25 protein-coding genes are annotated in these 57,671 nt (G+C 73.0%); 6 read left to right on the forward strand and 19 right to left on the reverse strand.

Annotated elements, in window-relative coordinates:
• Nucleotides 1-1,386: putative Ig domain-containing protein (locus ACWEFJ_RS25220; RefSeq protein ID WP_449715259.1), on the forward strand; the 1,386-nt coding region annotated here is incomplete at its 5' end.
• A gap of 41 nt (nt 1,387-1,427) precedes the next feature.
• Here the strand turns inward: ACWEFJ_RS25220 and ACWEFJ_RS25225 are convergent.
• From ACWEFJ_RS25225 to ACWEFJ_RS25240, 4 genes are read right to left on the reverse strand one after another with little or no spacing between them, the layout of a single operon-like run.
• The gene (locus ACWEFJ_RS25225; protein ID WP_449715260.1) at nt 1,428-3,137 is read right to left on the reverse strand and encodes an amylo-alpha-1,6-glucosidase; all 1,710 of its coding nucleotides are present in this window, start codon (nt 3,135-3,137) and stop codon (nt 1,428-1,430) included.
• A 15-nt stretch (nt 3,138-3,152) separates the two neighbouring features.
• The gene (locus ACWEFJ_RS25230; protein WP_449715292.1) at nt 3,153-3,914 is read right to left on the reverse strand and encodes a carbohydrate ABC transporter permease; all 762 of its coding nucleotides are present in this window, start codon (nt 3,912-3,914) and stop codon (nt 3,153-3,155) included.
• Nucleotides 3,915-3,961: 47 nt separating this feature from the next.
• Complete coding sequence (locus ACWEFJ_RS25235) at nt 3,962-4,843, reverse strand: carbohydrate ABC transporter permease (protein ID WP_378086783.1); 882 nt, start codon at nt 4,841-4,843, stop codon at nt 3,962-3,964.
• Nucleotides 4,844-4,847: 4 nt separating this feature from the next.
• The gene (locus ACWEFJ_RS25240) at nt 4,848-6,086 is read right to left on the reverse strand and encodes a sugar ABC transporter substrate-binding protein (RefSeq protein WP_449715261.1); all 1,239 of its coding nucleotides are present in this window, start codon (nt 6,084-6,086) and stop codon (nt 4,848-4,850) included.
• Nucleotides 6,087-6,245: 159 nt separating this feature from the next.
• Between ACWEFJ_RS25240 and ACWEFJ_RS25245 the strand changes: the two genes are divergently transcribed.
• Both ACWEFJ_RS25245 and ACWEFJ_RS25250 read left to right on the forward strand, forming a co-directional pair.
• Entirely contained in the window at nt 6,246-7,256 is a 1,011-nt protein-coding gene (locus ACWEFJ_RS25245) for a LacI family DNA-binding transcriptional regulator (RefSeq protein ID WP_378086779.1), read from the forward strand.
• Between the two features lie 112 nt (nt 7,257-7,368).
• On the forward strand, nt 7,369-9,912 hold the full coding sequence (locus tag ACWEFJ_RS25250; RefSeq protein WP_449715262.1) for a hypothetical protein: 2,544 nt from the start codon (nt 7,369-7,371) through the stop codon (nt 9,910-9,912).
• Nucleotides 9,913-10,003: 91 nt separating this feature from the next.
• Here ACWEFJ_RS25250 and ACWEFJ_RS25255 read toward each other — a convergent pair whose 3' ends face one another.
• From ACWEFJ_RS25255 to ACWEFJ_RS25265, 3 genes are read right to left on the reverse strand one after another with little or no spacing between them, the layout of a single operon-like run.
• Complete coding sequence (locus ACWEFJ_RS25255) at nt 10,004-11,059, reverse strand: sporulation protein (protein ID WP_449715263.1); 1,056 nt, start codon at nt 11,057-11,059, stop codon at nt 10,004-10,006.
• Nucleotides 11,060-11,089: 30 nt separating this feature from the next.
• Nucleotides 11,090-12,136 (reverse strand): hemolysin family protein, encoded by a 1,047-nt coding sequence (locus tag ACWEFJ_RS25260; protein ID WP_378086773.1) that lies wholly within the window; start codon nt 12,134-12,136, stop codon nt 11,090-11,092.
• Complete coding sequence (locus ACWEFJ_RS25265) at nt 12,133-13,446, reverse strand: hemolysin family protein (protein ID WP_378086771.1); 1,314 nt, start codon at nt 13,444-13,446, stop codon at nt 12,133-12,135. The genes ACWEFJ_RS25260 and ACWEFJ_RS25265 overlap by 4 nt, the downstream gene beginning before the upstream one ends.
• Before the next feature lie 149 nt (nt 13,447-13,595).
• Here ACWEFJ_RS25265 and ACWEFJ_RS25270 point away from each other — a divergent pair, with 149 nt between their 5' ends.
• Nucleotides 13,596-13,994 carry a helix-turn-helix domain-containing protein gene (locus ACWEFJ_RS25270; protein ID WP_378086769.1) on the forward strand — a complete coding sequence of 133 codons (399 nt, stop codon included), beginning with the start codon at nt 13,596-13,598 and terminating at the stop codon, nt 13,992-13,994.
• Here ACWEFJ_RS25270 and ACWEFJ_RS25275 read toward each other — a convergent pair.
• A complete protein-coding gene (locus tag ACWEFJ_RS25275) occupies nt 13,914-15,260 on the reverse strand; it encodes a hemolysin family protein (RefSeq protein ID WP_449715264.1) in 1,347 nt (448 codons plus the stop codon). The two genes, ACWEFJ_RS25270 and ACWEFJ_RS25275, sit on opposite strands and share 81 nt — an antisense overlap.
• Before the next feature lie 110 nt (nt 15,261-15,370).
• Nucleotides 15,371-16,273 carry a KPN_02809 family neutral zinc metallopeptidase gene (gene ypfJ, locus ACWEFJ_RS25280; protein ID WP_378086766.1) on the reverse strand — a complete coding sequence of 301 codons (903 nt, stop codon included), beginning with the start codon at nt 16,271-16,273 and terminating at the stop codon, nt 15,371-15,373.
• A gap of 147 nt (nt 16,274-16,420) precedes the next feature.
• Here ypfJ and ACWEFJ_RS25285 point away from each other — a divergent pair, with 147 nt between their 5' ends.
• Together ACWEFJ_RS25285 and ACWEFJ_RS25290 are read left to right on the forward strand one after the other, a co-directional pair.
• Entirely contained in the window at nt 16,421-17,461 is a 1,041-nt protein-coding gene (locus ACWEFJ_RS25285; protein WP_449715265.1) for a hypothetical protein, read from the forward strand.
• Nucleotides 17,462-17,520: 59 nt separating this feature from the next.
• Complete coding sequence (locus tag ACWEFJ_RS25290; RefSeq protein ID WP_449715266.1) at nt 17,521-18,534, forward strand: HEAT repeat domain-containing protein; 1,014 nt, start codon at nt 17,521-17,523, stop codon at nt 18,532-18,534.
• A gap of 24 nt (nt 18,535-18,558) precedes the next feature.
• Here the strand turns inward: ACWEFJ_RS25290 and ACWEFJ_RS25295 are convergent, their stop codons facing one another.
• The 10 genes from ACWEFJ_RS25295 to ACWEFJ_RS25340 form a co-directional block, all read right to left on the reverse strand.
• Nucleotides 18,559-19,284, reverse strand: a complete 726-nt coding sequence (locus ACWEFJ_RS25295; RefSeq protein WP_378086760.1) for a thioesterase II family protein — start codon at nt 19,282-19,284, stop codon at nt 18,559-18,561.
• Nucleotides 19,285-19,408: 124 nt separating this feature from the next.
• A complete protein-coding gene (locus ACWEFJ_RS25300) occupies nt 19,409-20,140 on the reverse strand; it encodes an ABC transporter permease (RefSeq protein WP_378086758.1) in 732 nt (243 codons plus the stop codon).
• Nucleotides 20,127-21,080, reverse strand: a complete 954-nt coding sequence (locus tag ACWEFJ_RS25305; protein WP_378086756.1) for an ABC transporter ATP-binding protein — start codon at nt 21,078-21,080, stop codon at nt 20,127-20,129. Before ACWEFJ_RS25305 ends, ACWEFJ_RS25300 begins: the two co-directional genes overlap by 14 nt.
• Before the next feature lie 19 nt (nt 21,081-21,099).
• A complete protein-coding gene (locus tag ACWEFJ_RS25310) occupies nt 21,100-27,015 on the reverse strand; it encodes a beta-ketoacyl synthase N-terminal-like domain-containing protein (protein WP_449715267.1) in 5,916 nt (1,971 codons plus the stop codon).
• A gap of 2 nt (nt 27,016-27,017) precedes the next feature.
• Nucleotides 27,018-30,281 (reverse strand): non-ribosomal peptide synthetase, encoded by a 3,264-nt coding sequence (locus ACWEFJ_RS25315; protein ID WP_449715268.1) that lies wholly within the window; start codon nt 30,279-30,281, stop codon nt 27,018-27,020.
• 85 nt (nt 30,282-30,366) lie between these two features.
• Nucleotides 30,367-37,161 carry an amino acid adenylation domain-containing protein gene (locus ACWEFJ_RS25320; RefSeq protein WP_449715269.1) on the reverse strand — a complete coding sequence of 2,265 codons (6,795 nt, stop codon included), beginning with the start codon at nt 37,159-37,161 and terminating at the stop codon, nt 30,367-30,369.
• Nucleotides 37,158-41,825: an SDR family NAD(P)-dependent oxidoreductase gene (locus tag ACWEFJ_RS25325; protein ID WP_449715270.1), complete on the reverse strand. Its 4,668-nt coding sequence runs from the start codon at nt 41,823-41,825 to the stop codon at nt 37,158-37,160. Before ACWEFJ_RS25325 ends, ACWEFJ_RS25320 begins: the two co-directional genes overlap by 4 nt.
• Nucleotides 41,822-46,372, reverse strand: coding sequence for an SDR family NAD(P)-dependent oxidoreductase (locus tag ACWEFJ_RS25330; protein ID WP_449715271.1), 4,551 nt, complete (start codon nt 46,370-46,372; stop codon nt 41,822-41,824). The genes ACWEFJ_RS25325 and ACWEFJ_RS25330 overlap by 4 nt, the downstream gene beginning before the upstream one ends.
• On the reverse strand, nt 46,369-47,616 hold the full coding sequence (gene fabD / locus ACWEFJ_RS25335) for an ACP S-malonyltransferase (protein WP_449715272.1): 1,248 nt from the start codon (nt 47,614-47,616) through the stop codon (nt 46,369-46,371). Before fabD ends, ACWEFJ_RS25330 begins: the two co-directional genes overlap by 4 nt.
• Nucleotides 47,613-57,617, reverse strand: a complete 10,005-nt coding sequence (locus ACWEFJ_RS25340) for an amino acid adenylation domain-containing protein (protein ID WP_449715273.1) — start codon at nt 57,615-57,617, stop codon at nt 47,613-47,615. The genes fabD and ACWEFJ_RS25340 overlap by 4 nt, the downstream gene beginning before the upstream one ends.
• Between the last annotated feature and the right edge of the window lie 54 nt (nt 57,618-57,671).

The following is a 57,671-nucleotide window of genomic DNA, read 5'->3' on the forward strand; positions in this document are numbered from 1 at the left end:
CGGCCGGCGGGCGTCCGGCCGCAGCCGGGGCTCGAGCGCTGGCACCGCGTCCAGCTCGCGCCCGGCGTGGACGCCAAGGCCGCGGCGCGGGAGCTGACCGCGCTGCCCGGCGTCGAGGTGGCCTACGAGCGGACGGAGGGCACCGAGCCCGTGACCCCGGACTTCTCCGGGCAGCAGGGCTACGCCGACCCGGCGGGCAGCGGCGGGATCGACGCGGACTACGCGGCCACCGTCCCGGGCGGCAAGGGCGGCAACGTCAAGGTGGTCGACCTGGAGCGCAACTGGAACCCGCAGCACGAAGACCTCGCCAAGCTGCGGTTGCCCGGCGCGCTCATCGCCAACCACACGCCGGACTTCACCCCGAGCAGCATCGACCACGGCACGGCGGTGACCGGCGTGATCGGCGCGGACGGCAACGGGTTCGGCGTGACCGGGCTCGTGCCCGACGCCGGCCTGCACTACACCAACGCGGTGAACGTGGAGTACGGCTACGACCTGGCCAACTCGATCCTCACCGCCGCCGCGGCCGTGGGCGTCGGCGACGTGCTCCTCATCGAGCAGCAGGTCGTCCACTGCGGCAACCACGCGCCCATGGAGGTGTGGCCGTCGGTGTACGACGCGATCGTGACCGCCGTGCAGTCCGGTCGGCACGTCGTGGAGGCGGGCGGCAACGGCAACCAGAGCCTGGACAACGCGTGCTTCGGCGCGCGGTTCCCGGCGGACAAGCCGGACTCGGGCGCGATCATCGTCGGCGCGGGCTCCGCGCCGGGCTGCACCGGCACGCCCCGCACCAAGCTCGGCTTCTCCAACTACGGCAGCCGGGTGGACCTGCAGGGCTGGGGCGAGTGCGTCACCACCACCGGTTACGGCGCGCTGTACGGGACCGGGCCGAACGACAAGTACACCGCGGCCTTCAACGGCACGTCGAGCGCGTCGCCGATCGTGGCGTCGGCGCTGGCGTCGCTGCTCGGCGTGGCGAAGGCGAACGGCGACACGCTGTCCCCCGCCCGGGCCCGCGAGATCCTGATCGCCACCGGCACCCCGCAGAACGGCTCGCTCGAGATCGGCCCGCTGCCGAACCTGCGCACGGCCATCGACGCCTACCTGGCCGGGGCGGAGTTGCCGGAGCGGGTCGCCAACCCGGGGCCGCGCACCGCGGTCCGGGGCCAGGCGACGAGCCTCGCGATCCAGGCGTGGGACGGCAACGACGACGTGCTGACCTACTCGGCCACCGGCCTGCCGCCGGGCCTTGGCATCGCGGCCGGCACCGGCGTGATCTCGGGCACCCCGTCGACCTCGGGCGCCTACTCGGTCACCGTGTCGGCCGGCGACGGCGCGGGCTCGCCCGCACAGACCACGTTCACCTGGACGGTCACCAACCCGTGACCGGGTGGGGCGGTCCGACCCGCGACCCGGGTCGGACCGCCTCACCGCGTGCCGGCCAGCCGGGCCTCGGCGTCGCCGGCGAGCAGCAGGTAGGCGGCGGCGGTCCAGGTGTACGCGCGGTCCCGCAGCCCCTCGCCGGTGAGCGCGTCGAAGTTCTCCGCGAACCCGCTCTTCTCGCACACCGCGCGGAAGCGGGCGCTGATCTCGTCGGCCAGCTCGACCGCTCCCCCTCGGCGCAGGCCGTCCTCGACGAGCACGGTGGAGGGCGCCCACACCGGGCCGCGCCAGTAGCCGTCGGCCTCGTAGTGCGGCGAGTCGGGCCGTTCGGTGGCCGGGCCGACGGCGGTCAGGTGCCGGGCGACGCCCTCGGCGAGCTTCGCGTGCACGTCCGGCGGCAGGGTCGCGCCGAGGACGACGGGCACGAGGTCGAGCAGGCTCGCCGTGGTGCGCGTGGCGCCGTCCACGGCACGGCTGGTGAACGCCGTCCCGTCCCACAGCCGGGTCAGCATCGCGTCCAGCACCGTCGCGGCTTCCCGGTCCCAGCGCGCCGCGGCGGTCGGGTCCCCGAGTTCGCGGGCCATCGTGGACAGCTCGGTCAGCTGCGCGACCAGGAACGCCGCGAGGTCGGCGGACTGGACGAGCCGCCGCCCGTCGAAGACGGTCGCGTTGTCCCACCCGCTGTCGTTGCCGTGCTCGTAGTGCGGCAGCGGCTCGCCGGGCACGCGGCGGTGGTCGAGCCAGAACGTCGTCCACGCCGCCAGCCGCCGGTACAGCCCGGGCAGTTCGGCGGCCGGGATGCCGCCCGGCAGCCGCGACCGCAGCCTGGTCACCGCCCAGCCGTGCACGGGTGGTTTGACGAAGTTGTGCAGCACCTCGGCGTGCGTGACGGAGTCCGGCAGCGCGCCTTCCGCGGTCTGGTGGTCGAACACCACCTGGAGCTGGTCCCACGCCAGACCGGGCGCGCCCGGCGCGAGGGCGAGCGCGTTGAAGCAGTGGTCCCAGCTCCAGACCTTGTCCATCCAGTTCTTCGACATCAGCACGGCGGGGCGGCGCAGGAAGCCGGCCGGGCTCACCGTCGCCGACCACAGCACGTAGCACGCGAGTCCGGCGGCCGGGGTGCGGTCGCCCCGCCAGGGCGCGACGTCGTCCGCGAACCGCTCGAACGACCGCCGCGAGGCCGCCACCACCTCGGCGAACGTCGCGGTGGCGGCGAACCGGGCGCGCGTGGTCGTCATCTCCTCCACCGCCACCTCCCACGGGCCGCCGTCACCGCCGACGACGACCGCCCGTTCCGCCGTGCCGAGCGCGCCCGCGCCGACCACGTCCGCGTGCCCGGCCGGCACGGTCACCCGGTAGCGGTGGCCCGTCTCGTAGGAGGTGAAGACGTACGCCGACGTGACGGGGTCGTGGAAGAGGAACGTGCCGGTGAAGGGGGTCAGGGTGTCGTCCGCCGCGGCGATGCGCAGGCCGAGGCCGTGACCGGAGATCCGGAGCGCGGTGGGCGACTCGAACGCCGCCTCGACCGCGCCGCGGCCGGCGGTCCAGGTGAGCACCGCGGGGTTCGCGGTCACCTCGGCGGTCACCCGTGCCCCGGCGAGCACCGGCACGAGGGACAGCACCGCGTGCATGCCGTTGCGGTGGGACACGAGGTGCAGGTCGTCGGCGTAGGCGGCGAGCCCCACGACCGCGGACACGCCGAACCACGCCCCCGGGTGGCTGAACGGGATCTCGCGCACCGAGAAGTCGTCCACAGCAGTCCTCCCGAATCAGTCCTTGACGGCGCCCGACGTGACGCCCGCCGCGACGAAGCGCTGGGCCAGCACGAGCAACGCGGTGGCGGGCACGGAGGCGACCACGGCGGTGGCCATGATCGCGTTCCACTCCTGGTTGTTGTTGCCGATGTAGCGGTAGATGCCCAGGGTCAGCGGTTGCAGCGGGCCGCCGCTGTCGAGCGTCGCGGCGAACACGAAGTCCGACCACGCCCACAGGAACGCGAACAGCCCGGCGGTGATCACCCCGTTGCGGCTCGCGGGCAGCACCACGGACCGGAACGTGCGGAACGCGCCCGCGCCGTCGACCCGCGCCGCCTGCACCACCTCGTCCGGCACGGCGGCCAGGAACGCCGTCAGGACCAGCACGGCGAACGGCACCGCGATCGTGGAGTCGGCGACCACCAGGCCCCACAGGGTGTTGGTGATGCCGAGCCTGACGTAGATGCCGTACAGCCCCAGCGCCATGACGGCGCCGGGGATCATCTGCGCGACCAGCAGCGCGAACGTCAGCGCTCCCCGGCCGCGCGGGCGCAGCTTCGCCAGCGAGTACGCCGCCGGCGCGGCCACCGCCAACGTCAGGGCCGCGGCGCCGAGCCCGACCAGCAGGCTGGTCACGAAGTAGGGCAGTTGCTCGTCCAGGACGCGCGCGTACCCGTCGAACGTCGGGTCGCGCGGGAACAGGTCCGGCGGCGACTTGCGCATCGCGCCCGGCGGGGTCAGGGAGACCGCGACCATCCAGTAGACCGGGAACAGCATCACGGCGGTGAGCAGCAGCCCGGTGGCGGTGCGCCACCACGAGCGGGTCACGACGCCTCCTGGTGGCGTTGGGCGCGCACGTACACCAGGCCCGCGGCCACGGCGAGCAGGATGAGCAGGTTGCCGACCGCCGAGCTGGGCCCGAAGCGGGGCAGCAGGTTGCCGAAGCCCAGCTCGTAGGACCAGGTGGCGAGCGTGGTGGACGACCCGCTCGGGCCGCCGCGCGTCATGATCCAGACGAGGTCGAACACCTTCAGGGTGTAGACCAGGCCGAGCAGCAGGGTGACCGCGGAGACCGGCCGCAGCATCGGGAAGGTGACGTGCCGGAACGCCTGCCACGGGTTCGCGCCGTCCAGCGCCGACGCCTCGTGCACCTCGGCGGGGATGTTCCGCAGCCCGCTGTAGAGCAGGACGAGGTTGAACGGCACGCCGATCCAGGTGTTGGCGACGATCACCGACACCAGCGACCAGTCCGGCGAGGTCAGCCAGTTCACCCGGTCGAGGCCGACGGCGGCCAGGGCCGCGTTCACGATCCCGGACTCGCTGTTGAACATCCACGCCCACGTGGACGCCGACACGATCAGCGGCAGCAGCCACGGCACCAGGAACAACGCGCGGAGGGTGGCCGACAGCCGGAAGCCGCGGGCGAAGAACACCGCCATCGCCAACCCGATGGCGTACTGGAAGAACAGCGACGCGGCGGTGAACACGACGGTGTTGAGCAGCGCCACGCGGAAGACGGGATCGGCGAACACGGCGGCGTAGTTGGCCAGTCCGACCACCGGCGCGCCCCCGTGCACGAAGGTGCGGACGGTGTGGTCGCGGAGGCTCAGGTCGACCGTGGTCACCAGCGGGTAGCCGTAGCACAGCACGAGGTAGGCGACGAGCGGGGCGAGGAACGCCCAGCCGAGGAGGGTGCGGCGGTGCACGGCGCTACTTCGCCGACGCCGCGGCGCTCTGGGCGTCCCGCAGCGCGTCCGCGGCCGGCTTCGCCCCGGTGAGCACCGCCTGCACCGCCGTCCACAGCGGCTGGGAGATCCGCGGGTAGCGGGTGCCGAGGCCGTCCCCGGTCCGGCCCTTCGCCGCGCCCACGGCGTCCACCCACACCCGCAACCCCGGCTCGGCCTCGACCTGCTGCCGCTGCACGGCGGGGATCGCGGACACGTAGGTCAGCGCGGTGTCGGTGGCCAGCACGGTGTCGGCGCCGACCAGGCAGTTCGCGATCTTCGCGGCGGTCGCCTCGCGGTCCGCCCCGCCCCGCGCGGGCACGGTGACGAACTCGCCGCCGGTCGGCGCGGGCGCGACGCCGCCGTCGCGGGCGGGGATCGGGACGACGCCGTACTCGAAGCCCATCCGCGCGGCGTTGCCGAGCTGCCAGGTGCCGTTCTCCGCGAACGCGTACTCCCCGGTGGCGAACTCCTGCCAGCTCGTCGTCTGGGTGTTGCCGACGACCGAGTTCGGCGCGTACCCCCGGTCCAACCAGGACTTCCACAGCCCGACCGCCGCGACGGCCTCGGCGGAGGACAGGTCGGTCAGCTCCGCGCCGGCTCCCCAGAACCACGGCAGGAACTGGAAGGAGCCCTCCTCGGTGCCGATGGCGGAGAACGTGATGCCCTTGCCGCCCGTGCCCGCCACCCGGGCCAGCGCCGCGTCCAGCGCCGCCCAGCTCGTGAGCGAGGCGGGGTCGACGCCCGCCCGCGCCAGCACGGCCTTGTTGTAGTAGAGGGCCAGGGTGTTCGCGCCGATCGGCACGCCGTAGGTCTTGTCGCCGACCCGACCGGCGGCCACCAGGTTCGGCGACGCCTGGGACGCGTCCAGGCCGGAGTCCTCGTTGGCCTTCAGCACACCGCCCTCGGCGAGCGTGGAGACCACCGGGTTGTCCACGACCAGCACGTCCGGTGCGGCGCCCTGCTGCGCGGCGAGCAGCACCTTGCCGGTCAGGTCGGACGTGTCGTACGCCTGCCGCTCCACCTCCACGCCGGCCTTCGCGCCGCACTCCGCGATCACCCGCGCCCACGCCGAGCCGCCGTCGAACTGCGGGTACGGGTCCCACACCGCGAACGGACCCGAACCGCCCCCGGTGGCGTCCCCGGCCGGGGAGCACGCGGTCAGCGACAACCCCACCGCGGCCAGGGCGGCGGTCACGCGGCGGCGGGCGGTGGAGCGCGTCATGAGGTGGTCCTTCCCAGGTGGCGCGGGCGACCTGTCGAACCGGCATCGAACCGGTTCGACTAGCGCGATGTTGCGCCAAAGTAGCGGCACGTCACAAATCGCACAAGACCTCGTTGGCCTACCATCAGTGGCCTGTCGAACCGGTTGGACGGAGCGGGCATGAACATCGGCGAGATCGCCAAGCGGGCCGGCGTGTCCCGCAGCACGGTGTCCTACGCGCTCAGCGGGAAGCGCCCGGTGTCGGCCGCGACCGCGCAGCGCATCAACGACGTGATCGCCGAGCTGGGCTACCGGCCCAACGCCACCGCGCGGGCGCTGGCCGAGGGGCGCACCCGCACCGTGAGCCTGGTGATACCGCCCGCGAGCAGGCGGCTGACCGACGTGCAGCTCACCTTCGTCGCCGGGGTCGTGGAGGCGGCGGCCGCGCACGACCTCGACGTGCTGCTGTCGCCCAGCGGCGGCGACCACGACCGGTCGTTCGAGCGCGTGGTCACCGGCCGCCGGGTGGACGGCGTGATCCTGATGGAGATCCTCCTGGACGACCCGCGCGTGGCGCGGCTGGAGCAGGAGGCGCTGCCGTTCGTCACGATCGGCCACGTCGAGCACCCGGGCGCGTCGTCCTGGGTGGACGTGGACTACGCGGAGCTGATCAGCCGCTGCGTGCACCACCTCGCCGACCTCGGGCACCGCGACGTCGTGCTGATCAACCGGTCCGACGAGCTGGTCGCCGCCGGGTACGGGCCCGCCCTGCGCTCCTCCAGCGGCTTCCTCGCCGCGGCCGGGCAGCGCGGGCTGACCGCGCACGCGGTGTGCTGCGCCGACGAGCCCGCGGCCGGGGTGGCGTGCTTCGAGGACATCCGCCGCCGGTGGCCGGAGGTGACCGCGGCGGTGACGATCAACGAGGCGGCGCTGCCCGGCCTCCAGCGGGCCCTGCGCCACGAGGGCCTGGACGTGCCGGGCGACTTCTCGGTCACCGGCGTCATCGCGAGCCGCCTGGCGGAGGGCTTCCACCCCCCGCTGACCGCCGCCGACCTGCCCGCCGAGGAGATGGCCCGACTCGCCGTGGACCTGCTGGTCGAGCGCATCGCCAACCCCGACGCGCCGCACCGCCACGCGCTGCTGCGACCGGTGATCTCACTGCGGTCCAGCACGGGCGCCCGCCGCCGGTAGGGGCGAACCGGTTCGGAGCGCTTCGGCGGCATTGCGCCGGGAGATCCAGTTCCCGTACCGTCCGCGTTGTCGAACCGGTTCGAGAACTGTCCCCACGGCGTCCGGAGCACCCATGGTCCAACGGCGGACTCCCCGCGACACCCTGACCGTCGACCTCGGCGTCGGGACCGGCCCCTTCCACGGCGGCGCCGCCGGTTCCCTCTACGGGGTCTACGGCCCCGGAGTGCCCAGCGACGCCGTGCTCGCGGGCTTCCACCCCAGGACCCTGTCGACCAAGGCGCAGGACGGCCCGCAGCACCCCGGCGCGGACGCGCTGGAGGTCGTCGGGCCGTTCGTGGCCAACGGCGGACGCGACGTCTACGTCTACCTGACCGACATCTACCGCGGCTTCCCGTACCGGCGGCAGCCCGGCCCGGCCGGTCGGGACGACTACCGGGCCAAGGTGGAGGCCCAGGTCCGGCAGGTGGTGGCGTCGCCGTACCGCGACCACATCGTCTACGTGCCGTTCAACGAGCCGGAGGGCAACTTCCACGGCGCGGGCGAGCACGGCTACGACGGGGTGAGCTGGCTGGACGACCCGCGGGCGTTCTTCGAGGAGTGGGAACTGCTCCACCGCCTGATCAAGGCGCTCGACCCGCGCGCCCGCATCGCCGGCCCCAACACCAGCGTGCTCTACGACCAGGTCCGGGGTTTCCTGGAGCACTGCGCGGCGAACGACTGCCTGCCGGACGTGATCACCTGGCACGCGATGCGGTCGCCGGACGAGGTGCGCGAGGGCGTCGCCCGGTACCGCTCGTGGGAGCGGGAGCTGGGCATCGGCCCGCTGCCGGTCAACATCAACGAGTACGCCTTCCGCTACCACCTCTCGGTGCCCGGCCGGATGGTCCAGTGGATCGCCGCGCTGGAGGAGTCCAAGGTGGACGGGGACCTGGCGTACTGGAACATCGACGGCAACCTCAACGACAGCGTGGCCGAGGCGAACAAGCCCAACGGCCAGTGGTGGCTGTTCAACGCCTACGGCCGGATGAGCGGCGACACGGTCCTGGTGACCCCTCCGCACCCCGCCCTTCACGGCGTGGCCGCGCTCGACCGCGACAAGAGGCAGGCCCGCCTCCTCTTCGGCGGCGCGGGCGGCGCGGCGGACGTGCGGTTCGCCAACGTCGACCGGGCCGTGTTCGGCGATCGTGTGCACGTCACCGTGGAGGAGATCGCGTGGACCGGGCAGCTCGGCGACTCCCCCGCGCCGAGACCCCTGCTCGACGCCGTGCGCGACGTCGGCGACGACGGCCTGGTGCTGCCGTTCACCGACCTGGACCCGATGTCGGCCTACCAGGTGATCGTCAGCCCGGCCGGCCGCGGCCCGACCGCCGGCGCGAGCACGCGGTGGCGGCGGACGTACGAGGCCGAGGACGCCGCGCACACCGGCGACGGGTGGAGCCTCAACGGCCCCGAGGGCAGCCCGGATGCCGTGGACCGGTTCGCCACCTCGAACCTGCACCACGTCGGCGGGCTGCGCACCGGTTCCGAGGTCGTGCTCTCGTTCGCCGTGGAGGTGCCGGAGACCGGCGTCTACGACGTCGCCGTGTACTCCAGCAGCCACCACAAGGACGCGAACGTCGCGGAGCGGGGACCGACCAACGTGTTCCTGCGCGTGGACGGCGGGCAGCCCCGGGAGCTGCGTCTGCCGGTGTCGTACGGGTGGGCGGTGTGGGAGCGCACCGACACCCGCGTGCGGTTGAGCGCGGGCGCGCACGTCATCACGCTGGCCGCGTCCGATCCGCTGCTCGGCTCGACGCGCGGTGACGTGACCGTCGACCGGATCGACCTCGCGTCGGTCGACCCGGACGGCTGGACGTCCTACGAGGCCGAGTACGCCGACCTGCGCTCCGCCGAGCCGCGCTACGGCGTCGAGCGGGCGTCCGGCCCCGGGGTCGCCGCCGTGCCGCGCGGCGGCTCCGCCACGTTCTGGGTGCACGCCGGCCACGACGGGTACGCGACGGTGTGCTTCGACCACCTCGGCGGCGGCCGGGCGGACGCGGCGCTCAACGGCCACACCGTCGAGGGCCTCACCGTCGGCCCCGACCCCGGCGGCGACACCGCGCGCCTGTTCCTCTCCGCCGGCGTCAACCGGCTGACCGTGACCGGCGACGACGGCACCCTGCTCCTCGACCGGGTCCGCGTCGGCCCGGCCGACGCGGCGGGGGCGGTGCAGGTGGCGGCGGAGAGCGGGCGGGTCACCGGGGCGGCGACGTTCGACGACCGCCCGTTCGCGTCCGGGCGGATCGCGACGAACGTCGGCGACGGGCCGGCGAACGCGCTGGTCCTGGACGTGCCGGCCGAGCGGACCGGCACGCACGTGCTCGTGTTCCGCTACGCCAACGCCGAGGAGTCCGTCCCGACGCACTACAACCCCGACCCGGTGACGCGGTACGCGGACATCTCGGTCAACGGGCGGGTGCACCGGGTCGCGTTCCCGAACACCTTCCACCCCAACCAGTTCCGCGACCTCGCGGTGCCGGTGGACCTGGCGGCCGGGGCGAACCGCCTCACGATCACGGCGCGGAGGCCGGAGGGCGCGGCGGCCGACCGGTTCGGGCAACGCTCGAAGTATGCGCCGGACATCGACTACGTGATCGTCGCGCCACTGGTCGGCTGACGCGGCCGGCCGTCGGCGGCGCGAGCAGGCGGGCGAACGGGACGAGGCGTGACAGGAGGTCCCGCCACGCCTCGTCCACCCCTACCCGGGGTCACTCCTCGAACGCGAAGTCCTCGCCGCCGCCGTCGTCCTCGAAGACCTCTTCCACGACCTCGCCCAGGATCATGCCGCCGACCACGCCGGCCGCCGCGCCCGCCACGACGCCGCCCATGCCGGGACCGCGGTGGTGCCCGTGGTGGTGGTCGTCGTAGTGGCCGCCGTGGTGCCCGTAACCCGGCTGGCCGTAGCCGGGCTGACCGTAGGCGGGCTGGCCGCCGAAGGCCGGGTTGCCGTGCTGCGGGTAGCCCGCCCCGTGGCCGCCGAACGCGGAGTGGCCGCCGCGCTCGGCGACCTGCGCCAGCCACTGGTTGATCGCGCCGGCCCAGTCGGTGTGCATCGCGTCCTGGTGCGACACGTGGAACCGGCCGAAGGCGTCGCCGCCGGAGGAGAACATCCCCCCGCGCTTGTCCGCCTCCAGCACCACCACCAACTCGTGCGGGTTGGTCACGAAGGTCAGCTCGACCTGGTTGATCCGACCCGCGTACTGGCCGGGCGGGAAGAACTCGATCTCCTGGTAGAAGCCCAACTCCTGGTTCACGCCGTGGATCCGGCCCGCCTCGACGTCCGCCGAGCGGAACTGGAAGCCCAGCTGCCCGAACGCCTCCAGCACCCGGTCCTGCGAGGGCAGCGGGCCCACCAGCAGCGGGTCGAGGTCGCCCTTGTCCGGGGCGCCGGAGATCACCAGCTCGGTCCGCACCCCCACGGTCATGCCGGGCAGCTGCTGCCCGCCCACCGCCGTGATGGGGGTCTCCCACGGGACCGGGAGCTGGAACGGCACGGTCACCGGCTGGTTCGGCGCGACCCGCACGCCCTGCGCGACCGGGACGCGCAGGAACTCCGAGACGCCGGCGAACTCGTGGTCGCCGTGCTCGACCTCCACCCGCGTCACCAGCGAGAGCACGATCTGGTCGATGTGGGCGTCGGCACTGCCGCCCTGCACGCGCACCTGGCCGGTCACGACCTGGCCGGGCGTGGCGTACGGGCTGTCCAGGACGGTGTCGACGGACGGCCCGCCGACACCGAAAGCACTGAGCATCCGTTTGAACATCGGGTTTCTTCCTCCGGGAGGGTGGTGTTTTCAGGTGGTGCGGAGCGGGGTGTCGGTCTCGTCCTCGAAGTCGCCGATCAGCTCTTCGAGGAGGTCTTCCAGCGCGGCGATGCCGACCACCCGGTCGTCCCGGTCGGCGACCAACGCCAACTGCGCCCGGTCGGCGCGCATCGCGGTCACCGCCTGGGCCACGGGCAGCGCGGCGGGCAGGGTGAGCGGTGCGGTCATCAGCTCGCGCGCCTTGACCGGCGCGCCGGTCGCCGTGGCGCGCACGGCTTCCCGGATGTGCACCAACCCGACGTAGCGGCCGTGCCGGTCCATCACCGGGAAGCGGGAGCGCCCGGACTCGCGGCTGCGCCGCTCGATCGCCGGCGCGCCGGTGTGCTCGGTGACGCTGACCGCACGGTCGATGGGCACCATCACCTGCGCCACGGTCGTGTTGCGCAGTTGCAGCATCCGCGTGAGCAGGCGCTGCTGGCCCTCGGGGATCAGGCCGTGCTCGGCGGACTGGCGGACCAGCATCCGCAGGTCCTCCGGCCGGTGCGCCTGCGCCAGCTCGTCCTGCGGCTCGACCTTCATCAGCCGCAGCAGGCGGTTCGTGGTCTGGTTCAGCGCGGTGAGCAGCCAGCGGACGGAGTGCGCGAACGCGCGGAACGGCAGCGCCAGCAGCAGCGCCGAGCGCTCGGGGTGCGAGATCGCCCACGACTTCGGCGCCATCTCGCCGACCACCATGTGCAGGAACACCACCAGCACCAGGCTGAGCGTGAACGCGACGCCGTACGCCACCCCGTCCGGCAGGCCGAGCAGGCGCAGCACCGGGTCGAACAGGTCGGCCACGGCGGGCTTGGCCAACGCGCCCAGGCCCAGGGTGCACAGGGTGATGCCGAGCTGGGCGCCGGCGAGCATCAGCGACAGCTCGCGGACGCCCGCCACGGCCGCGCGGGCGGCGCGGCTGGTCTCGGCGGCCTGCTCCAGGCGGTGCCGCTTCGCGGCGATGAGGGCGAACTCCGCGGCCACGAAGAACGCGTTGAGCACCAGCAGGACCAGCGACAGCGAGAGCGACCAGGCGGTGCTCATCGGACACCCTCCCGTTCGGCCGCGACGGTCGCGATGACGACGCTGGCAGGCACGTTGCGGGCCACCGCGGCCACCCGCACCGACACCCCGTCGAACTCCACTTCGTCGTCCACCCGGGCGGTGCGGCCCAGCCGGTGCAGCACCAGGCCGGACACGGTGTCGTAGCTGTCGTCGGCGGGCAGCTCCACGCCGGTGCGGTCGGCGACCTCGTCCACCCGCGTCCGGCCGGGCACGAGCCACGTGCCCTCGCCGAGCGGTTCGATGCCGGCCTCGTCCAGGTCGTCCTCGTCCCGGATCTCGCCGACCAGCTCCTCGGCCAGGTCCTCCAGCGACACCACGCCGGCGAACCCGCCGAACTCGTCCACCACGCAGGCGAGCTGGCGGCGCTCCGCGCGCAGCCGTTCCAGCACGGCCGGCAGCGGCAGCGTCGAGGGCACCACCAGGGCGGGTGACGCGATGTCCCCGATCGGGGTGGTCGCGCGGTCCTCCGGCGGCACGGTCAACACCTCGGCCAGCCCGACCACGCCGCGCAGGTCGTCCAGGTGCTCGCCGAACACCGGGAACCGCGAGTGGCCCGTGTCCAACAGCTCGACCACCCGGGCGGCGGGCTCGTCGGCGCGCACCGCCCGCACCGCCACGCGCGGCGTCATGGCCTGCTCGGCGACCAGCTCGCGGAAGCCCAGGCCGCGTTCCAGCAGGTGCGACAGCTCCGGGTCCAGGTGACCCTGGCTGCTCGCGTCGCCGATGATCTGCTTGAGGTCCTCGGGCGTGGCGCCCTGCGGCAGCTCCTCGACCGGCTCGATCCCGACCGCGCGCAGCAGCCGGTTGGCCGCCGCGTCGAACAGCCGGATCACCGGACCGGCCACCTTCAGGTAGGCCAGGGTGGACGCGCTCAGCGCCTTGGCCAGCGGTTCCGGGCGGGCGATGGCGAAGTTCTTGGGCAGCAGCTCGCCCAGCACCATCTGCACCACCGTGGCGAACACCAGCGCCACGACCATCGACAGCGACACCGCCACGGCGGGCGACAGGCCCGTCAGCCCGAGCAGGCCCGCGAGCCCGGAGCCCAGCAGGGGTTCGGCGACGTAACCGGCCAGCAGCGCGGTCACGGTGATCCCGAACTGCGCGCCGGAGAGCATGAAGGACAGCTTCTGCGTGACCCGGTAGGCCCGGCCGGCGGCCTTGTCGCCGCTCTCGGCCATCTGCCGCAGCCGGCCCCGGTCCACCGCCATGTAGGCGAACTCCTGGGCCACGAAGTACCCCGTGGCCGCGGTGAGGGCCACGATCGCGAGCACACCGGTGAAGATCAACACGGCGCACCCGCCACGAACGACGGATCGGTGATCAGCCGGGTCCCACCCGGCCGACTACTACAGGGTTCTGTGTCGGCACCATCAGGCATACTTCACACTAGCACGTGGCACTGTAGGGTTTACGGTGAGTGACACGGAGGTGAGACCGCGTGACGGACGTCCTGCTCAAGATCGGCGAACTCGCCGCTCGCGCCCAGGTCAGCCCCCGCACCGTCGACTACTACACGAGCCTCGGCCTGCTCACCCCCGCCAAGCGGACGGCGAGCAACTACCGGCTCTACCACCCGGCCGACGTCGAGCGGATCCACCTCATCCAACGCCTGGAGGTCCACGGAGTTCCCCTGGACGAGATCGTGACGGCCCTCACCAGCCGGCAGACCGACATCGGCCCGATCCTGGACCGCATCGACGAGGACCTGCGCGTGCTCCAGGTCGCCGCCGAGAACGCGTCGCCGGAGGTGCACGGTCTACTGGCCGCCGTCGCCACCCGGGTCCACTCCCTGATCACCGTCGCCCTCCAGATCCCGCCCGACCTGCCCCTGCCCTGAGCCGCGCCGCAGCCGCACCTCGGTGATCGCGTGGCGCTCGACCGCGAGCACCTCGACCGTCCACCCCGACACGGTCACCCGGTCGCCGGGCCGGTCCGGAATGTTCCCCAGGAGCACCAGGACCAGGCCGGCGACCGTGGCGTAGTCGCCCGCGGGCGCGTCGGTCAGCTCCACCCCGATGTCCACCAGGTCGTGCACCGGGAACGACCCGGGCAGCACCAGCGAGCCGTCCTCGGCGACGCGGACGCCCAGCACGTCGCGGTCGGTCTCGTCGTAGATCTCGCCGACGATCTCCTCCAGCAGGTCCTCCAGCGTGACGATGCCCGCGACCGCGCCGTGCTCGTCCACCACCAGCGCCATCTGCTCGCGCTCGGCCTTGAACCGGCGCAGCGCGTCCGACACCCGGACCGTGTCCGGGAACACCACGGCGGGCCGCACCGCCCGCATCACGTCGCCGCCGTCGTCGTCCAGCAGGTCGCGCAGGTGGACGACGCCGACCACGTCGTCCAGGTGCCCGCCGCGCGCGACCGGCGCGCGGGAGTGGCCCGAGGCGGCGAGCCGCGCCCGCGCCTCGGCGGTGCCGGTCTCGGCGGCCAGCGTCACCACCGCCCGCCGGGGCACCAGCACCTCGCGCAACCGGCGCTCGTGGATCTCCAGCGCCCCGGTGATGATCAGGCGCTGCTCCGGGTTCAGGCCGCGCTGCGCCGACACCAGCTCGCGCAGCTCCTCCGGGGACATCTGCTCGGGGTCGGCCTCCGGCGTGCCGCCGAACAGCCGCACCACCACGTTCGTGGACGCGCTCAGCAGCCACACCACCGGCCGGGACACCGTCGAGAGCAGGTCCAGCGGGCGCGCCACCAGCAACGCCCACCGCAGCGAGTACTGCATCGCCAGCCGCTTCGGGGCCAGCTCGCCGAACACCAGGGTCACGAACGTCAGCACGACCGTCACCAGGGCCACCGCCACGGCGTCGGCCGCGCGGCCGAGGAACCCCAGCAGCGGCACCACGGGCGCGGCGAGCGACACGGCCGCCGTCGCCGACGCGAGGAAGCCCGCCAGCGTGATCCCGACCTGGATCGTGGCGAGGAACCGGTTCGGGTCGCGGGCCAGCCGGACCAGCGTGCGCGCGCCGGCCCGGCCGTCGCGCTCCAGCGCCCGCAACTGCCCCTCCCGCAGCGAGATCAACGCCATCTCGCTGCCCGCGAACACCGCGTTGATCAACACCAGCACCGCGACCAGCGCGAGGTTGAACCCGTAACCGTCCACGTCCGCTCCGCAATCCGACCGAGTGGTCGGAACGCTACTGCGGGAGGGCACCGCCCACCGGGCGAAGCGGGGGCGCGCCGTTCACCCGTTCGCGCGGCACGTCGGGGGGTTCAGCCGAGGTCGTCGGTGCCGAACGTGTCGCACTGCGCCGGCGAACCCGTCCGCAGCCCGGTGGTGTACCACTTCTGCCGCTGCTCGGACGAGCCGTGGCTGAACTGGGTCGTGTCCACCCGGCCGCCGCCGAGTTCGCGCTGGATGAAGTCGTCGCCGATGCGGGCGGCGGCGTCCAGGGCCGCGTCCACGTCGGCCTGGGTGACGTCGGTGATCAGCGGCTTGCCCGACGCGGTCGGGGTGGTGGTGGCGTGGTTGGCCCACGCGCCCGCGTAGCAGTCGGCCTGCAGTTCGAGCCGCACCGAGTCCGACGTCGGGCCCTGGCGGGTGCGCACGCGGTCGTTGGTGCCCAGGAGGTTCTGCACGTGGTGGCCGTACTCGTGGGCGATCACGTACGCCTCGACGAACGGGCCGCCGGTCGCGCCGAACTTCGTCTGCAGCTCCCGGAAGAAGGTGAGGTCGATGTAGACCTGCGCGTCCGCCGGGCAGTAGAACGGGCCGACCGCGGACGTGGCGTTGCCGCAGCGGGTGCGCACGCCGCCGGAGAAGAAGTTGGTCTTCGCGGTCTGGTAGGTGCGGCCCGAGCGCGCGAACTCGTCCGACCAGAACGCCTGCACCGAGTTGACGATCGCCAGCGCCCGGCAGTCCGCCTCCCGGTTCGCGTCCGCGCCCGTCCGGCACCTGGCGCCGATCGCCTGCGTGTCCACCTGCTGGTTGCGGCCCACGTCCTCGAACCCGGACCCGGCCGGCAGCTCCGGCACGCCGCCGAGCTGCGACAGCACCAGGTAGATGATCAGCCCGACGATCCCGAGCCCGCCGCCGCCCAGCGCCACCCGACCGCCCACGCCGCGCTGGTCGACCACCTGGGAGGCGTCCAGCTCGGCGCCCTCGTTGAACTGCACGGTGCATCCTCCTCGGACGCCGGGACGGATCTCGCACGCGGGATCGTCCCACGCGCCCCCGCCGGGGTGTGCCGGCGGGGGCGCTCGTCACGGGCTTGACCTTGACACGGTGACAACGTGTCCACTGGGGTTCGGGAGGTGGTTGCCATGACCACGACGAACACGACACCGCACCCGGTGGCCGCGGCCCTGGGCGCGGCCGACGCGTCGGTCCGGCTCCGGGCGGCCCTGGCGGCCGGCTCGCACCCCGACCCGGTGCTGCTGGACCCGCTCGTGCGGCGGTGCGCGGTCGAGCCGGACTTCTTCGTCCGGGACATGCTGTCCTGGGCGCTGACCCGCCTGCCGCCGGAGCTGGTGCTGCCCCGGCTGCGGCGTGAGCTGGACGCCGAGGGGGCGCGGGCACGCGGCCAGGCGCTGCACACGTTGTCCAAGATCGGTGATCGGCGGGCGTGGGCGTGGATCACGCGCGGGATGCTGCGGGACGCGGACGACGACGTGGCGCGGACCGCGTGGCGCGTCGCGGTGGCGCTCGTGCCGGAGGAGGGACGGTCGGCCCTGGCCGACGAGCTGGTCACGCAACTCGGCCGCGGTGGGCGCGACGTGCGGCTGAGCCTGAGCCGGGCGCTGGTCGACCTGGGGGACGTGGTCGAGCCGGTGCTGGCGCGGGCGGCGGGGAGCCGTGACGCGGAGGTGGCGGCGCACGCGCGGGCCACCGAGTTGCTGCGGCGGGATCCGGAGACCGGCTTCGACGCGGCTATCGCCGAGGCGCAGCGGATCGTCGCCCTCGGCCCGTCCGCCGCCGGCGGGTCGGGCGATGACGCCGGCGCGGCCGAGGGCAGCCCGGCCGAGGGCAGCCCGGCCGAGGGCAGCCCCGCGGAGGCCAGCCACGCGGAGGGCGGCCACGCGGAGGGCGGCGCAGCAGAAGGCAGCGCGGCGACCGAGTTCGGTCAGGCGGCGGAGGGCGGCCGGCCGGCGGAGGCCGGTCGGGCGGCCGAGAGCGCCGGGACGGCACACAACACCGGGTCGGCGCAGAACACCGGATCGGGCGAGGACGAATCGGCGGCCGGGAGCGGCCAGCCGGAGGTCGGTCGGGCGGCCGAGGGCGACGTGGCGGAGGCCGGTCGGGCGGCCGGGAGCGGCCCGGTCGGAGAGGATGGCCGGGCGGCGGAGGGTGGCCGGGGCGCGTAGGCGGCCGGGGCGCGACGGCGCGGGCGTGGTGGCGGGGCTGTGGAGGGCGGTGACCGAGGGTGCTGATCGGCGAGGTGGCCCGTCGCTCGGGCGTGAGCACGCGGATGCTGCGGCACTACGACGCGCTCGGGCTGGTGCGGCCGACCGGGCGGACCGTCGGCGGTTACCGCGAGTACTCCCCCGAGGACATCCGCCGGATCTTCCACGTGGAGAGCCTGCGGTCGCTCGGGCTCTCGCTCAAGCAGGTCGGCCGCGCCCTCGAAGATCCGGGGTTCACGCCGTCCGCCCTGGTCGGCGACCTCATCCGGTGGGTGGAGGAGCGCTTGGCGCGGGACCGGGAGCTGCTCGAACGGCTCCGCGCGATCGACGCGTCCGCGCCCACCGGGTGGCCGGACGTGCTGCGCACCGTCGAACTGCTCCAGGGCTTGACCTCGACCAGCGCCGCGCGCCGCCAGCAGGCGGCCCTCGCCCGACCGGAGGGCGGCGCGGTGCCCGCGGAGGTGCTGGCCGAGGCGGTCCTGGCCGAGGAGGACCCCAACGTCGCGGGCGCGCTGCGCTGGGCGCTCGCCCGGTCGGGCGGTGACGGCGGGCCGGCGTTGGCCGCCGGGCTGCGCTCGGCGGACGTGGACGTCCGGCGGCGGGCGGTGGTGGCGATCGCCGAGATGGCCGAGGGGCCGGCGGGGACCGCGGTGCTCGTGGAGGCGCTGGCCGACCCGGACCCGGCGGTGCGCGGGCACGCGGCCCTGGCGCTGGGCGGACGTGGGGTGACCGCGGCCGTGCCGGCCCTCGTCGACATGGTCGTGCGCGGGAGGAACGACGTCGACGCGGCGGAGGCCCTGGCCGCGCTGTGCCGGGACCGCGGGTGCGCGGACCGGGTCACGGCCGCGCTGGTGGACGCGCTCGCCGCGCACGCCGAGCCCGCGGTGCGGATCCGCCTCATCCAGGCGTTGGTCGAGCTGCCGGGGACCGCCGCGCGCGAGGCCGTGCGCCGACTGGCCGACGACCCCGACCCGGCGGTGGCCCTGGTCGCCTCGGCCCTCGCGGACCGGCGCGCAGGGGACGACGACGCCTGACGCGCACCGCCGCCCCGGACCGCGTCACCTGGCCGAGGCCGCCTTCCGCTGCCAGAGCAGCTGGATCTTCGACTCCATCAGCGCGGCCATCTCCGGCCTGCGCTCCTCCACGAAGAAGTGCCCCCCGTCGAACTCGGTGGTCGTGACGGGGTGCTCGGTGTAGCGCTGCCACTGGTCCGTGACGACCCGGTCGTCCCGGCCCTCCATCAGCACGATCGGGCACCGCAGCGGCTCGAAGGCCGTGTCCCGGTAGCCGCCCAGCAGCCGCAGGTCCGCCGCGATGATCGGGGCGAAGTAGCTCATGAAGTCCGCGTCGGCCAGGTTCTCCTCGCTCAACCCGCCGTAGTCGCGCAGCACCTGCTTCAACCCCTCCGGCGTGTCGAGGTCGGCCACCGCCTTGAACGTGCTGTCGCACGGCGCGGCCGACCCGGAGCTGAAGAACACCAGCGGCGGGTTGTCCAGGCGCTCCTGGCAGAGCTTGGCGACCTCGTAGCCGATCACGCTGCCCATGCTGTGGCCCCAGATGGCGAACGTGCCCCGGAACGAGTCGACCATCTCGGTGAAGATGTCGCGGGCGAGCAGGGGCAGCGACGCCGGCATGGGCGTGGTGGTCCGCTGCTCCCGCAACGGGTACCGGGCGATCCGCACGTCGATGCCGTCGCCGAACGCGAACTTCCACTTGCTGTAGTACAGCATCCCCGCGCCCGCGTGCGGGAAGCACACGAGCGGGAGCTTTTCCACGACGCTCACGAACAACCTCTCCTGTCCAGTCTCCGGCGGTGGACCGGATCACCCAGGTCGCCCTGACGACGACACGGCCACGTCCGCCGTCCGCGTGGCCGTGCCGCCGACCAACACCCGGTCCGGGCGCGGGTCACGCCCGTTCGAGGAACCGCACGGCCCCGAAGAACCCGACGACCGTCCACGCGCCGAGGATGATGTAGCTGATGGGCTGCGCCTCGAACGTCGTGTGCGCCAACGACGCCCGCATCACCTCGGCCATGTGGTAGATCGGCAGCACCTCGTGCACCGCCTGCACCCAGCCGGGCAGCCGGTCGATCGGGAAGTTGATCGGCGAGAACATCAGCGACACGAACGCGATGAGCTGCGACAGCGCCATCGCGGGTTCGGCCGGGATGACGAACGAGTAGCCGTACCCGATGGCGAAGCAGGACAGCACCATGAGCACGAACGCGGGGATGATCGTCCACGAGATCGCGTAGCCGGGCTCGAAGATCAGGTGCGCGACGAAGACCGAGATCGCGATGGCCGGGACGGTCACCATGGCCCAGATGCCGACGTCGGCGATCAGGAACAGCTTGCGGCTCACCGGCAGCGACTTCACGAAGTCGAGGTAGCCGGTCATCTTCGCGCCCGCGTTCTGCATCGGCACGGTCACCAGCGCGGTCATGATCAGCACGATCGTCGGCGCGCCGGTGGCGAGGTACAGCATGCCGCCGCCCTCCGGCGACGACATCAGGTACGAGAAGCCGATCGCCACGCCGAGCGCGATGACGACCATGATGATCGAGAAGACGACCAGGTAGCTGCCCTGCTTGCGGGCCTGGAGTTCGATCACGTACTTGAGCTTGCTACCGCTGGACACCTTCGACCGCTCCCCTGTTGCCGACGAGTTCGATGTACATGTCTTCGAGGGTGATCTCGGTGAGGGAGTACTCCGCGAGCAGGCCGCGGTCGCGCTGCTCGGCGGCCCACTTCAAAGCCTCGGAGGCGAGTTCGCGCTCGAACGTGAGGGTCAGCTCCGCGTTGGCGACCTTGAGGTCCTCGCCCCACGCCGGCTTGTCGAACCGGTCCTCGGTCGCCTTGGCGACGGCTTCCAGCTTCATCCGGTTGCCGGCCGCCTCCGCCCTGATCTGGCGCGCGTTGCCCTGCTTGACGACCTTGCCCTCGTTGAGCACGGCCATGGTGTCGACCGTGTTCTCCGCCTCGCGGATGCTGTGGGTGACCACGACGACGGCGGTGCCGTCGTGCGTGAGGTCGCGGATCGCGCTCCACAGGTAGCGCCGCCGGACCGGGTCCACGTCGTTGGTCGGCTCGTCCAGGATCACCGCGCGGCCGGGGGCGACCGCGGCCATGCAGAACCCGGTGAGGCGCAGGACGCCGCCGGAGAGCTTGGTGCCCTGCACGTCCGCCCACTGCATGATGTCGAGCTTCTCGAACAGCTCGGTGGTGCGCCGGTCCACCTCCTCGGGGCCGACCCCGCGGAGCTGGCCCATGACGCGGGTGACCGACCGCGGCGTCAGCTCGCCGAGCGGCGTCTTGGACTGGGGCTGCACCGAGCACAGGTAGCGCCCCAGGTTCCGGTTCTTCACGACGTCCTGGCCGTCGATGACGATCGAACCCGAGTCGGGCTTCAGCAGCCCCAGCAACTGGTTCACGATCGTCGTCTTGCCCGCGCCGTTGTGGCCGAACAGGCCGAACACCTCGCCCTCCGCGACGTGCAGGCTCACGTCGTCGTTGGCGAGCGTCCGACGACCCCTCGATTTATACGATTTCGTGACGTGGTCCAGCTCGATCACAGCCATGGTCAACCTCCTCCGATAATCAGTGCCCGGCGTCCACGCGCCCGGTCAGATACGCGACTTCGTCATCCAGAATTCGGACGAGGTCGTCCGGGTCCTCGACCCACTTGCTCAGGATGAGCAGGTCCAGCCGCCCGTTGCCGACTTTCGACACACCGTAGCAGTCCGCGTAGTCCAACTTGCTCTGGTCGTCGGTCAGTTGAGCGAGCGTCATGTCCCAGATCGCGTCGTATTCGTCCTCGACATTTCCGACGAAGTTCAACAGGCACGTCGGCCGGAGCGTCTTGCCCATCACCGAGAGGACTTTCCGGTGCTTGACGATCGACCGGACGTTCTGGACCAGGTTCAGGAAGCTGACGTTGTTCTTGTTCATCATGCGGACCTTGTCCGGGATGATCCCGTCCAACTCCCGCACCGTGTCCCGCTCCCCCGGCACGAGCACCGGGAGGCTGCCGAGGACCATCCCCATCACCTCGGAGTAGTCCTTGTCCTCGAACACCCGCGACTGGAACAGCATGATCAGCGCGACCTTGTCGATGCCGAGCAGGCGCGCGACGACCCGGGCGTAGAGGTGCACGACCAGGTAGAACAAGTCGACCTCCTGGCCGTCGGCGCCCCGGAGCCGGTCCAGGTCGACGGAGTAGCGGACGTCCCGGATCCGGCTGTTCGCGAACCGGGCGGATTTCTCCTGGATGATCTTCGCATACCGGACGTACTCGACGAGGTCGAACTTCTCGATCAACTCGTCCGAGGTGATGCCGACCGGGCCCTTGGCGATCTGGTCCTGCAGGTGCCGGTAGCTCTTGGCGATCGGCATCGCCCGGCTGGTGCCGGCCGCCAGCTCCTCGTAGCGCTTGAGCAGGTCGCCCCGGAACAGCTGGCCGGACGCCGCGTCGAAGATCGAGTGGTCGAACTGGAAGAGCAGGTCGTGCGAGCGGTCGTTGTACTTGATCAGGACGACCTGGTACATCGGCTTGTCGACGACCTTGAAGTCCATGTTCCACTCGCGCTTGACCAGCTCCGCCCGCAGCTCCTCCTGCTCGTGCGGTTCCAGGCCCGACATGTCGAGCCGCGGCAGGGCGATGGTCTCGGGCGCCTCGAACTCCTTCCACCGCAGGCGGCCGAGCGACCGGGTCAGGAAGCTGCGCATGAGCCCGTGCCGCCCGATCACGTCGCACAGCGCCTGCCGGAGCAGGTCGACGTCGACCAGCTCGCGGAACTGGATCAGGTAGAGCTGCAGGCGCGACTCGGTCTCGAAGTGCTGCTTCTGCATCGCGCTGATCGGGTACGTCCACTTCACCGGCCGCGCCCCGATGGACCGGCGCAGCTCCTCCTGCCGGCGGTCGATCTCCTCGAAGACCGCCGAATAGCCGCCGGCGTAGGAGGGCAGGCCCGCGGCGGCCTTCAGCGCCGCGAAGTCCAACGCCATCCCGAGTTCCTCCCCACCGCCCGGGACAACGTAGTGCGGCAGGAATTCGGCGGGCACCCGGAGTTCGTTGAACTCCCGGACAACTCTTTTCCTCAGCGCGTCGTCCAGACCCTCCACGAAAAGCACGACGAGGGTGTCCTCGTCCCGCCCCGACTTCACCTCGCGGAACGCGCACGGCGTGCCGAGGCGTTGTTCCAGCAGGGCCGCGAGGCTGTCGAAGGACAGGTCGTCCGACACCCCCCGTCGCACGGTCCGCTCGATGTGCGCGGCGAGCCCGGCGACCGTCGGGTGGTTGTAGACCTCGTTCGCGAGGACCTTGTAGCCGTTCTTCTCCAGGGCGTTGGTGAACTGCACCAGCTTCACCGAGTCCAGGCCGATGTCGAAGATGTCGGCCCGGTCGCTGATCTCGCTGAAGCCGAGCAGGGTGCGGATCTCGCGCTCGATCACGGCGGCGATCGCCTGCCGCTCGTCGCCCCGCTCGGCGTCGGCCTCGGCGTCGACCACCTTGGCGGCCGCCTGCGCCCGCAGCGGGTCGAGCCCGTGGTAGGCCGTGGCGATGCCGGCCTCGCGCAGCCGGGGCAGCAGGTCCAGCACCGACCGGTCGCCCTCGTGCACGGCCCCGAACGCGTAGAGCCGGGTGAGGCCCGCGTGCCCGCGCTCGTTGTCGGCGAACCAGGCCGTGACGGCGCTGTCCCACCCGCCCCGGTCCAGCCCCGGCCGGGACAGCACGTGGCACGGGATGCGCCGCTCGCGGCCCAGGTCGGCGAGCAGGCGCAGGAGCCCACGCCGGTCGAGCCCGCCGTCCTCGCCGTCCCGGGCGGGCGTGTCCCACAGCACGACCTCGTCCGCGCCGCGCGGGACGTGCAGCCCGGTCGACAGCTTGGCCGCCAACCCCTCCCACGTCGACCCGGTGACCGCGGGCAGCACGGTGACGCGCTCGTCCACCGCGCCGACCCGCGGTGCGGGGCCGTCCGCGCCCACGTCGAACGGCAGCACGTCGAACGACCGGGCGGGGTGTGCGCCCGCCAGGTCGCGCACCACGTCCTCGACGTCGTGCCGGCGGCTCAGCACCACCGTCCGCACGGCCCGGCCCGCGGCCGGGTCGCCGCCGTCCAGCGGCACCATCCTCGGCACGAGCCGCGCGCCCTGCTCGTAGCGGACCGCCACGTCGTCGGGCCGGTGCGCCTCCAGCTCGGTGCGCAGGCACTCGCGCCACACCGCGCCGCCGCGCCGGTCGCCGAGCGCCGAGTCGCACCGGACGGCCCGCACCCGGAACGCCGGGTGCTCGTGGTTGAGACCCACGAGCAGCGGCAGGAAGTCGCCGCGCTTGCCCAGGAAGCCCCCGTTGTCCAGCACCACGACGTCGGTCACGCACCGCTCCCGCATGGCGGGGACGGCCGCGCAGAGGCCGCGCAGGGTCGCCACCGCCGACGCGTAGTCCGCGCGGTCCACCACCAGCGTGTCGCCCGCGAGCGCGTGCCGCTCCAGGTCGTCCAGGAGCCGCCGGAGGTCACCCGCGTGGTCCGGGCGGACGACCGCGCCGGACTGCCGGTCGAACCGGTACTCCGGGCCGGACGTGACGTAGAGCGTCCGCCAGTGCGGCACCTCGTCCAGCACGCGCTTGAGCGCGTGGCGGTCGTCGGTGAGCGCGATCAGGACCTTCGGTTGCTCCTTGCCGGTCGAGGACGGGCGCATGGACGGCGACCAGGTCAGCCGGGAGGCGCCCGCCGGCGTCGCGGCGACGGGGGCCGCGACGACCTGCCGGGCGGGCCGGGCGGCGACGACGCGCGTGCCGCCGTCGGCCGGGCCGTCCAGCAGCCGCTGGAACTCCTCGATGTCGACCGGGTACTCGACCTTCTCGAACGGGTACAGCGGCAGCTTGACCTTGCGCGGCTCGCGGCCCCGGTGGAACGCCTTCCAGTCCAGCGCGACGCCGTTCTCCCACAGCTTGCGGATCGCGCGCGCCAGGTGCTCGTCGTCGCCGATCTCCTCCATCCGGTGCCGCAGCACGTTCACCGTGGTCACGTCGGCGTCGCGGCCGATGGCGCGCACGAACGACGACAGCGACTTGCCCGGCCCGACCTCCACGAACAGGGTGCCGCCGCGCTCCAGGATCGCCTCGACGCCGTCCTTGAACCGGACCGTCTCGCGCGCGTGCGAGCAGTAGTAGTCCCGGTCGGTGGCCTGCGCGGCGGTGATCCACGTGCCGGTCACGTTCGACAGGTACGGGATCTTCGGCTGGTGCAGCTCCACCCGGTCCAGCACCTCGCGGAACCGGCCGAGCATGGAGTCCATGTACTGCGAGTGGTAGGCGTGGTCCGCCTCGATGTGCGCGAACTTCAGCTCCCGCTCGGCGCACTGCCGCTCCAGCTCGGCGATGGCCGCCGGGGTGCCGGAGACCGTGCAGTCCTCCGGGCCGTTCACGGCGGCGATGGCCAGCTCGTCGTTCAGCAGGGAGCGCACCACGTCCTCCGGCGCGCGCACGGAGGTCAACGCGCCCTCGACGGTGGTGTCCATCAGGCTGCCGCGCGCCTGGACGAGGCGGATGCCGTCCTCCAGCGAGAACACGCCCGCCACGCACGCCGCGGCCAGCTCGCCGGTGCTGTGCCCGACCATGCCCTTCGGCTTGAGGCCCCACCCGATCAGCGTGCGCGCCATCGAGGTCTCCAGCATGAACAGCAGGACCTGCGTCGTCTCGATGTTGTTCAGCTGCTTCTCGGCCTCCGCGGAGTCGCCGAAGAAGACCTCGCGGGGCACCTCGCTGCCCAGCGCGGTGGCGATGGTGAAGCACTCGTCCAGGTGCGCCCGGAACGCCGGTTCCTTCTCGTAGAGGTCGCGGGCCATGCGCAGGTGCTGCGCGCCCAGGCCGCTGAACAGGAAGTAGACGTCGCCGCGCGTGTTCTTCGGCACCCGGGCGACCGGCTCGTCGGCGTCCAGGGACTCCTGGAGCCGCTCGCGGAGCTGCGCGGCGTCGGCGAACTCGACCGCGTAGCGGTAGGCCAGGCGGCGTTGCCGGTTCTGCAGCGTCCAGGCCAGGTCCGAGCCGTCCACGTCCGGGTGCGCGGCCAAGTGGTCCACGAAGTTCCGCTTGATGCGGCGGATCGCGTCCTCGGACGTGGCCGACACGACGAACGTGTTGTACGCCCGGCCCTTGGTCGAGGCGGGCCGGGCCGGGGGCGCTTCCTCCAGCACCACGTGGGCGTTGCTGCCGCCGATGCCGAACGAGCTGACGCCCGCGCGCAGCGGCAGCACCTCGTCGGCCTCCGACCGCTTGGGCCGCAGCTCCTGCTTCTCGGCCACGACGTAGAACGGGCTGCCGTCGAGGTCGATGTTCGGGTTCAGCTCCGCGAAGTGCAGGCTCTGCGGCACGGTCCGCTGTTCCAGGATCTTGCACGTCTTGATCAGCGAGGCGACGCCCGCGCCGGTGTCGAGGTGGCCGATGCTCGCCTTGAGCGAGCCGAGACCGGTCGAGCCGGGCCGCCCCGCGCCGAACGCCTTGCGCAGCGCCTCGATCTCGATCGGGTCGCCGAGCGCGGTGCCGGTGCCGTGGGTCTCCACGTAGGACACCTCGGCGGTGGGCACGTTGGCGACGCGGTACGCCTTGCGGATGACCTCGGCCTGGCCCTCGATGCTCGGCGCGGTGTAGCCGACCTTGCGGTTGCCGTCGTTGTTGACCGCCGAGCCCTTGATCACCGCGTAGACGTGGTCGCCGTCGCGCAGCGCGGTCTCCAGCCGCTTGAGCACCACCACGCCGACGCCGTTGCCCTCGACCGTGCCGCCCGCGTCCCGGTCGAACGGGCGGCAGGTGCCGTCCGGCGAGTGGATCATGTTCTCCTGGTAGCGGTACCCGTTCTTGTGCGGCAGCGTGAGCCCGCTGCCGCCCGCCAGCGCGATCTGGCACGCGCCGGTCCACAGGTTGCGGCACGCCATGTCGATGGCGACCAGCGACGTCGAGCACGCGGTGTGCAGGGTGAGCGCCGGGCCCTTGAGGTCGAGGGCGTAGGCGATCCGGGTGGCGGCGAAGTCCTTGTCGTTGAGCTGCATGCCGGTGAACGTCAGCCCGGACTCCAGGATGTGCCTGGTCAGGGTGTGCGTCTCCCAGGCCAGGTTGTTCGTCGCGCCGAGGAAGAGGCCGATGGCCTCGGGCCGACCCTCCGCCGAGTAGCCAGCGTCCTCCAGCGCGTGGAAGACCTCCTCGTGCAGGGCCCGGACCTGGGGGTCGAGCAGCGTCGCGTCGGCCGGGGCGTAGTTGAAGAACTCCGCGTCGAAGTACTCGAGGTTGGGGAACACGCCCTTGGCCCGGACGTACTTCTCGTCCTCCAGCGTCGCCTTGGCCACCCCCATGTCGAGCAGCTCGTCGTCGGTGAAGCGGGAAATGGCGTCCACGCCCTCGACCAGGTTGGCCCAGAACCGGTCGATGTCCTCGGCCTGCGGGAACCGGCCGGCCATGCCGATGACGGCGATCTCCAGCCCGGTCTCCCGGCGCTTGACGGCCTTGTTGTCCGGCATGGTCAGAGCTCCTCTTCCAGCTCGGCGGCGAGTTCCTCGGCGATCTCGTCCGCGATCTCCCGCAGCAGCGCGGTCGCGCTGAAGGCGCGCTCCTCCTCCTGCTCGTCGAACGAGTCCCCGGGTTCGGTCTCGTCGGCGTCGACCGCGGTGTCCTCGGCGTCGGTCGTGCCGTCGAGGTAGGCGGCGAGCGAGGCGATGGACGTGTGCTGGAACAGCTGCACCAGCGGCACGTTCCGGTCCAGCACCTTGCGCAGCCGGTTGTTGATCGTCAGCAGGTTGAGCGAGTTGATGCCGAGGTCGAAGAAGTTGCGGTTGACGTCGATGGCCTCGACGGGGACGAGGTCGGCCACGATGTCGAAGATGACGCGCGCGACGTCGGACACGGGGCCGAGGTCGGGCACCTCGCGGCGGGCCTCCGGCTCGGGCCGGATCCCCGCGAGCCGGGTCCGGTCCACCTTGCCGCTCTTGTTCAGCGGGATCCGGTCGAGCTGCACGAGCCCCGCGGGCACCATGTACGGCGCGACCTTCTTCGCCATGGCCTGGCGGACGACGTCGGGCGCGATCCGCTCGGCGGCCACGTAGTAGCCGCGCAGGCTCTTCTCGCCGTCCACGTCGACGCAGATCACGGCCGCGTCCTCGACCCGGTCGAGCGACCGCAGCACGCTCTCGACCTCGCCCAGCTCGACCCGGAAGCCGCTGATCTTGACCTGGTCGTCGGCGCGGCCGAGGTAGTCCAGCGTGCCGTCGGGCAGCTCGCGGACCAGGTCGCCGGTGCGGTAGAGCCGCCGGCCGGGCAGCGCGGGCACCGTGACGAAGCTGGTCAGGTCGAGGTCCGGCCGGTTGTGGTAGCCGGTCGACACGCCGTCGCCGCCCACGCACAGCTCGCCGATCGCGCCGGGCGGCACGAGGTTCAGGCCCCGGTCCAGGACGTGGGCCGACGAGTGCGCCAGCGGGCGCCCGATCGGGATCCGCTCGCGGCGCAGGTCCTCGGGGCGGATCTCGTGCGTCGTGGAGAACGTCGTGTTCTCGGTGGGGCCGTAGCCGTTGGTGATCCTCAGGTCCGGGCACGCCGCGCGAACCTTGACCAGGTGCTGGACCGAGAGCGCGCTGCCGCCCACCAGCAGGTGCTCCAGCCGGTCGAAGATCGCCGGGTCGTAGGCGCAGAGCTGGTTGAACAGCGGCGACGTGAGCCACATCGCCGTCACCTGGTTGCGCTTGATCGTGTCGCGCATGAGGTCGCCGTCGAGCACGTCCAGCTCGTCGGCCAGCACCAGGGTCGCGCCGAACAGCATCGTCCCCCAGATCTCGAACGTGCTGGCGTCGAACGCGGGCGAGCCGGTGAACATGACGACGTGGCGCTCGCCGAAGTCGAAGAACTCCTGGTCGGTCACCAGGCGCAGGATGTTGCGGTGGGTGATCCGGCAGCCCTTGGGGTTCCCGGTGGACCCCGACGTGTACATGAGGTACGCGGTGGCGCCGTTCAGGTTGCGCAGGCGCGGGAACGGCGGCACGTCGCCCGAGGGCTTCGACACCAGCAGCACCCTGGCCGACGCCGGGGCCTTGTCGGCGTGCTCCGCGACCGTGCACAGGTGCTCCACGCCCGCGTCGGCGACGACGTACCCGACCCGGGGCTTGGCGTCCTTGGTGTCGATCGGCACGTAGAAGTTGCCGTTCTTCAGCAGCCCGAGGATCGCCGCGATCAGCTCCGGGCGGCGGTCCACCAGCACGCCGACCGCCGTGCCCGGCACGACGCCGCGCTCCTTGAGCTGCCAGGCGACGGCGTCGGACCAGCGGTCGAGTTCCGCGTAGCTGTACTCGTGGCCCCGCCACACCAACGCGGTCTTGTCGCCGTGGGCCGCCACGACGTCGGCGAACACGTCCACCACGGACGAGTCCAACAGGGACGACGGGGACGCCTGTGCCGCCGGGGCGTCCTCCTCGGCGTCCCACAGCGCGATGTCGCCGACCCGGACCTGCCCGTCGGCGACCGCCGCCGCGAAGACCCGCACGAGGCAGGTCTCCAGCGCCCGGACCAGGTCCGGCGCGTAGTGGTTCTCGTTGTAGGCGAACGTGATCGCGAAGTCGCGGCCGGGGTTGACCACGATGTGCAGGTCGTAGCTCGTCCGCTCGAAGACCTCGACGCCCTCGAACGCGAGCCCGTCGCCCTCGTCGCCGCCGAAGTCGCGCAGCTGCTCGGACAGCGGGTAGTTCTCGAACGCGACGACGTGGTTGAGGAGCTTGTTCTTCAGCGCGGTGACGGCCTGGATCTCGTGCAGCGCGTAGTGCTCGAAGGCGCTGGAGCGCAGGTACGAGTCCCGCACGTCGCGGCACAGGTCGGCGAACGTCCGGTCCGGCCCGGTCGTCACGCGGACCGGCTGGGTGTTCGCGAACAGCCCGACCGCCTCGCCGATGCCGCCCAGCTCGGTGCCGCGCCCGGACACCACGCTGCCGAAGACCACGTCGTCGGCGTAGTTGAACTTCTGCAGCACGACGCCCCAGGCGGCCTGGAAGACGGCGCTCTGCGTCACCCCGGCGTCCCGCGCGAACCGCTTCAGGCCCTCGTGCAGCTCGTCCGGCAGGGTGAACCGGTGGGTGGCGCCGCGGTAGCCGCCGGGGCGGGGGTCGGAGGGGAGCACGGCCTCGGTCTCGTAGCCGTCCAGCACCTCCTCCCAGTACCGCCGGGCGTCCTCGCCGCGCTGCCGCTCGTACCAGGCGATGTAGTCCCGGTACGGCAGCGCCTCGTGCCGCGGCTGGAAGGTCCCGGTCCGGGTCAGCTCGTCGTAGTAGCCCATCATCGTCGCGAACAGCGGGCCGAGCGACCAGCCGTCCAGGATGATGTGGTGGAAGGTGAACACGAGCCGCCAGCGCCGGTCCGCGACCCGGATCAGGGTGGCCCGCAGCAGCACGTCCGCGCTGAGGTCGAACCCCTTGGCGCGGTCGGCGACCTTGAACTCCTCCACGTCGCGGTCGAGGTCGGGCCGGTCGCGGTAGTCGCGGACGTCCAGCGACGGCGCCCACTCCTTGAGCACGATCTGGTACGGCTCGTCGGTGTTGCGGTAGGAGAAGATCGTGCGCAGCACGCTGTAGGTCCGGGACGCGCCCGCGAGCGCCGCGCGCAGGTGCCCCGCGTCCACCTCGCCCGTGATCACGAAGTCGAACTGCTCCACGTACGCGTCCGAGCCGGCGTCCACGGCATGGCTGAGGAGCATGCCCTTCTGCATCGCGGCCAGACCGGAGATGGACTCGATGTTGTCTTTGTCAACCATGAACCAGGCTCTCTGCTTCGCCCTGACGCGGTGATCGGGTCTTGGTGGCCGTCGGCCGGTGCCGGGGTGGGGTCGTCATGCGCGCTCAGCTCCCGCCCGCGACGTCCAGCAGGATGTCGGCGAGCACGTCCTGGCGGATCGGCGACGACACCCGGATGCCCAGCGGTTCGCCCGCCTTGAGGGCGTCGCGGACCTCCTGGAACGACCGGTCCACGGCCGCGGTGATCCGCCGGGCCAGGCCGTTCGACTCCCAGGCGCGCGGGTGCCGCACCTCGACCACGAGGTCGCGCCCGCTGCGGGACGCGATGATGTCGAGGACGTGCGGCGAGCGCAGCTCCGCGTCGGTGGTGATGTCCGCCGGGAGGTGGGTGATCGCGACGCCGCCGGCGCCGTCCTGGTCGCCCAGGTAGTTGAAGGACACCCGCGGCCGCACCGCGGCCAGCGCGTCCCGGTCCCCGCCCAGGCCCGCGTCGAACCGGAGCAGGGGGCCGAAGCCCGCGCCCTTGTCCGGCAGCCGCTCGAACGAGCGCCGCACCGCGTCGAGGGTGTCCGCGACGTCCCGCCCGACCTCCACCAGGTGCGGGAACGTGCTGGTGAACCAGCCCACCGTCCGGCTGAGGTCGTGGTCGCCCGCGATCGGCTCGCGGCCGTGCCCTTCGAGGGTGAACAGCACGCGGTCGCGGCCGGTGGCCGACGCCAGGGCCCGCGCCACCACGGCCAGGACGGTCTCGGCGGCGCTCGCGCCGTGCGCCTCCCGCGCGGCGTCGAGGACGGAGAAGTCGTCGGCCTCCGACAGCCGCACGACCGTCGCGGTGGTCTCGGACCGCTTCGGGTCGGCGTCGTCGAACACCTCGCCCACCTCGGCCGCGGCCCGCGCGACGTCGAGCCAGTAGGGCAGCTGGGCGCGGAACGCGCCGTCCCGCGCGCGCTGCCGCACCTCGGCCGTCCACGCCGGGAACGGCATGGTCTTGGCGGGCAGCTCCGCGTCCGGGTCCGCCAGGCACGTGAGCAGGTCCTCCAGCAGGACGCCCCACGACACGACGTCCACGGCCAGGTGGTGGATCGCGACGGCGAACTGGTCGCGCCCCTCCCCCAGCCCGGCGGCCAGGCTGACGACCGGGCCGCCCCGCACGTCCACCCGTGCCTGCACCGCCCGGAGGTAGTCCGCGAGGGCTTCCCCGGACAGGCCGGCCGGGGCCTGTTCGGCGTGGACGAGCGCCGGCGCGTCGACGTCCCGCAAACTCAGCCCGCCCCGGTCGTCCACCTCGACCCGCAGCAGGTCGTGGTGGCGGACGAGCCGTTCGGCGGCGTGCGCCAAGCGGTTCAGCGGGGCCGGTTCGGCGGGCGTGACGAGCAGGGACTGGGTGAACACCCGGGCCAGGTCGTCCGGGTGGTCGAGGAACGCGTGCTGGATCGGGCTCGGCGTGATCGGGCCCGACAGCGGGGTCGGGTCGTACACGCGCGGTCCGGAACCCGCGGTGACCGCCAGCTTCTCCTCCAGCGTCCGCAACGTCGCGTTGCCGAGCAGGTCGGCGACCCGCACCTCGACGTCGTGCTCCTTGAGCCGGGCCACGATCTGGATCGCCTTGATCGAGTCGCCGCCCAGCGCGAAGAAGTTCGCGTCGATGTCGTCCACCGGGACGCCCAGCACGTGCTGCCAGGCGTCGGCGAGCACGCGCAGCGAGTCGGTCTCCGGCGCCGCGGCCGCCGTGGACGCGGTGAACTCCGGCTTGGGCAGCGCCGCCACGTCCACCTTGCCGCTGGCGTTCAGCGGCACGTCGTCCGCCCGGACGATGAAGGGCGGCACCATGTAGTCGGGCAGCCGGCGGGCCAGCGCCGCGCGCAGCAGCGGCTCGTCGTGCTCCCGCCCCGGTTCGTAGCCGACCCACAGGCACAGGCTCCGGCTGCCCTCGGCGGTCTCGTGCAGGCCCGCGTGGGCCCAGCGGACGTACGGCTCGTCCAGGGCCACCTGGATGATCTCCGCCAGCTCGATCCGGTAGCCGCGCAGCTTGATCTGCTGGTCGACGCGGCCGGTGTAGTAGAGCAGGCCGTTGGTCTTGAACGTGACGATGTCGCCGGTCCTGTAAAGCCGCTCGCCCGGCACGGCGGGCACCCGCACGAACCGCTCGGCGGTCAGCTCCGGCTGGTTGAGGTACCCGTCGGCCACCCCGGACCCGCCGATGTACAGCTCGCCGTTGACGCCGACCGGCACCGGCTCCAGCCGCTCGTCGAGCACCCACAGCGAGGTGTCGTTGATGGCGCGGCCGATCGGGACCGCGTCGTCGGGGTCCAGCGCGTCGAGCGTGTGCACGGTCGCGAAGACGGTGGTCTCCGTGGGGCCGTAGGCGTGGCCGATCCGGCCGGGTCCGAGCAGGTCGAACGCCCGCCTCACGTGCGCCGGCGACGCGATCTCGCCGCCGAAGATCACCTTGCGGACGCTGCCGAGCGCGTCCGGCACGTGGTCGACCATCGCGTTGAACATGGCCGTGGTGATGAAGAAGCTGGTGACGCCGTGCCGCCGGATCGCCGCGCCGAGCCGGTCGAGGTCCAGCACGGACGCCTTGTCCAGCAGCACGAGCGACGCGCCGTTGGTCAGCGCGCCGAACATGTCGTAGACGGAGCCGTCGAACGAGTAGTCCGACACCATGAGGAAGACGTCGCTCGGGTCGGCGGCGTAGAACACCGACCGGTGGACCACGCGCAGCACGTTCCGCTGCCGGATCACCGAGCCCTTCGGCACGCCGGTCGTCCCCGAGGTGTACATGACGTAGACCTCGTCGGCGCTGCTGCCCGGCAGGTCCGGGTTCCCGGTCCCGGCCGAGGACTCCGCGAGCGCCCGGACGTCCGCGATCCGCAGCCGCTCGGACACCAGCTCCGCGGCCTGGTCCATGCGCGCGGCGGTGGTGAGCAGGGTGCCCGCGCCGACGTCCTCGACCATCACGCGCAGCCGCTCGACCGGGAAGTCGGTGTTCAGCGGCACGTAGTAGCACCGCGCCTTCAGCACGCCGAGGATGGCGACGACCATGTCGAACGAGCGGTCCACGAGCAGCGCCACCGGCGAGCCGGGCGTCACGCCGAGCCGGAGCAGGCCGTGCGCGACGCGGTTCGCCCGCTCGTTCAGCTCCCCGTACGACAGGCGGTCGTCGCCCGCGATGAGCGCCGTCCGGTCCGGGTCCGCCGCGACGTGCTCCTCGAACAGCCGGGCGATGCTCCGGGTGTCCGGCGCCGCGGCGGGCACGGTCGCGAACCGCCGGATCAGCTCCAGCTCGCGGGCCGGCATCAGGTCGAGCGTGCCCACCGGGTCGTCGTCCGCGGCGGTGACGAACGACTTGAGCAGCGTGGCGTAGCGCTCCGCGTAGAGCGCCACGGTCTCCTCGCGGAACAGGGCGGTGGAGTACTCCCACTCCAGCAGCAGGCCGCCGTCGGCTTCCCTGGTGCTGAGCGTGATGTCGTACTTGGCGCTGCCGTCGTCGAACGGGATGACCCGCTCGTCGTCGGGCTCCAGCCCCATGTCGGTGTTCTGGTGCACGAAGCAGACGTCGAACAGCGGCCTCCTGCCCGGCACGCGCGGCAGGTCCAGCTCCTCGACCAGCGACTCCAGCGGGTACGCCTGGTGCTCGAACGCCTCCAGCACGGTCGTCCGCAGGCCGGCCAGGAAGTCGCCGACACCGGTGGTGGGCGCGGCGGCGACGCGGACGGGCAGCGTGGTGACGAACATGCCCACCAGGTCCTGGTAGGTCAGGTCGGGCCGGCCCAGCACCGGCGCGCCGATCACCACGTCGGCCTGCCCGCTCAGCCGGGACAGCAACTGCTGGAACACGCCCAGCAGCACCATGTAGAGCGTGACGTTGTGCTCGCGCGCGTAGCGCTTGGCGGCCTCCAGCGTCCCGGCGTCGACCGACGCGAAGAGCGTCGCGCCCGCCGCGGTGACCGAGTCCGACCGCTGCCGGTCGGTGGTGAGCTGGAGCGTGGGCGCGCCGTCGGCGAACCGGGAGACCCAGTAGTCGCGGTGCGGGAGCATGTCCGGACCGGCCTGGCGCTCCAGCAGCCCGCGGATCGCCGAGCGGTAGTCGCGGGGCAGCGGCGGCAGGGCCGCGCCCTCCGCGATGGCCCCGAGGTCGCGGAACAGGATGCCCATCGAGGTGCCGTCGGTGATGATGTGGTGGATGTCGATCGCCACGCACGACACGCCGTCGTCGAACTCGAAGTAGCCGACGCGGAACAGCGGCGCGGTGTCCAGCACGAACGGGCGGACGAAGCGCGCCATCTCCCGGCGGGCCGCGGCCTCGTGGGTCTCGCCCTCCGCGAGCGGGCCGAGTCGCCGGTGCTCGACCGCGACCGGCACCTCCGCGCGCACGCGCTGGAACGGCTCGCCGTCCCGCAGGTGGAACGTCGAGCGCAGGCTGTCGTGCCGTCGCACCAGCACGCGCAGCGACTCCTCCAGCGCGGCCACGTCCAGCGTGCCGGGGCGGATGGTGATGCCGCTGACGTTGTACGCGACCGAGCCCTCGTCCACCTGGCCGGAGACAAACATGCCGCGCTGCGCGGCGGTCAGCGGCAGCTCGTAGTCCTCCAGGACCTGGTCGGCGCGCACGGCCCGGCGGGACGGCCCGCTCAGCCGCGAGCGGACCAGCTCCGCGTCCACGCCGAAGTCCCGGATCACCGCGTCGGCGAACTCGTCGAACGTCGGCTTCGCGAGCAGGGTGGTCGGCGGCAGGTCGAGGTCGAGCACCGCGTTGAGCAGCTGGGTGATCTTCACCGACGAGATGGAGTCGCCGCCGAGGGCGAAGAAGTCGTCCCCGCCGCGGATCGCCGGGTAGCCGAGGATCTCCGACCAGACGCCGGCGACCACCTTGCGCGGCAGGGCGTCCACCGCGGACTCGTCGAAGTCGGCGAGGCGCGCGGGCGCGGCGAGGACCGCGCGGAGCCGGTCGACCGGGTCGGCCGACGCCTGCTCCTCGACCCCGGGCCGGGTCGCCCGCACGGTCTCGTCCCACAGCCGCACGTGCCGGAACAGCTGGGGCGGCAACGGCACCCGCCGCACGTCCGGGTCCCGGTCGAGGCCCGCGAACGGCCGCGCGCGGCCGGCGAGGAAGGCCGTGACCGCGTCGCCGAGGCGTCCGAGGTCGCCGGGCAGGACCGACGGGTCCTCGCGCAGCACGACGCCGCCGTCCACCAGGCGCCCGCCGTCCGCCGACCCCGGCTCCAGCAGCCGCCGCAGGCCGTCGAGCAGGCCCTCGCGGGTCTCGCACACGACGACCGCCCGCGCGGGCTGGTGCTCGCGGCCCGCCTGCAGGGTGAAGCACACGTCCGCCAGGGACAGCTCGGGGTGGCGGTCGAGGTGGTCGAGGTGCCGCGCGGCGGTCCGGGCCAGCAGCTCCTCGTCGCGCCCCGAGATCGGGAACACCAGCGGCCGGGGCGCGCGGTCGGCCGCGGCGCCGTCGGAGATCGCGGCGCCATGGGGGGCCGCCGCGCGGCGGGGCGTCGTCGCGCGGTCGGGCGCCTCCTCCAGCACCACGTGGCAGTTCGTCCCGCTCAGGCTGAAGCTGCTCACGCCCGCCCGGCGCGGCGTGTCGGCCGCCTCCCACTCGGTGAGCCGGTCGGCCACGTAGACCGGCGCGGTGGCCAGGTCGAGCAGCGGGTTGGGCACGTCGAAGTGGATCGACGGCGGGATGGTCCGGCGTTCCAGGCACAGCAGGGTCTTGATCAGCGACGCCAGGCCGGCCGCGCCGACGGTGTGGCCGATGTTCGACTTGACCGAGCCGAGCGCGCAGAACTGCCTGCGGTCGGTGAACTCGGCGAACGCGCTGGTGAGGCCCTTGATCTCGATGGGGTCGCCCAGGGTCGTGCCGGTGCCGTGCGCCTCGATGTAGGACACCGACTCCGGCGCGATGCCGGCCCGCTTCCACGCGCTGACCAGGAGGTTCTTCTGCGCCTGCGCGTTGGGCGCGGTGAGGCCGTTGCTGCGGCCGTCGTTGTTGACCGCGCTGCCCAGGAGCACGCCGTAGACGTGGTCGCCGTCGGCGAGGGCGCGCGACAGCGGCTTGAGGTAGACCCCGGCCACGCCCTCGCTCCACACCGTGCCGTCGGCGGCGGCGTCGAACGCCCGCACCCGGTGGTCGGCGGACTCGGTCTCGTTGCCGAGGCTGGACGGCGACAGGAACAGGTTGATCGCGGCGACGAACGCGGTGTCGCAGTCGCCGTTGCGCAGCGCCTTGACCGCCGCGTCCACCGCGACCAGGCCGGACGAGCACCCGGTGTCGATGACGGTGGCCGGGCCGCGGAAGTCGAGCAGGTAGGACAGCCGGCTCGCCAGGATGCCCGACCAGGACCCGGTGATCGCCGAGAAGTCCAGTTCGGACAGGAACGGCAGGTAGGACGTGATCAGCCGGTGCGTGTGGTCGTTGCCGACGAAGATGCCGGTGTTCGACCCGTACAGCTCGCTCTTGGCGTACCCGGCGTCCTCCATCGTCTCCACCAGCACCTCCAGGAGGTTGCGGTGGTACGGGTCGAGCTGGGTCGCCACGTGCGGCGGGATGCCGAAGTACTCCGCGTCGAACAGGTCGACCCGGTCGAGGTAGCCGCCCTTGCGCACGGCCGAGGCGTCGCCCTCGACCCGCCGCAGGTCGTCCAGCCGCAGCGGCGGGAAGTCGCCGATCGACTCGCGCCCGTCGACCAGGTTGCGCCAGAACTGCTCCTTGTCCGACGCGCCGGGGAACCGGCAGGCCATGCCGACGACGGCGACGCGGTCGTCGTCCCGGCCGCCGTCGCCGATCGCCCGGATGAACTCCTTCGCCCGGTCGACGTCGAGCGCCTCCTGCTTGACCTGCATGAGCAGGTACCGCAGCAGGTCCTTCCTCAGCTCCGCGTTCGACCTCATGCCTGGTTCCTCCCGGCGCCGTCGGCGAACATGCTCGTCAGCTCGGCGTCGCCGATCTCCTCCAGCACGTCCTGGAGCGACTGGTCCGCTCCCCCGAAGTCGTCCCGGTCCGGCGCGGCCGCCCTGGACTCGGCCGCGACCCGCTCGTCGATGTAGCCGGCGAGGCTCGTGACGGTCGCGTAGGAGTACAGGTCGGCGATGTCGATCCGACCGGGGTAGACGTCCTCGACCTTCTGCAGCAGCTGCGCCGTCATCAGCGAGTTGCCGCCCAGGTCCTGGAAGCTCGCGTGGGCGTCGACCTCGGTGAGGCCGAGGACCGCGCCGTAGACCGCGCCGATCGTCAACTCAGTCCGGCTGGGCTCGGGCAGGCCGACGAGGCGGACCTCGACGGCCTCGCCCGCGGGCGCGCCGTCCCGACCGGCCCGCGCGACGGCGGCGGCGACGTCGTCCTCCAGCAGGAAGGGCATCTCGTCGAGGCGTTCGCGCAGCACGCCCAGGTCGAACCGGGACGGGATGACGCCGTCGGCCGGGTTCCGCAGGAAGTGGTCCAGCCAGGCCAGGCCGTCCTTCACGGTGAGCGCGCGGAACGGCGAGTCGCCGTCGCCGACGCCGTACCGCACGGCCATGCCGACCTCGGACCAGGTCGGCCAGTTCACCGACAGCGCCCGGACGCCCTCGGCCCGCGCCCGCGCGGCCAGCGAGTCCATGAACGCGTTCGCCGCGCAGTAGTCGCCCTGCCCCTGGCCGCCGGTGACCGCCGTGATGGAGGAGAAGAACACCAGGAACGCGCCGGGGTGCTCCTTCGCCAGCTCCACCAGGGCCAGGCTGCCGTCGACCTTCGGCGCCAGCACGGCGTCGAAGACCGGGCGCGGCTTGTTGGCCAGGAACCCGTCGCCCGCCACGCCGGCGGCGTGGACGATGCCGCCGAGGGTGACGGCCTCCTCCCGCAGCCGGTCGCCCAGCGCGCGCACGTCGGCCTCCCGCGCCACGTCGCACACGACGTACTCGGCCCCGGCGACCTCCGCGACGCGTCGCGCGGTGAGGTCGTCCAGGGGCCGGCGGCCCAGCAGGAGGATCCGCGCCGCGCCCTGGCGCGCCATCTCCCCGGCCACGGCGAGGCCGAGGCCGCCCGCGCCGCCGGTGACCACGAACGTCCCGCCCGCGTACCGCGGCTCCGCCGCCTCCTCCACGTCGGCCTCCGCGTACCGCAGTCGGCGCAGGTGGGTGTCCGTGCCGCGGACGGCCCGCAGCGCGCCGCCCGCGTCGCCCAGCGCCTCCCGCAGCACGAAGTCCAGGTCGGCGTCCGCGCGGGCGTCCACCACGTCCACCCGCAGGTGCCGGTGCTCCTGCCCGACGACCTGCGCGAGCGCCTCGGTGGCGGCCGAGTGCGGGTCGGTGGGGCCGTCGCCCGGCACAACCTGCCAGGCGTCGCGGCCCAGGACCTTCAGGCCGTGCGCGAGCTTCACCCGGTGCGCCACGAACGCGCGGTACAGCTCGAACAACGCGTCCACGCCGACCGCCCGCCGGTGGGCGTGCCCGTCCGGCGCGGTGAAGTCGGTCGCGAACAGCACGCCCTCGACGCCCTCCCGCCGCAGCCGCTCGGCCAGCAGCGCCGCGCCGTCCTCGTCCGGCGCGAAGACGCCCCGGTCGGCGTCGGTCCGCTCGCCCACGTAGCAGGGGACGACCCGGTGCCCGAGCGCCTCGACGGCGGCGACCAGCCGCCGGCCGCCGGCGTTGTCCAGCACGACCGGGGCCCACACGGCGGACCCCTCGACCTCGGCGGGGACCCGCGGCACCGCCTGCCACTCCACTTGGAGGTACCGGCGCGGCCCGCCCAGGCTGAACCGCCGCCAGTCGACCTTCTTCACGGTGTAGTCGGTGATCCGCCCGAACGGCACGCCGTCGGCGTCGAGGAGGTCCACGTCGTAGGTGATCGTCTCGCCGTCGCGGCTGTCGTCGCGGACCGTGCGGATCAGCGAGTAGCACGTCTCCGGCATGGGCCGGTGCAGGACGATGCCCTTGTAGAGGTAGGGCAGGAACGTCTCGCCGCTGTTCTGCGAGATGAGGTTCACCGCGTTGTCCAGCTTGGCCGGGTGCAGGCCGAAGCCGTCGCCCGGCACGCCCTCCGGCAGCCGCAGCAGGGTCAGCGCGCCGGTCTCCTGCTTCCACACCGCGCGGACGTTGTCCCAGCGCGGGCCGAACTGGAACACGCCCGTGTCGGTCTCGGTGGGGTACGGGTCGGTCACCTCCAGCGCGGCGGCCTTGAGCGCTTCGACGTCCACGGCCTCGGCCGGGGGCTCGTCGCGCAGCGGGCTGATCCGGCCCTCGACGTGTGTGACCCACTCGCCGCCCTGGGCGCTGGCGACCCGGAACGAGTACCCGCGCCCGACCCGGTCCAGCGTGGTGCGCACGGTCGCCTCCTCGCCCTCCTCGACGGCGAGGGGCACCAGGAAGAACACGTTCTCGAACCGCATGCCGGCGGTGTTCTCCACCGCCGCGAGCGCGGCCCGCGCCATCTCCAGGTACGTCGTGCCCGGCACCACGGGCTTGTGGTCGATCCGGTGGTCGGACAGCACCCAGTGCCGGTCCACCGACAGCGTGTTCTCGAACACGACGCCGGCGTCCGAGCGGCCGACCTCCGTGCCCAGCAGGGGGTTCGCCTCGGCGGTGGCGAAACCGCGCACGCTCGTCCGCATGGGCTTGGCCCAGTGGCGGATCCGCTCGAACGGGTAGGTGGGCAGCGGCACCCGGCGGCGCGGCTCGTCGGCGTAGAACTCCGCGAAGTCGACCCGCGCGCCGCGGACGTAGGCGTCGGCCAGCCCGGTCAGCGCCTCCTGCCCGCCCCGCGCGCGGTACTCGGCGAGCTTCGCGTTGGCGGAGTCGGAGAGCCGCTTGGCGGTCTGGGCGGTGATGTCGCCGGGGCGCAGGTCGCCCCGCTTGTCGCTGACGACGGCGTGCACGCCGTGGAAGATGCCGCGCTGCGCGTCGGTGCCCAGGCCGCGCTGCCGCAGCCGGTCGACCGACTCGGCGAGCTGCTCCTTGGTCGCCGCGACGACCATGACGCGGTGCTCGTGGTGGCCGCGCCCGATGTTGGAGGTGTAGCAGATGTCGGCGAGCGACCACGGGCTGTCCGCCAGCACGGTCGCGTACGCGTCCAGCAGCCCGGTCAGGGCCGCCTCGGTCTTGGCGGTGACGGTGAAGCAGTAGCGCTCGCGCAGCTGCGGCTCGGCGCGGTAGCGCGGCGCCTCCTCCAGCACCATGTGGCAGTTCGTGCGGATGAAGCCGAACGAGCTGATCCCGGCCCGTCGCGGCTCGCCGCCGGTCTCCCACGGCACCAGGCGGTCGTTGACGTACAGCGGGCTGTCGGCGAAGTCGATGTACGGGTTGGGCACCTCGAAGTTCACCGAGGGCGCGAGCAGGCCGGACTCCAGCGACTTCACGACCTTGGCCAGCGAGGCGGAGCCGGACGCGGCCACCATGTGGCCCATCGTGGTCTTGAGGGAGCCGATGCCGCAGAACTGCCTGCGGTCGGTGTGCCGGCGGAACGCGTTGGACAGGCCCTTGACCTCGATCGGGTCGCCGAGCACGGTCCCCGTGCCGTGCGCCTCCACGTAGGTGATCGTCTCGGGCGGGACGTCGGCCTTGGCCCAGGCGTCGAGGATGACCCGCTCCTGCATCAGCGCGTTCGGTGCGGTGATGCTGTTGGACGTGCCGTCGTTGTTGATGGCGGACGCCTTGATGACGGCGCGGACGTGGTCGCGGTCGGCCAGCGCCTTCTTCAGCGGCTTGAGCAGCACGATGCCCGCGCCCTCGCCCCACAGCGTGCCGTTCGCGCGGGCGTCGAAGGTGCGCACGCTGTCGTCGCCGGAGACGACGCTGTCCATCGTCGCGCCGGACAGGAAGCTGGTCTTCGGCTCGCCGCCGGAGGACAGGTTGATGCCGCCCGCGAGCGCCATGTCGCACTCGCCCAGCAGCAGCGACTGGATGGCCTGGTGCACGCTGACGCTGCCCGCGGAGCAGGCGGTGTCGGTCATGAGGCACGGGCCCTTGAGGTCGAGCACGTAGGAGATGCGGCTGGCGACCATGCCCTCCCACGAGCCGGAGAGCTGCATCGGGTGCCGCTCGGAGAACATCCGGTAGTAGGAGTAGTTCGACTGGTCGCGGCCCAGGAACACGCCGGTCCGGGACCCGACCGCGCTGTCGCCGCCGTAGCCCGCGTTCTCCAGCGCCTCGTACGCCACTTCGAGCGCGATCCGCTGGTTCGGGTCCATGTAGTCGGCTTCCAGCGGCGGGATGCCGAAGAAGCGGGAGTCGAAGTGGTCGATCCGGTCCAGGTAGCCGCTCACGGAGTAGAGCCGGTCGAGGTCGGCCTCGTCGACCGGGCGGCCCAGCATGACCTCCGCGTAGTACGGGTTGCGGAGGATGTCGTACATGTCCTCCTTGCGCGACTGCGGGTAGTCGCGGATGCAGTCCCGGCCGACCTTGAGGAACTCCCAGAACTGGTCGACGTTCTTGGCCTCGGCGAAGCGCCCGGCCAGGCCGATGACCGCGATGTCCTCGTGGAGGTTCGCCTCCGACAGTTCCAGCAGCAGCCTCTTGGCGCGGTCGCGGTCGATCTGCTTGTTGACGAATTGCTCGAGGATGAAATCCTTCACGCTGCTCATCTGGTGTCCGTTTCCTCGAGAAGACCCCGCCCGTCTTCGACCGTGATCGCGCCCTGCTCCAGCAGGTCCAGCAGCTTGTCGATGTCGCCCTCGTCGGCCTTGGCCGCGGGCGGCGGTCCCGCGGCGGCCGGCTCGTCCGCCCGCAGCCTGGCCTTGAGGCAGGCCGCCTGGGCGGCGACGGTGGTGCACCGGAAGAGGTCCGTGATGTCCATCAGACCGGGGTAGCGCTCGTCGTAGAGCTTGAGCACCTGCGCGGTCAGCAGCGAGTTGCCGCCGAGGTCGCCGAACTCCTCGTGCGCGTCCAGCACGTCGAGGTCGAGCGCCTCCGCCCAGATCTCCGCGACGCCGCGTTCGAGGTCCCCGACGTCGTCCAGGCCGTGCAGCTCGACGGCCCGGCCGGCCGCGCCCCGCCCGGCCTCCCGCGGCGCCGGTCGGGCCGGCTTGCGCATCCGGCCCGGCATGAGCACCGGGACGGGGTCGGCGGAGGTCAGCAGGGCGTCGAGCAGGTCCACCGCCTCGGCGGTGTCCAGCGGCGGGAACAGCTCGTCCTCGTCGGCCGCGCCCATGCGCTCGGCGATGCCGGTCTCGCGCCACGCGGGCCACTGCACGCTCAGGCCGGGCAGCCGCTCGCGGTCGCGGCGCTGGGCCAGGCTGTCCAGCACCAGGTTCGCCGCGGTGTAGTCGGTCTGGCCCTGGTCGAGCAGGAGCCCGGCGATGCTGGAGAACGCGACGAAGTAGTCGGGCCGGTCGGTCAGCGTGGCCTCGTGCAGGTGCACCGCGCCCAGCGCCTTCGGCCGGTACACCGCCATGAACTCGTCGAACGCCTTGGTGAACAGGAACCCGATCCCCGGCCGGCCGGCGAGGTGCAGCACGCCGGAGATCCGGCCGTGCCGCTCCCGCACGTCCCCCACGGTGCGCTCGACGGCCTCGCGGTCGCCCAGGTCGAGCCGCAGCACCTCGAACACGTCCAGGTCGCGCTCGAACTCCGCCCAGTCGGGCCGCGTCGCGTCCGCCCGGTCGGAGCCCAGCAGCACGAGCCTGCGCACGCCGCGCCGCACCAGGTGCCGCGCCACGGCGGTGCCGAGGTCGCCCGTGCCGCCGGACACGAGGGTCACCCCGTCGCCGGGCAGGGGCGGCCGCTCGCCGTCGCTGGGCGGGATCGGCCGCCGCTTCACGTGCGGCTCGTGCGGCCGGCCGTCCCGGTACAGCAGGAACGGCGGCCGGTCGGCAGCCGTCGCCTCGGCCAGCAGCGCGGCCGGGCCGGTGCGCTCGTCGCTGTCCACGCAGCGGATGCCCAGCGCCTTGTACTCCAGCGCCGCGACGCGCATCAGGCCGAGCACGCCGGCCTGGCCGGGGTGGAGCGCGGACTCGTCGCCGGTGACGGCGAGCGCGTTGTGGGTGAGGACGAGCAGGCCGCCGGCGAACGCGAGCTGCCGGTCCGAGACGAGCTTGAGCAGGCCCAGCGCGCGTTCGACCGGCTCGCCGGTGGCCTGCGCGAGCGACGCGCCCGCGGCGGGCAGGCAGGCCAGCACGCCGAACGCGAACTCGCGCCGCTCGGCCACCCGCTCGGCCGCCGCCGCGTCCGGCACGGGGACGCAGTCGTAGCCGGACCTCTCCAGTTCGTCGCGCAGGCCGGCGAAGGCGTCGCCGAAGTCGCCGCACAGCAGCACGGAGCCGCTGCCCGGCCGCGCCGGCGCGGGCGGGGTGACGCGCCGGTACGCCTGGACGTACCCGTACTCGCCGGACCCGCGCACGTCGACGTCGGCCGCCGACTTGATGCGGTAGTTGTCCACCGTCAGCAGCACCCGGCCGGTCGGGTCGACCACGGTCACGTCGAACGCGTACAGCGCGCCGTCCACGGACTCCGGCCGCTTGCGGAAGTGCGCGAGCACGCGGGCGGGCAGCGAGTCGCGCACGGTCAGCACGCCGTACGAGAACGGCAGGTACAGCAGCTCCTGGTCGTGGACGTTGCTGGGCGCGTTGACCACCGTGTCGAACAGCGCGGGGTGCAGCGCGTAGTCGGCCAGCTCGGACCGGTACCGCGTGGGCAGCTCGAACTCGTACAGCAGCTCGGTCGCCCCGGCGTCGGCGTACCCGTCGCCGAGCGTCCCGGTCCAGCGGTCGCTGACGTCGAGCCCCTTGGCGTGGTCGGAGCCCGCGGGCTCGCGGAGCGGGTGGTCCAGCCGCCGCCGCAGGGCCTCGACGTCGAGCGGCGCGACCGCGTCCGGCACGGCGTCGCGGACCAGCTCGGCCCGCGCGTTCTCCACCCAGTCGCCGTCGGCGCCCCGGCTGGCGATGGTGACGGCGGTGACGTCGCCCCTGGCCTCGAAGAGGACGTGGACCTCCTTGTCCTCGCCGTCGGCGACCGCGAGCGGGGCGGCGAAGAGGACGTCGCGCAGCGTCACGTCCGACCCGGCCAGGCCGAGCCGCCGGGCCGAGGACACGACCAGCTCGACCAGACCCGTGCCGGGCAGCACGGCGACCCCGTGGATGCGGTGCTCGCCCAGCTCCCAGAAGCGCTCGGGCGCGAGCCGGCACACGACGATGTCGCGGTGCAGCGAGCGGACGACCTCCGCGCCGTCGGCCAGGCCGCGGCGGCCCTGGTCGGCGGGCTCGACCCAGCACCGGGACCGCTCGAACGGGTAGGTGGGCAGGGAGATCCGCCGGGCGTCGCGGGGCGCGAGCCGCCGCCAGTCGACGTCGGCGCCGCGGGTGTAGAGGGAGGCGAGCAGGCGCAGCGCCGCGCGGTCGGCGCCGGGGGCGACCGCGGCCGCGGCCCGCCGGTCCAGCTCGTCGCGCTCGGCGTGGGTGAGGTCGTGCGGCTCGCGCTTGTCGCCGCCGTCGAGCACCAGGCGGAACGAACCCCGGCTCACGTCCGGGTCCGCGACCTCGCCGTCCTCGACGAACCGCGCGAGCAGCGCGTCGAGTTCCGCGCGGGTCTCGAAGACGAACGCGGCGCGCACGCCGTGGTGCAGCCGGCCGACCGACGCGGTGAACGCCAGGTCGGCCGGGTCGACCTCGTGGCGGGCCAGGAACTCGCGGTAGCGCTCGGCCAGCCTGGTCAGCCCCTTGGCGTCGCGGGCGCTGAGCGGCAGCAGGCGGCAGGCGGGCGCGCGGTCGCGGGCCGGGACCGGGTCGGCGCTGCGCAGCACGAGGTGGCAGTTCGTCCCGCTCAGCCCGAAGCTGTTGATCCCCGCGTACAACGTCTCGCGCTCGTCGTCCGACCACGGCACGGTCCGGTCGTTGACGAACACGGGCGTCTGCGCGAACGCGATGTTCCGGTTGGGCTCCTCGAAGTTGAGGCTCGCCGGCAGGACGCGGTGCTTGAGCGACAGCACGAGCTTGGCCAGCCCGGCCAGGCCGGACGCGTTGTCCATGTGGCCGATGTTGGTCTTGACCGTGCCGATGCCGCAGAACTGCTTGCGCGCGGTCTGCCGGGCGAACGCCCGCTCGATGCCGCTGACCTCGACCGGGTCGCCGAGCCGGGTGGCGGTGCCGTGCGCCTCGATGTAGCCGATCTGCTCGGCCCTGACCCCGGCGTCGGCGAGGGCTTCGGTGATGAGGTCGGCCTGCGCGTCGGCGTTGGGCGCGGTGATGCCGTTGGACGCGCCGTCCTGGTTGACCGCGCCGCCCATGATCACCGCGTGCACGTTGTCGCCGTCGCGGCGGGCGCGTTCCAGCGACTTCAGCACGAACACCACGCAGCCCTCGGCGGTGGTCGTGCCGTCGCCGCGGCGGTCGAACGTCCGGGTGCGGTGGTCGCCGGACAGCGTGTCCTGGATGTCCTTGATGCCGATGCCGGACTCGTCGTCGGCGTCCACCGGGACGAGGTCGGTCTTCACCGCGCCGACGATCGCCATCGAGCACTCGCCGTGCTGGATCGCCCGGTACGCCGTGTAGGCGGCCACCAGGCCCGACGAGCAGGCGGTGTCGACCAGCAGCGACGGGCCGCGCAGGTTCAGCAGGTAGGCGATCCGGCTCGCGATCATCGAGCGGATGTTGCCCGCGACCGCGATCTCCGGCGCGCCGGGGTCGACCGCCTGGACCACCGCCCGGTAGTCCTCGCCGAAGTCGGCCGACATGCCCGCGTAGACGCCGACCTTCGCGCCGCCGAGGTCCTTGTTCAGGTAGCCGGCGTCCTCGAGCGCGGCCCAGGCGGTCTCCAGGAAGATCCGCTGGTTCGGGTCGATGGCCTTGGCCTCCTGCCGCGACAGCGAGAAGAAGCGGTAGTCGAACTCGGACACGCTGGGCAGGCGGGCGCCGCCGGAGTAGCGCTCGGCCGCGATCGGCAGCCGCACGCCGCGCGCGGCGAGGTAGGCGTCCACGTCGGCGCGCCGCTCGTCCGACAGGTCGCGGTACCCCTCTTCGCCGCGCAGCAGGCTCGCCCAGAACCGGTCGAGGTCCTCCGCCGCGCCGACCCGGCCGCTCATCCCGATGATGGCGACGGGTTCGGCCTTGCGGCGCGGGCTGGAGTGCGTGACGCGGACGTCGGTGTCGTCCGGCAGCCGCGTCAGGTCGAGGTCGTCGAGACCGGGCAGGGAGGTCATGTGGCGAGCGCCCCCGCGATCGTCCGGAGGCCGGTCTCGCCGGTGCGCCGCAGGATCGACCCGACGCGGTCGCGCTGCTCGTCCTCGGGCACCTGCTTGGTCCTCATGATGGTGAGCAGCAGGTCCAGCGCCGTCTGCTTCTGCTCGTCGGAGAGCGTGTCCTGGTCGAGCTTGGCGAGGTCCTGGAGCTTGCGGTACGGCACGACGACGCCGTTGTGGTACTCGTCGGAGTCGAAGTTCCGGTTCCGGGTGGCCGCCGCGGCGCCCAGGCACAGCCCGACCAGCCCCGGCTCGCTCTTCTTCAGCTCGACGAGCCGGTCGAGCACCGCGCGGACCCGCTCGGGCTCCTCGTCCAGGCTGTGCACCTCGCCCGTGCCGACGGCGCCGGTGAGCATCTTCTTCAGCACCTGCTTGGGGCCGACCTCGATCCACACCGCCGCCTTGCGCGCCACCAGGGACGACACGATGGCGCTCCAGCGGACGGGGCTGGTGAGCTGGACGGCCAGCGCCTGCCGGATGTCCTGCGGGCTCCCGTGCACCTCGCCGGTGACGTTGCTGTAGACCGGCACGGCGGGTTCGGCGAACTCGACCTCGTCCAGCGCCTTGGTGAACGCGGGCAGCGCGTCGGCCATGAAGGTGCTGTGGAACGCGCCGGCCACGTTGAGCTTGACCACCTTCGCGCCGCGGTCCTCCAGGTGCGCGGTCACGCCCTTGAGGTCGTCCAGCGTGCCCGACAGCACGGTCTGCGCGTCCGCGTTGTAGTTGGCGACCTGCACGTCGTGCCCGGCGGAGTTGAAGTCCTCGACGCACTTCTCCACGTCGGCGACCGGCATCCGCACCGCGGCGACCATGCCGGTGCCGCTGTCCGCGACGCAGCTCTCCATCGCCTCGCCGCGCACCTTGACCAGCCGCACGGCGTCCTCGAAGGTCAGCGCGCCCGCCGCGGCCAGCGCGGTGATCTCGCCGAGGCTGTGCCCGGTCATGTACGAGACCGGGATCCGGCGGCCCTCGGTCATCACCTCGTACATCGCGTAGCTGAGCACCAGCAGCGACACCTGGGCGAACCGGGTCCTGGTCACCTCGGCGGGCGGCGCGGTGAAGCACAGGTCCGCCAGCGAGTAGCCGACGATGTCGGACGCCTGCTCGAAGCGGTCCCGCACGACGCGGTTCTCGTCGAACCACTTCTTGCCCATGCCCGCGAACTGGGAACCCTGCCCCGGGAACACGATCACGAGATCCTTCATGACTGCACCTTCTCCTTCGACGCGGGCGGGGCCAGGGCTCCGAGGACCTTCACGTGGCCGCCCAGCAGCTGTTCCACCCGCGCGGGGTCCACCTCGCGGGCGTAGTCGATCCGGACCGCGACGGGGTCGGACGCGACGTCGACGGCGAGCACGAGGTCGAAGTGGCCGAGCAGGTCGGCCTCCGCGACCAGCCGGGCGCCGCCGCACGCGACGGACACGGTGCGGTCGACGCCGCGGCAGGCGACGAACCGCTCGAGGTCGAGCCGGTCGTTGCGGTCGCGCTGCCGCCGGTAGTCGGCCAGCACCTCGGCGAGGTCCGCCTTGCCGGCGAAGTCGAACCGCACCACGACCACGCGGCGGTCGTCGTCCACGACGCACAGCGAGACCTGGTCCTCGCCGAGGATCTTGTTGAGCGTGACCGCGAGCGCGACGTGCGCCAGGTCCTCTGGCCCGTGCGCGCCGTCGCCCAGCCGTGCCAGGGCCTGCGCGGTGCGCGCGGGCAGCGCGGCCTCCACCCGGCCGTCGGCCTCGGCGCCGCCGGCGAACCACGACTCGGGCAGCCGCACGCCGAACCCGGTCAGCAGCGCGTCGCCGTCGTCCCGGCCGAGCCGCGACTCCAGGTGCTTGCGCAGCTTGTCGATCGTCGGGTTCGCGAACAAATCGCTCACGTCGAGCAGGCCGGGGAACTGCCGGTGCAGCTCCTCCAGCAGCAGGACCAGGCTGAACGAGTTGCCGCCGAGGTCGAAGAAGCTCTCGTCGGAGCCGATCGGGATGTCGCCGAGGACCTTGCGCCACGCCGCGACCAGCTGCTGCGCCACGCCCGTGCGCGGCTCGTCGGCGCGCTCGACCTCCGGCGCCGGCTGGTCGGCCCGCGCCTCCAGCGCCCGGCGGTCCACCTTGCCGCTCGTGGTCATCGGGATGTCCGCCACCGGGGCCAGGGTCGCGGGGACCATGTAGTCGGTCAGGCGCTCGGCCAGCCAGTCCCGCAACACCTCCGGCGCGAGGTAGGCGCCCTCGCGCACCTGGTAGAAGCCCCGGATGACCTGGCCGCCGCCGGGCAGCTCCCGCACGATCACCGCCGCGCCGGTCACCAGGTCGTGCCCGGTGATCGCCAGCTCGATCTCGCCCAGCTCGACCCGGTAGCCGCGGATCTTCACCTGGTCGTCCACCCGGCCCAGGCAGTGCACCTCGCCGTCGCGCCACAGCGCGCGGTCGCCGCTGAGGTAGATCCGGCCGTCCCCGAACGGGTTCGCGCGGAACCGCTCGCGGGTCAGCTCGGGCCGGTGGAGGTAGCCGGGCGACACGCCGAGCCCGCCGATCCACAGGTTCCCCGCCACGCCCTCGGGCACCAGCCGGAGGTTGTCGTCCAGCACGTAGAACGTGGTGTTGGCGATCGGCGTGCCGATGGTGACGGCGTCGGCGCCGCCGGTGAGGTCCTTGGCGCTGGACCAGATGCAGGTCTCGGTCGGGCCGTAGACGTTGTGGACCTCCAACGACTCGTGCTCGGCCAGCCGCGGCAGCAGGTCCTCCGGGAACGCCTCGCCGCCGACGATGAGCTTGTCCAGCCGGGCGAGGGCGCGGTGGGCGGCGGCGGGGTCGGCGAACAGCAGGCGCAGCCGGGTCGGCGTCATCTGGAGGTACTGGACGCCGTTGGCGACGACGAACTCGGCGATGTCCGCGGGCGTGCGGACCTCCGCCTCGCCCGCCACCACGACCGTGCCGCCCTTGGCGAGGGTCAGCAGCGTCTCCAGCAGGAAGATGTCGAACGACGGGGTGGTGAGGCAGCCCACCGCCCTGTGCTCGGCCCACCCCAGCGCCTCGGGCATCCCGACCAGGAAGTTCGCCAGCGACCCGTTCGTCACCGTGACGCCCTTGGGCGTGCCGGTCGAGCCCGACGTGAAGATGACGTACGCCAGGTCGTCCGGGCCGGTCCGCGCCGCGGCGGGCACGCCGCCGTCGAGCGGGCCGCCCTCCCCCGGCACCAGCGCGCGGTCGCCGAGGTCCACCGCGGCGGCCAGGTCCGCGCCGCACACGACCTTCTTCGGCTCGGCGGTGTCGATCACCAGCCGCAGCCGCTTCGCCGGGTCCTTCACGTCCATCGGCAGCCACGCCGCGCCGATGCGGTTGACCGCGAGCATCAGCGTGACCAGCTCGGGCGACGGCGGCAGCAGGAGCCCGACCAGGTCCCGCTCCCCCACGCCGTGCGCGCGCAGCCAGCCGGCGGACCGGTCCACCCGCTCGGCCAGCTCGGCGTAGGTGACCTCCTGGCCGCCGAACCGGATCGCGGGCCGTCCGGCGTGGTCGCGCAGCGCCGCGTCGAACACCGCGGCGAGGGTCGGCACGTCCGCGACGACCGGCCCGGCGCCCCACGCCAGCAGCCGCTCCCGGGTCTCGTCGGCCAGCCGGGACAGCTCGTCCACGGTTTGGTCGGGCTCGCGCACGACACGCGCGACCAGGTCCACGAACTGCTCGGCCAGCCCGGTCATCCGCCGCTCGCCGTACACGCCGGAGAAGTTCAGGTCGCCGAACAGGCCGCCGTCGCGCTCGGTCAGCTCCAGCGACAGCGCGAACATCGAGCGCGGCACGCCGAAGTCCTCCGACGTGCCCTCGACGTCGCCGAACCGACGCACCCGCTCGCGGGCGTTGGTGAAGGTGAACATGACGTCGAACAGCGCGTTGCGCCCGAAGTCGCGGTCCAGGTCCAGCTCCTGGACCAGCACGTCGTAGGAGTACGACGAGTGGTCCACCGCCGCGAGGCTGGTGTCGCGCACCGCGTGCAGCAGGTCCGGCACGCGGGTGTCCGCGGTCGGCCGGATCCGCAGCGGCAGGGACTGGGCGAACATGCCGACGGTGCCGTCGAACGAGCCGATGATGCGCTGGTCCAGCGGCACGCCGACGCACAGGTCGTCCGAGCCCGTGGCGTGGGCGAGCAGCACCGACCACAGCGACAGGTAGAAGATGAACGGCGTGGTGCGGTGCCGCTCGATCACCGCCTTGGCCGCCCGGTGCAGCTCGTCGTCGATCCGGAAGTAGTGGTGCGTGCCGGTGAAGTCGTTCACCAGCGGGTACGGCGAGTCGGTCGGCAGGTTCAGCGGCGGCGGCACGGTCTCGAACTCGCGCAGCCACCACCGGCGGTGCTCCTGGTACGCGGGCGAGGCGGCGGACCGGGCCTGCTGCCGCACGAACGCCGCGTAGCCGTCGGACCGCACGTCGGCCAGCGCGCCGCGGGCGAGGTGGTCGGCGAGGTCGCCGAGGATGATGTCGATGGACGCGCCGTCGGCCACGATGTGGTGCAGCGACAGCACCAGGTGGTGCGTGCCGTCCGCGTCGATGACGATCCCGCAGCGCCACAGCGGCGGCCGGGCCAGGTCGAACGGCCGGTTCATCGCCGCGACGACGTCCTCGGTGCGCAGCGCGGGGTCGCGCCGGTGGTCGAAGACGTGGAACTCGGGCGTGACCTCGGCCGAGACGCGCGCCTTGATGTCGGTCGCGTCGATCTCGTAGTACGCGCGCAGCTTCTCGTGCTTGCGGGCGATCGCCGCGAACGCCTCGGCCAGCCGCCCCGGGTCGACCGGGCCGTCGAAGCGCAGGCCGGTCACGATCTGGTACGCCTCGTTGCCGCCGCGCATCCGCGACAGCACGTAGACCCGCTTCTCCTGCTCGGACACGGCGGTGGCGTCGAGCGGTTCGAGGCCCGCGCCCCGACGCGCGCCGGACGGCAGGCCGCGCGGCGCGGTCGAGGTCGCCCGCCGGAAGTCGAACCCGCCGGCGCGCAGCGCCTCGACGCTGGTGCGGATGACCTCGAAGATGCGGTCCTGGTGCTCCCGCGTGTGCGCCAGGGAGAAGTACGCGGTCCGGCGCTCCCACACGTAGACGCCGTGGAACACCATGAGCTTGAAGAACAGGTTGAGCGTCAACGACATGTCGGTCATGTCGCGCGGCACGACCGTCTCGTACTTGTAGAGCGACGCGAAGTGCGACACCTTCAGCGGCACTTCCTCCGCCTCGAAGTAGTCGTTCACGCGACGCGCGAAGTCGGCCGTGAGCCGGTTGACGGCGGCCAGCTCCTCCTCGCCGTGGTCGCGCAGGTAGGTCAGCGCGGCCTTGCAGGCGGCCATCGTCAGCGGGTGCTTGCAGAACGTCCCGGCGAAGAACGTGGTGGGCACGGCCGGCTTGGAGTCGTCCACGTCCGACCACGCGCCGCCGTCCACGGCGTCGAGGTACTTGCTCTTGCCGGCGATGATGCCGATCGGCATCCCGCCGCCGACGAGCTTGCCGTACAGCGACATGTCGGACTCGACGCCGAAGTGCTCCTGCGCGCCGCCCAGCGCGATCCGGAAGCCCACGATCATCTCGTCGAAGATCAGCGCGATGCCGTGCTCGGTGCAGATCCGACGCAGCTCCCGCAGGAACTCCGTCGGCTGGAGCGTCGGGTTGCGCGACTGGACCGGCTCGACCAGCACGGCGGCCAGCTCGGAGCCGTGCCGGCGGATGCGGTCCAGCGACTCGGCGCTGCCGTAGGTGAGCACCATCGTGTCGTCCACCGCCGACTGCGGGATGCCGATCGAGGTGGGGATGCTGTCCTCGCCGTCGGCCTCGGCCAGCACGGCGTCGTAGCTGCCGTGGAAGGAGGTGAGGAACCTCGCGATCTTGTCCCGGCCGCTGACCGCGCGGGCCAGCCGCACGGACACCATCACGGCCTCGGTGCCGGTGTTGCAGAACGCGACCCGCTCCGCGCCGGTCATCTCGTGCACCAGCTCCGCGACCTCGCCCGCCACCCGGTTCTGCGGACCCAGCTCGTAGCCGCGGTCGAGCTGGTCGCGCACGGCGTCGACGATGAAGTCCGGCTGGTGGCCGAAGAAGTGGACGCCGTAGCCCATCGCGGTGTCGATGTACTCGTTGCCGTCCACGTCCCAGAAGGTCGCGCCGCGCGAGCGGGCCGACACGACGGGGTAGACCGTCTCCTTGATGCTGGGGTTGAAGTTGAGCGAGGCGATCCAGTCGGCCAGCACCTCGCGGTGCTCCCCCGCGTACTGCTTGGACGTCGGGGTCTTCGCGGTGAACCGCGCCACGAAGTCGCGGATGAACCCGGCCTGCTCGTCGGTGAGCCGGTCGTCGGTCAGCTCGATGTTGTTGGTGTAGGTGCCCACCTTGCGCGCCGGGGCCGCCGGGCGGCGCTTCTCCGCCTTCGGGGCCGCGGCCGGGTTCAGGGCCGGGGTCGGGTTCAGGGCCGGGGTCGGGTTCAGGGCCGGGGTCGGGTTCAGGGCCGGGGTCGGGTTCAGGGCCGGGGTCGGGGTCGGGGCTCCGGTCGCCGTGCCCGCGAGCACGTCCAACTGCTGCTGCATGATCTCGAGCTGCGACCGGATGATGCCCTCGATGCCGGGCGCCGGCGCGGCGGCCCCGACCTCGGCCCGGACCGGCGACGCCACGGCGACCGGCGGCGGGGTCGCGGCGGCGACGGGCTCGGCGGGGAGCGCCGCCGGGACCGCCTCGGCGGGGCGGTGCTTCAGCACGAAGTCGGCCAGCAGCCCCGGCGTGTAGAGGGACTCGAAGAACGCCTTGATCGGGATGTCGAGCGCGTACTCGGCCTCGACGCGCTTGCCGAGCTGGACGAGCATCAGCGAGTCGATGCCCAGGGCGAACAGCTGGACGGACTCCTCGATCGCGTCCACGGCCACGCCGGTGACCTGGCTGATGACCTGCTTGACGAACGCGACGACTGCTTCCCGCTCGGCCATGCGCCGCACACCGGTCCTCTCCGCCTCGACGACGACGGGTCGCGCCGCCTCACCGCCCTGCTGCCCGGACCGGTCGGAGTACCAGGTCCGACGCCGGTCGAACGGGGTGTGCGGCAGGTCGCGGACGAGGGCGCCGGAACCGCCGCCGGGCAGCCTGGTCCACTCCAGCGAGCGGCCCTGCTCCCACAGCACCGCCGCGCTCTCCAGCAGCTGCCGCGTGTCCGAACGCCCCTTGCGCAGGCTCGGCACGACGATCGCGTCCGGGTGCTCCTGCGCGATGAGGCCGCCGACCGTGGCGGTGGCGCCGATCTCGAGGAAGACGCGTGCGCCGCCCGCGACCGCGCCGGCCACCGCCGCCCGGAACAGGACGGGCTCGACCAGGTGCTCGCTCCAGTACCGCGCGTCGATCGGCGCGTCGGCGGCGACGGGCCCGCCGGTCCGCGCGGAGAACCACGGGACGGCGGGCGGGTCGAACGCGTGGTGCCGGATCTGCTCGTGCAGGTCCCGCGCGGCCTGGGCCATGCGCGCGGAGTGGTACGGGTGCGAGACGTCCAGGCGCTCGGTGAAGACCCGCTGCCTCCGGGCGGCCTTGAGCACCGCCGCCAGGCTGTCGGCCGGGCCCGCCACCGTGGTGTTCTCGGCCGCGTTGACCGCGGCGACGGAGACGTCCGGGAAGTCGGCGAGCAACCGCTCGGCCTGCTCCCGCGAGCACAGCAGCGTGGCCATGGAGCCGTCCACCCCGGACGCCTCCACGACCCGCGCCCGGCGCGTGACCAGGTCGACCGCCTGGGTGAGGCTCATGACCGACGCGAAGCAGGCGGCCGCGTACTCGCCGATGCTGTGGCCGATCACGGCCGACGGCGTGACGCCGAGCGCCTGCCAGTACCGCGCGAGGGCCAGCTCGACCGCGAAGATCATCGGCTGGGTGTGGCGCGGCGACCGGAACGGCTCCTCGTCGTCGCCGAACATGGCCTCGACCGGCGACACGTCGCCGATCCGGCGGAACACCCGGTCGATCTCGTCCAGCTCGTCGCGGAACAGCGGGGCGTGCTCGTACAGCTCCCGCGCCATGCCCGGGTACTGCGTGCCCTGGCCGGCGAAGACGAACACCTGGCCCGAGCCCGCCTGGTCACGGGTCTCCAGCGCGCCCAGCGCGGCCTCGGCCGCGGCCGGGATGCCGGCCACCGAGTCGCAGACCAGGGCCGCCCGGTGCCGCAGGGCGGCCCGCCGCTCGCCCAGCGTGTGCGCGATGTCGGCGAGGTCGGCGGTCGTGCCCGCGCTCCACTCGGCCAGGTTCCGCAGCGCGGTGCGCAGCGCGGCGTCCGACTTCGCGGAGACGGGCAGCAGGCGGGCCAGGCCGGGCGTCGGCCGCGTGGCGCGCGGCTTCGGCCGGTACTCCTCCACGATCATGTGGGCGTTGCTGCCGTTGATGCCGAAGGAGCTGATGCCGGCGCGGCGGACGCCGCCGACCGGCTCCCACGGCACCTCGTCGGTCACGACCTCGATCGGGATGGCGTCCCAGTCGATGAGGCGGTTGCCCTCGCGGAAGTGCAGCGTGGCCGGGAGCCTGCCGTGCCGCAGGGACACGACCACCTTGCACAGCGCGGCCATGCCCGCGGCGGACTCCAGGTGGCCGAGGTTGGACTTGACGCTGCCGACGCGCAGCTTGTCCCGCCGGCCCGCGAACACCCGGGCCAGGGCGTTGACCTCCTGCGGGTCGCCGATCGGCGTGCCGGAGCCGTGCGCCTCGACGTAGGAGACGTCCTCGATGCCGACGCCCGCCTCGGCCATCGCGGCCTCGACCACGCGCTGCTGCGCGGTGCCGCTCGGCACGGTGAACCCGCCGCCCCCGCCGTTGTGGTTGACGGCGGAGCCGCTGATGACGGCGAGGACGTCGTCGCCGTCGCGCTCCGCGTCGGACAGCCGCTTGAGGATGACGACCGTGCCGCCCTCGCTGCGGATGTAGCCGTCGGCGCCGTCGTCGAAGCTGCGGCACCGACCGGTCGGGGACAACGCCTGCAGCCGCGACCACGACACGTGGCCCTCCGGGCTGAGGATCAGGTTCACCGCCGCGGCCACTACCACGTCGCAGCCGCCCTGCTTCAGCTCGCGGCCCGCCTGGTGCAGCGCGTACAGCGAGGACGCGCAGGCGGCGTCGATCGCCTGGCTGGGGCCCTCGAAGCCGTAGGTGTAGGAGATCCGGCCGGCCGCCGAGTTCGCCATGTTGCCGGTGTAGCTGTAGCGCTCGGCCGGGTGGCCGAGGTTCTTGCCGACCTGGACGTAGTCGTTGGTGTAGATGCCGACGAACACGCCGACGCGGCGGTCGCGCCCGGCGGTGGTCGGGTCCATCCCGGCGTCTTCGAGCGCTTCCCACGTCAGCTCCAGCAGCAGCCGCTGCTGGGGGTCGATCGACTCGGCCTCGGCGGGCGAGATGTTGAAGAACAGCGGGTCGAACTGGTCCACCTGGTCGAGGTAGCCGCCCTGGGTGGTGGTGACCTCGCCGGTGTCGAGGTCGCTGTGCGCCCACCGGTCGGCGGGCACCTCGCGCACCACGTCGACCTTGCCGCTCAACGTCTCCCAGAGCTGGTCGCGGGTCTCGATGCCGCCGGGCAGCCGGAACGCCATGCCGACCACCGCGAGCGGCTCGGCGGCGAACGCGGCCGCGGGCATCGGCTCGGCGCGGGACGCGGCCGGCGCGCGGACCTCGCCGACGCGGCGGCCCAGCTCGTCGGTGAGCGCGTTCGCGGTGGGGTGGTCGATGATGAAGGTGCTCTCCAGCGAGACGCCCAGCTCGCGCGCGAGCCCGCTCTGGAGCTTGATGAGCTGCATCGACGTGCAGCCCAGTTCGAACAGGCTCTTCTCGTAGTCGTCCTGGCGCAGGTCACCGGCGATGCCCAGCACGTCCGCGACGTGCCGCGACACCAGGCCCGCCAGCGACCCGCGGTCGGCGGCCGGGACCGGCTCGGCGGCGCGGGAGCCGGCCGCGCCCGGCGCGTCCAGGTCGGGCAGGTCGATCGCCCGGCCGCCGGCGAGCAGCGGCTCCCAGTCGACCGGCAGGCCGCTCACGTACGCCTCGGCCAGCGAGGTCAGGAAGTGCTCCAGGCCCTGCTCGTCCCGCCGCAGCGAGGTGAGCACCGGCACCTCCACGCCGACGTCCTCGGCGGTCTGGCGCAGCGCCAGCGTCAGCACGGGGTGCGCGGTGACCTCGATGAACGCCTGGTAGCCGTCGGCCAGCATGGCCCTGGTCGCGCTCTCGAAGAGCATCGGCTGGCGCAGGTTGCGGTACCAGTACTCGGCGTCCAGCCCGGTGGTGTCCACCACCGCGCCCGCCTTGCCGGAGTAGAACGGGATGTCGGACGCCCGCGGGGTGATCGACGCCAGCGAGGCCAGCACGGTGTCCCGCACCTCCTCGACCCGCGGCGAGTGGGCGGCCAGCGGCACGGAGGTCACGTGGGCGTAGACGCCCGAGGCGCGCAACCGCTCGGCGGCGAGCGCGAGCACGTCGCGGTCGCCGGAGACCACCACCGTGCGCGGCGCCATGATGCCCGAGACGTCCACGTCGTGGCCGTGCTCGGCGAACCACGCGACCACGTCGTCCACCGGCAGCGCCACCACGGCCATGCCGCCCCGGCCGGCCAGCGCGGACTGCGCGCGGCTCCACAGCACGGCGGTCTTGGCCGCGTCGTCCAAGGACAGCGCGCCGGAGACGAAGGCCGCGGCGGCCTCGCCGATGCTGTGCCCCACGACCGCGTCCGGCCGGACGCCGTGCGACCGCCACAGCTCGGTGAGCGACACCATGATCGAGAACAGCACGGGCTGCACGACATCGGTCTGCTCGTACAGGTCCGCCGCGTCCGACCGCAGCACGTCGACCAGCGACCAGTCCACGTGCGGCGCGAGGGCGTCGGCGCAGTCCCCGATCCGCCGCGCGAACACCGGCGCGGAGTCGAGCAGCTCGGCCGCCATGCCCGGCCAGATCGCGCCCTGGCCCGGGAACACGAACGCGGTGCGGGTCACGGCGGCGGCCGTGCCCTCGACCACGTCCGGGCTCGGCCGGCCCTGGGCGAGCAGGTCCAGCGGCCCGGCGAAGTCGTCGCCGCGGCCCAGCAGCACCGCGCGGCGCGCGTGCGGCGGTCGGGCCGCCAGCGCGCGGCCGACGTCCCGGGGGTCCGCGGCCGTGCCGCCGACGAAGTCGCGCAACCGGCCGGCCGCCTCGCGCAGCGCCCGCTCGTCCGGCGCGCCCAGGATCCAGGGGATCGTCATCGCCGCCTCACCACCCGGCCACGCGGGGTGCTTGCCATGACGGCCTCCGGGGTG

The organism is Actinosynnema sp. NPDC004786, from assembly GCF_053601135.1.

Coding starts and splice junctions, on each gene's coding strand:
- ACWEFJ_RS25240 (WP_449715261.1), bottom strand. CDS start 6,086: ATGACGCGCTCCACCGCCCGCCGCCGCGTGACCGCCGCCCTGGCCGCG.
- fabD (WP_449715272.1), bottom strand. CDS start 47,616: ATGAAGGATCTCGTGATCGTGTTCCCGGGGCAGGGTTCCCAGTTCGCG.
- ACWEFJ_RS25315 (WP_449715268.1), bottom strand. CDS start 30,281: ATGGTTGACAAAGACAACATCGAGTCCATCTCCGGTCTGGCCGCGATG.
- ACWEFJ_RS25305 (WP_378086756.1), bottom strand. CDS start 21,080: ATGGCTGTGATCGAGCTGGACCACGTCACGAAATCGTATAAATCGAGG.
- ACWEFJ_RS25260 (WP_378086773.1), bottom strand. CDS start 12,136: ATGAGCACCGCCTGGTCGCTCTCGCTGTCGCTGGTCCTGCTGGTGCTC.
- ACWEFJ_RS25325 (WP_449715270.1), bottom strand. CDS start 41,825: ATGAGCAGCGTGAAGGATTTCATCCTCGAGCAATTCGTCAACAAGCAG.
- ACWEFJ_RS25330 (WP_449715271.1), bottom strand. CDS start 46,372: ATGACCTCCCTGCCCGGTCTCGACGACCTCGACCTGACGCGGCTGCCG.
- ACWEFJ_RS25320 (WP_449715269.1), bottom strand. CDS start 37,161: ATGAGGTCGAACGCGGAGCTGAGGAAGGACCTGCTGCGGTACCTGCTC.
- ACWEFJ_RS25255 (WP_449715263.1), bottom strand. CDS start 11,059: ATGTTCAAACGGATGCTCAGTGCTTTCGGTGTCGGCGGGCCGTCCGTC.
- ACWEFJ_RS25310 (WP_449715267.1), bottom strand. CDS start 27,015: ATGCCGGACAACAAGGCCGTCAAGCGCCGGGAGACCGGGCTGGAGATC.
- ACWEFJ_RS25230 (WP_449715292.1), bottom strand. CDS start 3,914: ATGCTGTTCCCGGTCTACTGGATGGTCGCGGTCTCCCTGACCCCGCCG.
- ACWEFJ_RS25245 (WP_378086779.1), top strand. CDS start 6,246: ATGAACATCGGCGAGATCGCCAAGCGGGCCGGCGTGTCCCGCAGCACG.
- ACWEFJ_RS25285 (WP_449715265.1), top strand. CDS start 16,421: ATGACCACGACGAACACGACACCGCACCCGGTGGCCGCGGCCCTGGGC.
- ACWEFJ_RS25250 (WP_449715262.1), top strand. CDS start 7,369: ATGGTCCAACGGCGGACTCCCCGCGACACCCTGACCGTCGACCTCGGC.
- ACWEFJ_RS25340 (WP_449715273.1), bottom strand. CDS start 57,617: ATGACGATCCCCTGGATCCTGGGCGCGCCGGACGAGCGGGCGCTGCGC.